Below are 56,376 nucleotides of genomic sequence, written 5' to 3'. Positions count from 1 at the left end.
CGCTGGCCCTCTTGCAACTCAAGATCCACGGGCACGACATTATCCTGTCCGAAGACCAGGAGCGGGTGCCGTGCCTGGGCCAGAGCCAGCGGCGCGTCGGGGGCGATATCCACGACATGGCCATCGGTGTGGCGGGCAAAATGGCAAATGGCCAACAACTGGTCAAAGCGTATGAGCTCGTCGAAAGTACGCTCGATGGCTGCCTGCTCCGTGCGGACAAGTTCGCTTAAAAATCGCAGAACCTTCTGCTCTTCGGCGCGCTCCTCCTGCTTGTATTCCTGCAGGTCATTGTTGAGTTCGACCAGAAAGAGCGGCTCGAAATAACAGGTCTCTCCGGTCTGGGAATAGTCATGCACGATGCCCTTCAGGCGCCCCTTGAAATTGTTCTTGAGGGCCAGGACATAGCGATCCGAGGAGATGGTCAAAAATTCATCCTGCAGGATGAACTGCAGATCCTTGTTCTGAAAGAAATCCTGCACCTTGCGCGTACACATCTGGTGCACGCGGCGGATTTCCTGGCGCACGGAATAGAGTTCGGGCGATGCTTCGTCCCGAATCGTCCCGTCAGGGGCGAGGCAGCGCGACAGGCCGGACCAGGTCTTTGGAGGCAGAGTCAACCCCGCAGCCAGGGCAGCCAGGCCGGGATAGCGATCCGCATTGGCGGCGCCGAGACGCTCCACAAGGGACGCGGCCACCTTCAGCATCTCCCAGAGTCCGATCAGTCCATCCACGTCGAGAAAGGCCAGGGGGTTCTTCAGATACGCGAAAACACCGGCCACGTCGGGAAAGGCTGACAGGCGCACATCCTTGCAGGCGCAAAAATGGATGGCCTCCCGCACCAGGGCCGAACGTTCGGCGATGCGCAAGGGATCGGTTTCGGGCAAAAGCGAAAGGCAGGCATCCCTGCCCGCCTCACTGACCGCGAAGTGCGAAAGATGCTGCAGGACCTTTGGGTATTCCAGCAGCTGCAATGTTCTTGAATCCATAGGATTACGACGAAAGCTTGGCGCGCACCAGCGCGCTGAGTTCCTTTCCGTCGACACGGCCGGCATGTTCGCCCAAAATGGCGTTCATGACCTTGCCCATGTCTTTCATACCGGAAGCACCGAGGGTTTGGATGGTCATGGCCACAGCCTCTTCCAACTCTTGGGGAGAAAGGGCCGTGGGGAGGTAGGCGCGCAAAATGAGGTGCTCGCGCTCCTCGATTTCAGCAAGATCGATCCGGCCCGCGGCCCGGAACTGGTCAATGGATTCCTGGCGTTGCTTGACCTGCTTGGCCACGACATCCAGGATCTCGCTATCGGTCAACTCACGACGGAGATCGACCTGCTTGTTTTTGACGGCTGCCTTGAGCATTCTCAAGACAGCCACCTCGTCAGTCTTTTTGGCCTTGAAAGCGGTCAAATAGTCCTTTTCAAGGCGTTCAGAAAGACTCATTACATCACCTGCATTTTACGGATCTTCTTCAGCAGTCTTTTCTTGGCCGCAGCTTCCTTCTTCTTCTTCTGGATGCTGGGTTTTTCGAAATGCTGACGCTTTTTCAACTCGGAAAGGATTCCGGCCTTCTCTACCTGCTTCTTGAACTTACGCAGGGAGTAGTCAAAAGTATCGCTGTCACCCATGTATACACCTGGCAAACGGATCACCTCCCGTTCTCGATCTGGTCCTGCCACCTGTCGGCGATCAGGAAACTTCGTCTTTTATGCAAACCTTCAAGGCATGGCAAGAAAAAAAGGAACAAAAAAAAAGGGGCGCTCATGCAACCCCTTTTCAAAGCATCATGAAAATCAGGCTAGGAAATCTTTTCCTTAACGGTCTCGGCCAGAGACTTCAGGATAACCACGCCGACTCCGCTGCCTATGATGAAAAGCACAGCGTAGAGCACTCCGAAAAAAATGGCATGATCAGGCTGCCACCAGGGCAAATCCTGAGGCAGTGGGCTTTGAACAGTTTCCCCATGCAGCATAGGTCCCCCTCGCGGTAATTACTTGATTGCGTCTTTGAGTTCCTTGCCGGGCCGGAACTTGACAACCTTGCAAGCAGGAATCTTCAGTTCTTCGCCGGTGCGGGGGTTACGTCCGGTGCGAGCCTGACGCTCTTCAACCACGAACGTTCCAAAGCCGGTGAGGGTCATCTTCTTTTCGGTCACCAGGGTTTCCTGGACGGCCTTCAGAAATTCGGTCAGCGCGCGCTCGGCATTCGCTTTGGTCAATCCAGCCTTCTCCGCCATCTTTGCAACCAATTCAGCTTTCGTCATCAGTCTTCCTCCTTTGCAGTAAATTACCAACGGGTGCGTGAAACTCTCCAGAAGTCTCATGGGCTCACAACCGTCAACACTTGGCACATTCAGCCTGATCTTGAAATTTTCCGGACACGGCTGCGACACTTCCTACTGGAAGGAAAGAAACATGTCCATAGGGCTTCAGCACTTAGCCCACCGCCCTTTCCGGCGCAAACGCTCAGTCGGCAGGCAAACAGAATTTCACTTGCAAAGTCAAGCTTATTTTCAAAAAAACTCCGGCAAACCCTTCCCAGACGGGCGTTTTGGGCATCTAGCCCTCCTTTTTTTGGGGGGCAAGAACCCGGGACAGGGAGCGCAACGCTTCTGGGCTCAATTCCTCGGGACGAATTCGCCTGTCAACGCCCAGTTCCGCGCACCATGCCTCGACCGCCCCGGACCAGTGGGCCTTGAGAATGGTACCCAGCTGCTTGCGACGCTGCTGAAACAGGATCTTCACTGTCCAGGACAGGGCGGCGGCGTCATCCCAGGCCGGATCGGGCCGGGGCAGAAAACGTACAATGGCCGAGTCGACCTTGGGCTGCGGACGAAAAACATGGGGCGGAACCGTGAACACATATTCGCCACGCACGAAATTTCCGACCCATGCCGAGAGCGCCCCGTAGGTCCGGCTCCCTTCCCTGGCCGTAAGCCGCAGGGCCACCTCCTTTTGAACCATGAAAAGCATGCTCCTGAAAGATCGGCACCGGCTGACCATCTCCCATATCATGGGCGAGGCCACATTGTAGGGCAAGTTTCCGATCAGGGACAGGCCGGGCAGGCGCCGCGTTGCTTCCCAGCAGAAATCCAGCCCGTCGGCATGCACCACGCCCACGGTGGGGAATTCCGACTTGATCCAGTTCACCAGTTCCGTGTCCTTTTCAAGAGCCATGACCGGGCCGTCGTGCCCGGCCAGGATGCGGGTCAAGGCGCCTCTGCCCGGGCCGATCTCAAGCACCGGATCTCCGGGCGCAAGCTCAAGGCTGGCGACAATGCGCCTGCAGATGTTGGGATCGGACAGAAAATTCTGCCCAAGGGAACGCTTGGGGGCGAAAAAGGATGACCTATCCACGGCGTGGCATCCGGCGCTGTCGTTCGAGCCGTCGCTTGGCACGACGGTCATGATAGATGAGCACGGCGCGAAGCGTGATGAAGTACGTGACAATGGCCAGCGGAATGCCGGCGATGAATCCGCCCAGAGTGGTGATGAGCAGCCACTTCCAGCTACGCTGCAAAAGCTCCAGGAGCGGAAGGTTCACGAACTCGTGGATGCTCAGATGTGCAACTTCCACCGGAACGAAGACCTTGCCCAGCATGTACAGCAGGGGAAAAATCAGGGCCCAGTTGAAGGGGTTGCTCCACCAGGTGCCAAGAGCCGCGGCGATGACATTGCCTCGCAGGACAAAGGCCAGGGCCACGGCTATGGCCATCTGCAAGGACAGAAAAGGCAATGCGCCGGCGAACACGCCCAAGGCCATCCCCAGAGCGATGGACTCGGCAGGGGCCTTGATGCGCACGACGCGCAGGTAGGTGTAGCGGCTCAGACGAGCGATCTTGACCCAGATTTTTTCCATGAATCCACATAAAAAAAGGCAGTTGGAACATCCAACCTGCCTTGGTTTTCGGCATATTCAAGTAACCTTCGCCGTCGATGTATTGCCCTGCCGTGCGGATTGTCAATTTATTTCAATCCGCGCCGCGCCAGGCTTCGGCGAATCTGCAAAAGAAAAGGGGCAGGACGATCCGCCTGCCCCGAACCTCAAGCCACCGGGGGAGTAAACACCCGCGTGGCCATATCCCTGTCCATCATGAACAGCCCTCCGCCGTCGGTTCCAAGAAGGCGCAGCTTCTGCACGACCTCGTTCACGCTGTCCTCTTCCTCGACCTGCTCTTCCACGAACCAGCCCAGAAAGCTGGCCGTGGCATGGTCCTTTTCCTCGATGGCCAGGTTCATCAGGTCGTTGATGCGGCCCGTGATGTAGGCCTCGTGCTGGCGTGCGGCTTCCATGGCCGCCAGGGGGCTCTCCCACTCGAACTGGGGCTTCTCGATGGCCTCCAGGGTGACCCGGCCGCCACGCTCGCTCAGATAGTTGAAGAACTTCATGGCGTGGAAGGTCTCCTCCTGATTCTGAACCGTCATCCAGTTGGCGAAGCCGCCCAGATTCCTGTCCTTGAAGTAGGCCACCATGGCCAGGTAGAGATAGGCGGAAAACATTTCCGCGTTGATCTGATCGTTGAGCGCTTTTTCCATATTGGCACTAATCATCGGGAACTCTCCTTGAGGACTGTTTGAAATTAAATCAGCTTCTTGACCGCTTCAAGCACCGCCGCATAGTCGGGTTCGTTCGTCAGTTCGGGCACGACCTGCACGTAGGCCACCTTGCCGCCTGCATCGACCACGAAGATCGCCCGGGCCAGCAGACGCAGTCCGTCGATGAGCACGCCGTACGCCTGGCCAAAGGACGCGGTCTGATAGTCGGAAACGGTCTGCACATTCTCGACGCCCGCGTTGCCGCACCAGCGTTTCTGGGCAAAAGGCAGATCCATGCTCACGGTCAGGATCTTGACCTTGTCGCCAAGATTCTGGGCTTCCTGATTGAAGCGCCGAGTTTCCATGTCGCAGACCGGAGTATCTAATGACGGCACGGCGGAAATCACCACTACCTTGCCCTTGAAATCGGAAAGGGACACCGGACCAAGATCATTGTTGACCACGGTGAAATCGGGAGCGTCCATGCCGGGAGTGATCTCCGGGCCGAGCAGGGTCAGAGGATTCGCCTTCATTGTCACTACGTTATCTCTTTTCATCGTGAACTCCATTGTTTGAGGCCTCGGTGCCGCGACTCGCCACGGCGAAACCGATCCGGCCGGTTTATCGGTAGCAGTTTGCAATCTAATGTTTGCATCCATTCGCGCAAGGGGGAAGAGTGCATTTTCGGTCCGGAAGATGTGTTTTCGCCTCAAAACGCCCCGCCCCGTCCTCTGGCCAACCGCCCTCGCCCCTGCTACACCGCCCCCATGCACGCTCCCCGACTGGTTTTTCTCGGCCTGGACGGCCTCCCGTGGTCACTGGCCCAAAATCTCTGCGCCCAAGGCCTGCTCCCGAGCCTCGCCACCATCGCGGGCTCTCCCTGGTGCCGGGCCATCCGGGCCGAACTGCCCGAACTCTCGCCCGTGAACTGGACAAGCCTCTTCACCGCCGCAAACCCAGGTGAACACGGAGTCTTCGGATTCACGCGCATGGACCCGCAAAGCTATGAGCTTCAGTTCACGGACTTCACCCATGTCCACGGGGCCACGATCTTCGAGCGACTGGCGGACAAAGGGCTTTTCGCCAAGGCCCTCAACATGCCCAACCTGGCTCCCGTCCGCCCCATGCGGGCCATGCTCGTGGCCGGATTCCCCGCCCAGGACCTGCGCACGTCCGTGCATCCCCCGGCCCTGGCGGGCATCCTGGCCGACCACGAATACACCATCGAGGCCGACACCGTGCGCGGGTCCACGGACCCGGGCTTTCTGCTCGAAGACCTGCACCGCAGCCTGGCCTGCCGGGAGCGCGCCCTGGATCTGATGTGGCCGGATCTGGCCTGGGATCTCTTCTTCTTCGTGCTCACGGAGACCGATCGCCTCGGCCATTTTCTCTTTCCCGCGCTGGTCGAGCCCTACCATCCGTGGCGCTCCGAGGCCTTGCGCTTCATGGCCGCCTGGGACCGCCTCATCGGAAAATTCTTCGAGCGCTATCATGACCTGCCCGGCCCCAAGCGCCTGCTGATCATGGCCGACCACGGCTTCACGACCCTCACCCAGGAGGTGGATCTCAACGTGTGGCTACGCGACCAGGGGCTCTTGCACCTTTCCCGCCGGCCCGCCAGCGAATGGGACACGCAGGCCATGGGCCCGGCCACGCGGGCCTTTGCCCTTGACCCGGGGCGCATCTACCTGCACACCAAGGAGCGTTTCGCGCGCGGCACCCTCTCCGCCGCCGAGGCGGACCAGCTCGGCCAGGACCTCATCCGCGCCCTGTCCGGCCTGACTCACAACGGCCGCAAGATCATCCGTCACGTGCACCTTGGCCGGGACATCCATCATGGCTCAAAGGCGCATCTCGCCCCTGATCTGGTGCTGGTCCCGGAGCCCGGATTCGACCTGAAGGGCAAATTCGGCCGCACCGGCATGTTCGGCCATTTCGGCCGCCAGGGCATGCATACGGCTGACGACGTGTTTTTTTACGATTCCATGGGCTCCTCGGCCCGCACACCGACAGAGGTCGGCCAGACGATTCTGGACCACTTCGACATTCCCGCCGCCACCCGTGGGGCCTGAAACAATCATGCGCATCGACTATCAAAACGACTTGAATCCCGCCCAATACGAAGCCGCGACCACCCTTGACGGACCGATTCTGGTCATCGCCGGAGCCGGCTCGGGCAAGACCCGCACCATTGTCTACCGCCTGGCCCGGCTGGTCGAGTCCGGCGTGTCCCCGGCCGAAATCCTGCTCCTGACCTTCACCCGCAAGGCCTCCTCGGAGATGCTGCACCGCGCGGAAGGGCTCCTTGGCCACCAGGGACTCGGAAACGTGCGCGGCGGCACCTTCCACGGCTTCGCCTACTCATTGCTCAAGCAGCACGCAGGACTGCTCGGCTTCGAGCGCGGGGCCACGGTCATGGACCGTTCCGACGGGGAAGAGATACTGAGCCAGGCCAAGGATCGCCTGAAGATCGGCAAGGGCGACCGCAAATTTCCCAAGCGGGCCACCGTGCTCGGACTGTACAGCAAGAGCCGCAACAAGGAACTGACCCTCGAACAGGTGCTGCGCCAGGAAGCCTATCATCTCGGCGCCTACGAGGACGACCTGACCCGCCTCCTCGAAGAGTACGAGCGCATCAAGCGCGAATGCGGCCTGCTGGACTACGACGACCTGCTCTTTCTGCTGGAGCGTCTGCTGACCGAGCACCCGCACGTCCGCGACGCGGTGACCTCGTCCATCTCCCACATCATGGTCGACGAATACCAGGACACCAACCTCGTGCAGGCGCGGCTGGTGCGCCTTTTGACCAAGCCCGGCGACACCAGCCCCAACGTCATGGCCGTGGGCGACGACGCGCAGTCAATCTATGCCTTTCGCGGCGCCAACGTGCGCAACATCCTGGATTTTCCCAAGATATTCCAGGGCACCCGCGTCATCAAGCTGGAGCAGAACTACCGCTCCACCCAGCCCATCCTGGAACTGACCAACGCCATCCTGGACGGCTTTCGCGACAAGTTCGCCAAACGCCTCTTCTCCGAACGCACCGACTCCCGCCTGCCCGAACACGTCCTGCCCTTTTCGGACCGCAGCCAGGCCCGCCTGGTCACGGCCAAGGTGACGGAACTCGCGCGCACCTACCCCCTCGACCAGATCGCCATTCTCTTCCGGGCGGGGTATCAATCGTACCATGTGGAAGTTGAGCTGAACAAGATCGGACTCGGGTTTCGCAAATACGGAGGGATAAAATTCTCCGATGCCGCGCACATCAAGGACGTCCTGGCCTGCCTGAGACTCAGCCAGAACACCTCGGATCTTCCTGCCTGGCAACGCATCCTCGGCAATGTGCCCGGCATCGGCCCCAAGAGCGCGCAAAAAATCCATCACGCGGCCATGATAAACGATCAGGCCTTCATCAAGGCCCAGCGCGCCAAACGCCCGGCCCTCGACGATCTGCTGCGCGTGCTCGACACCCTGCGCACCCAGGTCATGCGACCTTCCACGGCCATCACCTTCGTGCTCGAATACTATCAGCCGGTCCTGCGCGAAAAATTCCCCGACGACTACCCGCGCCGCGAGGCAGGGCTCGAAGAGCTGACCCAGATCTCCTTGAGTTACGACGACATCCCATCTTTCCTGGGCGACCTGAGCCTTGACAGCCCCGACGCGGAGGAAGACCGGGGCCAGGCCGTGACCCTGTCCACGGTCCATTCGGCCAAGGGGCTGGAATGGGACGCGGTGCTGGTCATCGACCTGGTCGAGGACCGCTTCCCTTCGCGCCACGCCATGAACGACAACGACGACTTCGAGGAGGAGCGCCGCCTCCTGTACGTGGCCTGCACCCGCGCCCGCGACAGCCTGACCCTCTTTTCCCCCGAAACCCTCTACAGCCGGGAGCTTGCAGCCACCACTCCGGCTCGGGTCAGCCCCTTTCTACAGGATATTCCCTCTCACCTGCTGTCCCGGTATCGCGAACAGTTCACGGGAGGCGTTGGCCTCCAGACCCTGCCCACGCCGCGCCGCGCACCGGAAGGCACGTCTTCCCAGAGCTCCCGCCCCGGCCCGGGCGAGGATTTCGCGGCCCCGACGCCAAGACCCGCATCCAGCACCCAGACCCCGGTGCAGGGCACCTACTGCCGGCACAAGATCTTCGGCCGCGGCAAGGTCGTCCAACGCGTGGAGCCGAACAAATACAAGATCAACTTCCCCGGATTCGGACTCAAGCTCATCATCGAGGATTTCGTGGAACTGGAATAGAAAACGGGGCGCGTTTGCCGAACACGCCCCGCTTTCATTTCATGGCCGGAATTTTCAAGCGCCCGTCAGCAGACCATGACCTTGACGTGGGCGAAAAGCGCGTCGTCCTCCACTTCCTGGCCCAGCCGGGCGAAGATGGCCTTGAGGGCCTGACACTCCGTGGCAAAGATGTTTTCGTCGCCGATGCGCTCATAAAGTCCGGTGGCCCGCATCACGTCGAGCACCTGCTTCTTGAGCCCCGAAAAGACGATCTGCACGCCGGTCTCGCGCAGCTGCCCCACCAGATTCTGCAGCATCTCCTCGCCCGATGAATCCATGGAATTGATGGCATCCCCGACCACCAGCAGAAATTTCGCGTCCTTGTGTTCGGCCACAGCCCCCAGCACCATGTCCTCGAAATACGTCACATTGGCGAAATACAGCGAGCCGTCGAAGCGCATGACCGTGACCAGGGTCGAGGTCGCCAGGGCCTTGTGTACGCTCACGTCCCGCAGGGTTCCGTCGGCATAGCGCCCGAGCACCGCCACACGCGGGGCCATGGTGCGATAGAGGTAGAGGCCGATGGACAGGGCCGCCCCGGTCATGATGCCCTTGTCCAGATGCGGCGCTGCGAGCAGCGTCACGGCGAAGGTCACCAGGGCGACGACGCCGTCTCCCCTGTTGGCCTTCCACGTGTGCATGAAGGCGTGGGGCGTGATCAGGCTGGTGACTGCCATGACAATAATTACGGCCAGCACGGCCTTGGGCAAGTGGTGGAGCAGGGGCGTAAAGAACAGCAGGGTCACGGCCACGAAGACGCCGTTGAAGACCATGGCCAGCCCTGTTTTTGCCCCGGCCTGCATGTTGATGGCCGAGCCGGTGAAGGATCCGCAGGCCGGATAGGCCTGAAAAAAAGACCCGCCGATATTGGCCAGCCCCTGACCTATGAGTTCCTGATTGGGATCGACATGCTGCCGCGCCTTGCTGGCCAGGGCCTTGGCCATGGAGATGGACTCCATGAAGGCGACCAGGGCGATGATCAGGGCCGAGGGCAGCAATTGCATCACGGCATCGAGGCTCAGCGTCGGGATGGTCAGGGCCGGCAGCCCCGCCGGGACCGGCCCGACGACATCCCCGCCGCCGACCAGCTTCATGACTCCATGATCGACGCTCTTGATGTGCCAGGCGCGGTCATCGGTCTGCATGCCCTCCGGAGAGTCGCCAAGCAGGTAGAGACGGCCAGTCTCCTCGCCTTCAGGGCGCACGAAGCGCAGTTGCCGCACGCCGCGCAGAAGCTCGTTGTGCCGCCGCTCCAGGGAGTGCATGTCCAGCCGCGCGAGCTCGGTCTGGTGCCGCAGTCCTGCGGCCATCCACACTGAGCCGTCCTTTTCCGCCCGCCGCTGCCGCGCGGAAAGCTCGGCCACCTCGCCGCCCAGATGTTCCATCCGTCGCAGATTTTCTTCATACTGGATCACGAGATCCCGGGCCCGAGGGGTTGCCAGGTCGTCGAGCACGGCGGTACCGCGCTGGTCGTAGCCGATGGCGGCGCTGACCACTATGGTGATGACCACCGCGACGAGAACGCTGGCCTTGGACAGGGGCGGAATCCTCTTGATGACGAGAATGAGGGCCAGCCCGAAGAAGGTCATCCCCAGAGTCGGCAAATGGGTCTGCGGGAGCAGCCGGAGCATTTCCCAGACATCCCCCAGAAAAAAGTCGCTGCGGCCCTTGGGGATGCCCAGCAGCAGGTCCAGCTGGGACAGGCCGATGATGATGGCGGCCGCGTTCATGAACCCGAGGATGACCGGATGGGACACGAAATTGACGATGGTGCCGAGTTTGATCACACCCAAAAGAAATTGCACGAGACCCACCAGCAGGGTCAGAAGCAGGGCGAAACCGATGTATTCAGGCGTGTTCGAGACCGCAAGCGGAGTCACGGCAGCGGCGGTCATGAGCGAAACGATGGCCACCGGCCCCGTGGCCAGCTGCCTGGACGATCCCCACAGGGCCCCTATGATGGCCGGCACAAAGGCCGTGTACAGGCCGAAATACAGCGGCAGGCCCGAGAGCTGGGCATAGGCCATGGCCTTGGGGACAAGCACCAGCGCGCCGGTGATCCCGGCCATCAGATCGGCCCGCACGACCAGCGCGCTGAACGGAAACCAAGCGAGAAAGGGAAAGAATCGCAAAAGCCTGACCGACATGAGACCATTCCTTGTCAGATGATTCGATGTTCAAAAATTACAACGCCCAGGCTGTTCCAAAATGGTGAGATGGGAGGAACAAAAAAAATCGAGGGCCCGCACCTGCCGCTCAGTCAAATTTTCCTATTGAAGCCGGAGTCCGTTCAAAATTCGTTCTGGCAAGGCGCGAGCCGATTCTGAAGGGCGATGTGTAGCTTACCTACATGAGCCCTTCAGAATCGGGGAGCAACGCAGTCCAGAACGGATTTTGGACGGGCTCCTAGGCGGTGACCACCAGCACCGCGCAGTGCGCCCACCCGCAGACTTCCTTGGTCACCCGGCCGCCGAACATTTTGGGCAGCGGCCCCGAAACCATGCCGCCGATCATGATCATGTCCACGTTGCGTTCCTCGGCGGCGCGCACGATGACGTTCGATGCATGCCCAACCCCGGCCACGGCCTCAAAGTGAATCCGCGGCCACTTTTCCCGGCCTCGGGCACAGATGTCCTCGACCATTTTTTCGGCCTCGGGCAGACCGCTCTCCCGCCGCGCGACCGCCACGAAGGTCAGCCTCTCCAGGGTCACGCAGCAGAGCCCCAGACTCAGGGCCTCCTCGACGGCCAGACGACTGTTGGGCGAATCGTCCACGGCCACCAGCACATGGGACCCGGTCATCGTGAAATCCTTGGGGAGCATGAGCACCATGGGAAAACCGAGCCCGATGACCTTCGAAGTCATGCTGCCCACCATCAGATACAGCCGTCCGGCCCGGCCATGACGGCCCATGATGATGACATCGGCCTCGCGCATCCTGGCCTGCTCGACGATGGCGTGCTCGGGCACCGAGGAACCGACCACCACGGTCTCGCACTCCACCCCGCTGTCCCTGGCCATCTTGCGGATGTCCTCCATGTACGGAGCGATCTCCTGCTGAGCGCGGGTGACCCTGGCGTTGGCGGATTTGAGGGATTCGACATCGATTTTGACCACATGCAGAACAATCAGCCGGGCACCGCAGGCCTGCCCGAAAAAGATGGCCTCCTGCAGCGCTCCGTCACTGAAAATGGAGCCGTCCGTGGCCAGAAGCAGAGTCTTGGCTTCACCCAGAAGGCTGGTGGAGAAGCGGTTCATGCGCGCTCCGAGGTTGTGGTTGAAAACGTATCAAGTGCTACCCTTTTCACAATTTCAATACAAGCATCGCCCCAAATTTCACTTGGAAACCGTCATGTGATTTACACCGAAAAGCCACGGAGGATGAGCGAGGGTGGATCGAGGACGCCTTGCATTTGACGGCCAAAATGACGGGCGGTAAGCATGATGTTCGAGGCCCCAAAACCGCAGCAAGGATATTACTCATGAACCCTCGCGTCATCGGCACCGTCCGCTCCCATCTCGTCAGCCGTGACCAGTGCCCGAAATACGGCGATACCTCCATGCCCCCGGTCTGGATCGAGCTGGCCCCGGACTTCGAGCCCGCAGCCACGGACCTTCAGGTCGGAGACGCCATCCTGGTCCTGACCTGGATGCACAAGGGCGATCAGGCCGTGCTGCGCTGCCACCCTCAGGGGAACCGCAAATTGCCCATGCGCGGCATCTTCTCGACCCGTTCCCCCGACCGCCCCACACCCATCGGCCTGCATGCGGTTCGCATCCTCGGCCGCGAGGGTCTGCGCTTGAAGGTGCACCCCCTTGAGGTCATCGACGGAACTCCCGTCATCGACATAAAGCCCGACAACGCCACGCTCCAGGGCACAGCCGAATTCTCATCCCTGGTCAATCCCGATACGGGCCAGGCCATTCTCTCGGCCGCCCGCGACGGCTGGCTGCGTGGACTCTTCGCCGGATTCAACGGCAACGTGAGCATGCGACAAGGGGAGCGCGTTGTGATCACGGCCACGGGCAGTGCCAAGGGACACCTTGGGCCCCGGGATCTGGCCGTGGTAGATCTGGCCACGGGAACGCCCCTGACATCGGTGCGGGCCTCCTCGGAGCTTGCCGTACATCTTGAGGTGTACCGCAACCAGCCCCTGGCCCGGGCCATCGTGCACACCCATCCGCCGAAACTTCTGGCCCTGTCCCTGCGCGGGGAAGGTCCTCTTCTTGACCTGCCCCTCTTCGAAGGCCGGGTCTTCGCCGACAAGCTGACCCGCGTGCCCGCCCACCGGCCTGGCACCCCGGAACTGGGGCAAGCAGTGGGCGTGGCCAGCAGGGATTTCGAGGCCGTATTCATGGACAACCACGGACTTGTCTGTCGCGGGGAAACCATGACTCAGGCCCTGGGACTCTCCGAGGAATTGGAAAGTCTGGCCGGGATCGCCATGCGGCGCTAAGCCCGAAGCCTGGGGGGGAGCCTGAACTCGCCCCCTTTCATTTCTTTTCGATTTTAAAAATTATCTCTTGCCAAGCCCAAAAGTAAAATATATATACCCCGAGCATTTCTTGAGGGGATTCCTCCTTTTCCGCACGACCTTTCTTGAGCATGTTCGCTCTTCGATCCGGTTCCACACGTTTTCGAAATGCTTGTTTCCCGCCTTGGACAGTCGGCCTCACGGTAAGGGCCCGGTTCCAGAGCCGGGTTTTCTTTTGACCGCGAGGCTCATGCCCGCAAGGTATTAATATGACTACATTTTCTGATTTAGGCTTATCCGAACTGACCATCCAGGCTCTGTCCCGTAAGGGTTTCGAAGAGCCAACCCCCATCCAGATCAAGACCATCCCGGCCGTATTGACCGGGGAGAACGACATCGTCGCCCAGGCCCAGACCGGCACTGGCAAGACTGCGGCCTTTGGCTTGCCGCTGCTCGAAATGCTCGACCCTGACATCCGCACGGTGCAGGCCCTCGTTCTCGCCCCGACCCGCGAACTGGCCATCCAGGTGGCCGAGGAGATCAACTCCCTGCGCGGCGGCCGGACCATCAACGTCGCCCCCATCTATGGCGGCCAGTCCATGGATATCCAGCTCAGAAGCCTCAAGAAGGGCGTGTCCGTGGTTGTCGGGACACCGGGCCGCGTGCTCGACCACCTGCGCCGGGGCAGCCTCAATCTTTCGGGCATCCGTTTCCTGATCCTCGACGAGGCCGACGAGATGCTGAACATGGGCTTTCTGGACGACGTGCTGGAGATCATGGAACAGACGGGCTCCGAAAAACGCACCATGCTCTTCTCCGCGACCATGCCGCCTGAAATCCTGCGCATCGCCAAGAAATACATGGGCGATTATCAGGTCATTAGGGCCGAATCCAACCAGCTGACCGCCCCCCAGACCGACCAGATCTACTTCGAGGTCGCCATGAGCGACAAATTCGAGGCCCTGTGCCGGATCATCGACATGGAGTCGGAATTCTACGGACTTGTCTTCACCCGCACCAAGGTCGACGCCGACGCCGTATCCCAGCGCCTCATGGAACGCGGTTACGACGCGGACACCCTGCACGGCGACATGTCCCAGAGCCTGCGCGAGAAGATCCTGATCAAGTTCAAGAAGAAGCTGGTCACGATCCTGGTCGCCACCGACGTGGCCGCGCGCGGCATTGACGTCCACGACCTGACCCACGTCATCAATTTCGATCTGCCTCATGACCCGGAAGCCTACGTGCACCGCGTCGGCCGCACCGGCCGGGCCGGCAAGCAGGGCATTGCCATCACCTTCATCACGCCGTCCGAGTACCGCCGTCTGCAGTTCATCAGCAAGCATGCCCGCACAGACATCCGCAAGGCCAGGCTGCCCAAGGTCTCCGATGTCATCGACATGAAGAAGGGACGCATCCGTGCGGAACTGCAGGAAATCATGACCACGGAGCCGGAGCTTGAATTCATGGGCATGGCCCAGGAACTCCTCGACCAGAGCAAGCCCCGCGAAACCCTGGCCGCCCTGTTGCAGTACATGTTCCAGGAGGAGCTTGACGCCTCCAACTACAAGGAGATCGGAGACGCCTTCGTGGTGGACAAGACGGGCAAGTCCCGCCTCTTCGTGACCCAGGGCCGCAAGGATGGTCTGACGCCCAAGCGTCTGCTGACCTTCCTTGGCGACAAGTGCAACATCCCGCCCAAGAAAATCTGGGACATCCAGATCATGGAAACCTTCGCCTTTGTTTCCTTGCCCTTCCATGATGCCGAAAGGGTGCTGGCCATGTTCAACAAGGGCAAGGGCACCGAACTGGCCTTCACCAAGGCCAAGGCCCGCCCGAGCGCCCCGGCCCCCAGAAGATAACACCCGAAAATAATCCACAAAAAAAGGCCGTGCAGTGATGCATGGCCTTTTTCATTTGAAAAGCCGCGCTCCCGAAAGGGGAACGCGGCTTTTCCAGCAATCCGGCGGGAAGGCTCAAGGCCTCTAGGCCACGACGCCGTATGCCTTGGCCGGCGCGCCGCAGATCGGACACTTTTCGGTAGGCTCGCCTTCATGGATGTGACCGCAGATGCTGCAGACATAGTAGTCCACTGCCGCCAGCTCACCCATCTTTTCCGCCGCCTTGGAGTAGAGGTTTGCGTGGCATTCCTCGGCCTGGTTGGCGAAAACGAAATATTTCTCGGCAGCCTTTTCGCCTTCGGCCTGGGCATCGGCGATCATGGCCGGATACATGGACTTGAATTCATGCGTTTCACCGGCCACGGCTTCCTTGAGATTCTCGGCCGTGGAGCCGATACCCTTCATGAGGCGAAGGTGGGCATGGGCGTGAATGGTCTCGGCGTGCGCCGCAGCCCGGAACAACTTGGCAACCTGCGGCAGCCCTTCTTCTTCGGCCTTCTTGGCGAAAGCCAGATACTTACGGTTGGCCTGGGATTCTCCGGCAAAAGCCTCTTTCAAATTCTCGGTGGTCTTGCTCATTGGTATTCTCCTTGAATGTTTTTGTTATCAGGAATAATTCTCATCTTGCTAATAAATGCCCCTGCAAAGTGCAAGTACTTTTTTTTTCAACACAAGGCCATGACGGAAACGGACCGCCGGTCGCACATTACCCCTTAATCTCCCCAATCTTCTTCAAACAATGACTCCAATCCTCCCACAATCACGGCCAGCAATCACCCGCCAGCACCACAAGCCCATGGTGGCAACGGAGCACTAATCGCGTAACACCCTAACCCTCCGAAATCTTTCCAACATTCTGACTCCAACCCTCCCTCAATCACGACCAGCAACCACCCGCCAGTACCTCAAGCCCATGATGGCAACGGAGCACTAATCGCGCAACACCCTAAATCTCCGAAATCTTATCAATATTCTGACTCCAACCCTCCCTCAATCACGACCAGCTACCACCCGCCAGTACCTCAAGGTCCGTTGCCGTCATGGTCTTGAGGCGCGTCGGCTGTCTGACTGAGCCAGGCATCGTTTGTTGAATCGTTGCCGGGCGCACTGCCCAGAAATTTCCGCCCTGCACGCAACGATTCAACTCTACGAGGCCCGCGAAGGAGTTCCGGCGGGCCTCAAGGCCATGGCGGCAACGGGCCGCTGGCCGCACAAATCCCTAATCTCTTCAATCTTTTTAGCATTCTGACTCCACCCCTCCGCACAATCACACCAAAATTTCTTCCTTCCACCTCACATTTTGCTCTTGACGACAAAGTGAACGGTCGTTAACTAGCCCCTCCATGGCAAAGAGACTCACCACCATAATCCGTCGCGAACAGATCGCCGAAGCGGCCCTCGCACTGGTTGCCGACCAGGGTGTCGGGGCCCTCACCGCGCGCAACGTGGCCCGCGCCGTGGGCGTGACCGCGCCGGCCCTGTACAGGCATTTTCCAGGCGGCAAGGCCGACATACTGGCCAGCGTCCTGGACCTGCTCGACGACGTCAAGACCGAAGGAATCCGCCAGGCCATCAAGGAACCGGGCCCCGCACTGACCAAGCTGCGCCGCTGCTACGACCTGCACATCAGCGTGGTCGAGCGCTACCGGGCGCTACCCAACCTCGTGCTCTCGGACGCGCTGTGGAGTGACGAGAACCACCTGCGGGAGCGCCTGCTGAAGAACCATCAGCGGCACCAGTCCGAGGTGGCCGGGATCATCCGCCAGGGCCAGATTGCCGGGGAAATCCGCGACGACATCGATGCCGATGAGATCTTCGTGCAGTTTCTGGGTCAGTTCCTGACCATCGCCATCCTGTACAGCAGGCGCGGCGACATGATTGATCCCAAGACCCAGGCCGAGGCCAACTGGAAAATGTTTGTCCGAGGCGTATCCCCTTAATTTTTTTTTGCCCTTAAAGTGAACGACCGTTCACATAATATTTTCAAAACAAGAAATCCTGGAAGGACCAAATGAAGAAAATACTTATTCCCGTTGTCGTCGTGGTCGCCGTCGGCCTTGGCTATCTCGCCTGGAACAAGCCGTCGCAAGCCAACCAGCCAGCCGCAGCCCAGGTTGCTCCCGCTCCGGAAGTGGCCGTGGTCACCATGCAGGAAACAAACGTCCGTCTGACCACGGAATTGCCGGGACGCACCGCCGTATACCAGATGGCCGAGATCCGGCCGCAGGTGGGCGGCATCATCCTGAAGCGGGCCTTTGAGGAAGGGACCGAGGTCAAATCCGGCGATCTGCTCTACCAGATCGACCCTTCGACCTATGAAGTGGCCGTGGCCCGCGCCAAGGCGGCAGTGGCCAAGGCCAAGGCCGAACTGGAGCCCGCCCGGCTGAAAGCGGTGCGCTATCGTGACCTGATCCGCACCAAGGCCGTCAGCCAGCAGGACCACGACGAGGTCCAGGCCGCCCTGGCCCTGGCGGAGGCCAATGTGGCCGCGGCGCAGGCCGAGCTTGGCGCCGCGCACATCGATCTTGAGCGGACCAGGGTCCTCTCGCCCATAAGCGGCCGCATCGGTCGGTCCACCATCACCCCGGGCGCCCTGGTCACGGCCAATCAGGCCCAGGCCATGGCCACGGTGCAGCAACTCGACCCCATCTATGTGGATCTCACCCAGTCCAACGTTGAACTTTTGCGCATGAAGCACGCCCTCAAGAGCGGGGCCGTCCAGTCCGCCGGCGCAGCCGCGACAAAAGTCCGCCTGATCCTCGAAGACGGCGCAACCTATGCCCATGAGGGCATCCTGCAACTGGCCGAGGCCAGCGTGGATCAGAGCACCGGCTCCGTCACCCTGCGCGCCGTCTTCCCCAACCCCGAACGCGACCTTCTGCCGGGCATGTACGTCCGCGCCGTCGTCGAGGAGGGGGTGCTGGCCAATGCGCTGCTCATTCCGCAACAGGCCGTGGTCCGCGACGCGCATGGCAAAGCCATGGCCATGATCGTGGACGGCGAGGAAAAGGTGGCTGTCCGCCCCCTGGAACTGGACCGGGCGGTCGATGGTGACTGGGTTGTGCGCCAGGGACTGGCCGCCGGAGACCGAGTGGTCGTCGAAGGTTTGCAGAAGGCGCGCCCCGGCGTGCAGGTCCGTGTCGCAAAAGACACAATGTAAGGAGCTCTCATGGCACATTTTTTCATCAATCGCCCGGTATTCGCCTGGGTTCTGGCCATCGCCGCCATGCTTGGCGGCGTGCTGGCCATAACCGGCCTGCCCATATCCCAGTATCCGCCCATCGCTCCGCCTTCCGTGGCCATCAGCGCGACCTATCCCGGCGCCTCCGCCAAGACGCTCGAAGACGCGGTCACGCAGGTCATCGAACAGAAGATGAAGGGCATCGACAACCTGGACTACATGTCCTCGACCAGCCAGTCCTCGGGTCAGGCCGAAATCACCCTGACCTTCAAGGCCGGCACCAACCCGGACATTGCCCAGGTGCAGGTCCAGAACAAGCTGCAGCTGGCCATGTCGCTGCTGCCGCAGGAAGTGCAGGCCCAGGGCGTGCAGGTCACGAAAGCGGTCAGAAACTTCGTGCAGGTACTCGGATTCGTGTCCGAGGACGGCTCCATGGCCAGGGCCGAACTGGCCGACTATGTGGCCGCCAATGTGCTCGACGGCATGAGCCGCGTGGAAGGCGTCGGCGAGGTCACCCTGTTCGGCTCGCAGCACGCCATGCGCATCTGGCTCAACCCTGACAAATTGCACTCCTACAGCCTCACGCCCGCCGACGTCGCGGCAGCCATCAAGGCCCAAAATGCCCAGATATCCGCAGGACAGCTGGGCGGACTGCCCTCTGTGGAGGAACAGCGCATCAACTTCACGGTCAGCGTTCAGGATCGCCTGCAGACTCCGGAGCAATTCCGGAACATCCTCCTGAAAGTGCATACCGACGGCTCCACGGTGCGACTGGGCGACGTGGCCAAGGTGGAACTGGGCGCCGAGAATTCGCAGATCGTCTCCCGCTTCAACGGTCAGCCCGCGGCGGCCCTAGCCATCAAGCTGGCCACCGGCGCCAACGCCCTGAAGACCGTCGAGGCCATCGCCGAATACACGGACAGCATCAGCTCGACCTTTCCGGCCGGGATGAAGGTCGTGGAAGCCTTCGACACCACGCCCTTCGTGCGCATCTCCATCGAGGAGGTGATCCGCACCCTGCTTGAAGCCGTCGTGCTGGTCTTTCTGGTCATGTACCTCTTTCTGCAGAACTTCCGGGCCACGCTCATCCCGACCATCGCCGTGCCCGTGGTTCTGCTCGGCACCTTTGGGGTGCTGGCGGCCTTTGGCTACTCCATCAACACCCTGACCATGTTCGCCATGGTCCTGGCCATCGGCCTGCTGGTGGACGACGCCATCGTCGTGGTCGAGAACGTCGAGCGCATCATGCACGAGGACGGCCTGTCGGCCAAGGACGCGACCCATCTGTCCATGACCCAGATCTCCGGGGCCCTGGTCGGCATCGCCCTGGTGCTGTCCGCCGTGTTCGTGCCCATGGCCTTCTTCGGCGGGTCCACGGGCGTCATCTACCGCCAGTTCTCCATCACCGTGGTCTCGGCCATGGTCCTCTCCGTCCTGGTGGCCCTGATCCTGACCCCGGCCCTGTGCGCCACAATGCTAAAGCCCGCCAAGCCCGGCCAGGGCAAACGCGGCTTCTTCGGCCTGTTCAACCGCGGCTTCGACCGCACGGCCAATGGGTATCAGAAGCTGGTCGGGTCCATGACCCGGCGCTGGGGCCGCTCGCTGGTCCTCTATGCGCTCATCCTCGCGGCCATGATGTTCCTGTTCCAGCGCCTGCCCACGGGTTTTCTTCCCGACGAGGACCAGGGCATCCTCTTCGTGCAGGTCCAGCTGCCCATCGGCGCGACCCAGGACCGCGCCCTTGATGTGCTGGAGCGCATCGAAAATCACTTCCTGGAAACCGAGAAGGACTCCGTGCAATCGCTCATGGCGGTGGCTGGCTTCAGCTTCGCCGGAAGCGGTCAGAACACGGCCATGTGCTTCGTGCGTCTCAAGGACTGGAGCGTGCGCAAGACTCCCGACATGCACGTCAAAGCCATCGCCGGACGGGCCATGGCCGCGTTCTCGCAGTACCGCGACGCGCAGGTCTTCGCCTTTTCCCCTCCTGCGGTGATGGAACTGGGCAACGCGGCCGGGTTCGACTTCGAGTTGCAGGACATGGCGGGCCTCGGCCACGAAAAGCTCACGGCCGCCCGCAACCAGCTCCTCGGCATGGCCAGACAGCATCCTGACCTGGCCATGGTCCGCCCCAACGGTCTGGATGACACGCCGCAGTACCGCATCGACATCGATTGGGACAAGGCAGGCGCCCTGGGCCTTGCCGTGTCCGATGTGACCGGCGTCATCGCCACGGCCTGGGGCAGCTCCTACGTCAACGACTTCCTGGACAAGGGCCGCGTCAAGAAGGTCATCATGCAGGGCGAGGCACCCTACCGCATGATGCCCGAGGATCTGGCCCGGTGGCATGTGCGCGGAAAATCCGGCCAGATGGTGCCCATGTCGAGCTTCGCCACGGCGCACTGGACCTCGGGCTCGCCGCGCCTGGAGCGCTACAACGGCGTTCCGGCCATGCAGATTCTCGGCGCGCCCGCTCCGGGCAAGAGCTCCGGGCAGGCCATGGCGACCATGGAGAGCCTGGCCAGTCAGTTGCCCGAAGGCATCGGCTTCTCCTGGACCGGCCTGTCCTTCCAGGAACGTCAGGCAGGCTCGCAGACCATCATGCTCTACGGTCTCTCCATCATCGTCGTATTCCTGTGCCTGGCGGCCCTGTATGAAAGCTGGAGCCTTCCCGCATCGGTCATCCTGGTCGTGCCCATCGGCGTCGTCGGAGCCCTGGCCGCCGTCAGTCTGCGCGGCCTGACCAATGACGTCTACTTCCAGGTCGGCCTGCTCACGACCATGGGCCTGGCGGCCAAAAACGCCATCCTCATCGTCGAGTTCGCCAAGAGCCTGGCCGAATCGGGCATGGATCTCATGACCGCGGTGGTCGAGGCGGCCCGGCAACGTCTGCGGCCCATCCTCATGACCTCCCTGGCCTTCGGCCTTGGCGTCCTGCCCCTGGCCCTGAACTCCGGCGCGGGTTCGGGCGGACAGAACTCCATCGGCACGGGCGTCATCGGCGGCACCATCGCCTCGACCATCATCGGCTCCCTGCTCATCCCGGTCTTCTTCGTCATCGTGGCCAAGCTGGGACTTTCCCGCAAGGAACCCAAAAAATCGACCACTCGCGCCATCATCCCCGGAGGGCACCCATGCGAAGATTGATACTCGTGATCGCGCTCGTCGCCTTGAGCGGCTGCGCCACCCTCGCTCCTGAACGGGAGCGCCCGGCCATGCCCGTGCCCGAGGCCTGGAACGCACCGACCCAGACCGGCCCCCTGGCCGGAGTGGACGAGCTTGGCTGGCGAGACGTGTTCCCCGACTCGGCCCTGCAAAAGCTCATATCCACGGCCCTGAACCAGAACCGAAGCCTGCGTCAGGCCGTGCTGGCCATGGACAAGGCCCGCGCCCAGTTCGGCATCGCCCGCGCCGACCGTATCCCGAACATCGACGCCTCGGGCCAGAACTCGAACCAGCGTCTGCCTGCGGACCTGCACGGCGGGATCGAGGGCATTGACCGGCAGTGGAACGTGGGGCTTGGAATCTCCTCCTTCGAGCTTGACTTCTTCGGCCGGGTGAAGAGCCTTGAGGACTCGGCCCTGGAGAGCTACCTGGCCACGGAGGAGGCCCGGCGGGCCGCGCACATCAGCCTCGTGTCCCAGGTCGCAAGGGGCTATCTGACCCTGGCCGGAGACCGCGAACATCTTGCTCTGGCCCGGGAAACCCTTGAAAGCCGCCAGGCAACCCTTGATCTGACCATGGCCCAACTGGCCCACGGCATGAGCACGGAACTGGCCCGCCATCAGGCCGAGGAAGTCGTGGCCGTGGCCCAGGCCGAGGTCGCGCGCCTCACGGCCCAGGTGGCCATGGATGAAAACGCCCTGGCCGTGCTGGTCGGCGTGCCCGTCCCGGAACTCGGCCTCCCGGCCCGGGCCATAAACGACGTGGCCCTGCGCACGACGGTGGAGCCGGGGCTTCCGTCGGAGCTTTTGACCAGGCGCCCGGACATCCTGGAGGCCGAACACCGCCTGTGGGCCGCGGGCGCGGAAATTGGCGCCGCACGGGCGGCCTTCTTCCCGCGCATCGGACTGACCACGACGGCCGGTTTGGCCAGCCTGGAACTGACCGACCTGTTCGATTCGGCCCAGCGGGCCTGGACCTTCGTGCCCAGCATCACCCTGCCCCTCTTTGACGCGGGCCGGAACACGGCCAGACTTGAGGCGGCCAAGGCGGAGCAGCAGATCAGAGTCGCGCAATACGAGCAGACCATCCAGAACGCCTTTCGAGAAGTCTCCGACGCCCTGGCCAAAAACCAGGGCTACGAAGGCCAGGTCAAAGCCCAGGCCAGGCGCGCGGCAAGCGCGGAGAAGAGCCGCCTGCTGGTCGATCAGCGTTTTTCGGCGGGCCTTGAGAGCGCCTTTGCCGTGCACGACGCGGAACGCACCCTCTTCACGGCCAGACAAAACCTGCTCGACGCCCGCCTGGCCCGGAAGCTGGCCATGGTCGAGCTTTTCACCGCACTTGGCGGTGGCTGGCAGGAAAACGGGCTGCATGCCTCGGCTCAATAGCAACCAATTGAATTCAAAAGAAAAAGGCGGCCACTGGCCGCCTTTTTCTTTGATTGAAAACGTTACCCTCTCACGATGGGCGAAGAAATTCGAGATGGTCCTCGGCCAGGGCCAGCACGCGCCTGCGGCTAGCCGGGGAGCAGTCATGATTGGACAGATGGACAGCGGCGTACCCGCTCAAAGGGCGCAAAGCCAGGGCTGCGTGATCCCATTCGCGCACAAGCCGCTCAGGGTCGGCGGTGCTGCTCGCTGTGCGAAAAAATCGCAGCGCTCCGACCGCCATGACCCGCACCAGGGCGTCATGGGCTTCACGCAGATTCCCGGCCTCGGCCAGGCATTCATCCCGGGAGCCAAGCCCAAAAGCATACAGCCAGAAAGCCTGCCAATATGCGGACAGCTTCTGACCGGCCTTGGGACGGACGGAGAGCGGGATCAGATCATAGAGGCCGTCCTTTCGGCCGCTGGCCAGAATCTCAAGTCCGGGAAGCCGCAGGCCGGTCAGCTTGCCCTTGCGCCCGAGCATGGCTTCAAGGACGCGCACCACCCGCACGGGCTTGAAGCGCCGGTGGCAACGCGGAAGTTCAAAGCGGCAGCGCCAGCAGCCCACGCAATCCCCTGAACTGCGCAGCACCACGTGCCCCGGCTGGTACGGGCCGGTCTCGAAGGCATGCACCGGCCCCATGGACAGATTGAGTACCTTGAGCCCCGACCAGGCCGCCAGATGCATGGGGCCCGTATCGGGGGTTATCATGGCGGCCAGAGTCTGGCCGAACATGGCAAAAGCATCCAGCCCCAGGCTACCGCAGGCGCTGGCCACCGGACGTGCGACGAGGCGCAGCACCTCGCGGCACAGCTCACGCTCTCCGGGCCCGCCAAGCAGGACAGGCACGAACCCTCGCCGTTCGAGTTCTTCGACAAGCTCGACCCAAAACGCGGCACTGGGCCGCTTGTCCGGCTGGCTCGCGCCGAGAAAAAGACCAATGTGACGGATGCCGTGCGGCATGTCGCGCGGCCCGGGCCAGCGGGTTTGCTCCATGATTTTGCGCGGAATCACGCCGAGGGCGTTCAGATCGGCCCAATGAAAGTGGTTGTGCCGGTTGTTGTGCGTCAGCGACGCCCGGTATTCCTGCCAGTCGCCCTCGATGCGGGTCACGCCATCCCGGATGTATCCGCCCACCAGCGCATCGCAATGCAGGCTCCCGGCCAGCTCCATGCTTTGGGCGCGGTGACTCAGATTTATGACCAGATGAAATGCCTGCCGCCGCAGCTCCCCTTCCTGCCCATGACTGAAGTAACGAACCTGCGGACTCAGGCGCACAAGCGGCACGGCAAAACTCGGCTCGGCCATGACCCAGACCGGATGACCGGGAAATGCCCGCTCCAGCCATAAAAAAAGAGGGAAGGACAGGATCAGGTCCCCCATGCGCTGCATCTGGATGACCAGGATGGGCTTCTTCACAGGCTAACCGTAGATAGAGCGCATGGTCCGGACCAGGGACTTTAAGCGCAGGTCGTAGGTGTGTTCGGCCAGAATGCGGGTACGAGCGGCCTGGACAATTCTTGCGCGCTCGCCGTCATGACTCAGGTAATGGCGCACGAGCCCGGAAATCTCGCCCGGGTCCTGATAGCAGACGATCTCCCGGCCAGGCTCGAAGAGCGCTTCCATCTGCCGCCGGTGGTCGGTGAGCAAGAATCCGCCGCAGACCGGCACGTCGAAGACGCGCTGATTGACCGCGCCCTTCATCTGCTGGCTGGTGCAGTTGAAGTTGATGCGCGTGGCCGGATAAAACCCGGGCAGATCGGCGTAGTAGTTGAGTTCGCGATGGTAGGTCCAGCCGGGCTGCGGCAGAATCTCGTGCCAGCCCGGGTCTCCGACAAGAAGCGGCTTGAAGGGCAGCAGCTCCCGCACGCGCTCCAGGCGGTATAAAAGGGTCGCCTGCCAGGTGATCAGGGTCTCGAAGGCGAGCCGGGCGTCCACGTCCGGCAGGGCCCTGAAAGCCTCCACGTACATGGGCCGCTCCTCTTCCAGAAACCGGGCCACGGACAGGGCTCCGCTGAGCATGAAGGCGCGCCCGAGTTCCTCCAGATCGGCCAGAAGAACGGGCGGAAAATCGTAATGCCGCAGCTTGGCGCGCACCTTGTAAAGCATCGAGTTGCCGACAAAGGAGACATCGCGCGCCGGAGCCGTGTTCGGGGCGTGGGCGAAGCGGTGCGGATCGGTTGCCAGGGGCAGGTAGTGAACGCGCGAAAACCCTTGCGCCTTCAGGGACTCGATGTTGTCCACGTCCCAGGTGAAGAGCGTGACCCAATCCGAGGCCAGATTTTCGTAAACGTAAAGGATGAGGTGCGGGTTGTCGACGAACCAGGACGCCAGGGGAAGCTCCATGCGCGCCAGAAGCGCCGTCAGGATGCCCTCCTTGTCCACGCCCAGATGGTTGATGGTCAGCACGAAATCCGGACGAAAGGACAAAATTTCCGCGAGGATGGATTCGACGAATTCCTGGCTGCCCACCTCCTGACTCGGCAACTGCACCAGAGAGGTCGCGTAGCCGAGACGGGTGCAGGCGGCCTCAAGCTCGCCCATCAGAAAATAGGAGCTGGTCAAGAGCATCACGCGCGGGACCGTGGAGCGAAACTTGGGGTAGCGTGCCCGGTTCCAGAAATCGAACTTGAGGCTTATGTCCAGACGGTCTGCAAGCTCACGGTACAGGCCCGGCCTCAGACGCGCGTAGAAAGGGTCCCGGACCGGGGCGAAAGGAAGGCCGCCGTGCCGGAGCTGCCAGCGGGTCAAGCGGCTCAGGGCCACGTCTGGGTCGTCTTCGGCAACCCATAATATGCGGGGATCGTCACGCCATTTACCAGGCACTCCGGTCAGGGCGCCGATGGGCTCTTCGGCATCGACCACGGCCACCGGCCCGGAAGTCCGATCGAGCAGATTGGCCAGCCCGGCTCCGAGCCCCGCCCCCAAAAAGACCGGCAGGACCCCTTCGGCCGGAATTTCCGCCACGCGGCGCAGCTCGTTCTCACGGCCTCGCCTGCCGCCCAGATGCTGGGCGCGGCCGTCCCGCAGGATGCGCACATCCGTGGAACCTTCAGTGCCCTGCACAAGCTCGGCGGTGTAATCCATTTCGGCGACCATGGCCTCAGGCCCTGCCGTCGGCGTGGTATGGAGAAAAAAAGGTCGTGATGACGGGGTGCATGCTGTTTCCTGTCAAAAAATGAACGCTTCGGAACATCCTAGCAACATGCCTGCCAAGAATGGTTACAAATCGTCGCTGTCGAGCCAGATCGTGACAGGGCCCCAGTTGACCAGGGACACGTCCATGTCCGCGCCGAATTCGCCTTCGGCTACCTGCGGCCATTGCCGACGCAGATCGGCTACGAAGGACTGGTACAGGGCCAAGGCGGCCCCGGGCTGGGCAGCCTTGGAAAATGAGGGGCGGCGCCCCTTTTTGACGTCGGCATAGAGGGTGAACTGCGAAACCACCAGGATGCCGCCGCCGTGATCGGCCAGGCTCGCGTTGATGGGGCCGCCCGCGTCGGGAAAAAGACGCAGGCCGAGGAGCTTCTGCATGAATTTGTTCCAGACGGGTCCGCCGACCATGTCCGGATCGTCGTTGCCGCCGAAGCCGAGCAGGACGACCATGCCCGGCCCGATCTCGCCCACGGTGCGGTCCTGGACACGGACGCAAGCCGAACGCACCCGCTGCAGAACCGCCCGCATCAGACCGATCCTTCCGAGTAATAGGCCCTTGAGCTCGCTTTTTCCGAGACCATGACCTCGGCCAAACGGACCGGATACGAGGCCAGCAGATCCTTCATGCGCCGGAACACGAAGCGGGCCAGCAGCTCGGAAGACGGGTTCTGCTCGGCAAAATCCGGCAGGTCGTTCAGATGTTTGTGGTCGAGCTCGTCGGTCACCTCTTTCAGCAGACGCTTGAGCGCCTTGAAATCCATGAGGATGCCGAGCCTTTGGTCGAGACTCTCCCCGACCACATCGACCTCCACCGTGAAATTGTGGCCGTGCATGTTCTCGCACTTGCCCTCGTAATGCCGCAGCTGATGCGATGAGCTGAAATCCGAGCTCACCCGAAGCCGCCATTGCCCTTGTGTCATGCACACTCCCTTTAGGTTCGGATCAATCGCCACTGTTCGAATTCCCGCCAAAATTCCGGACACGGCGCCACCATGAAATCCGGCCCGAACTGCAGGCGGCACACGTATTCCCCGCGACCAAGATCGACCTGCACCGGAGCCTGCCCCGGGTAACGCGTGACGATCTCCCCCAGCCCGGCCCAGTCGGGATCCTGTCCGTCGGCGCGCACGAAAAGGACCACCGGCTCCGTACCCGAGCCGACCACCTCCGAAAGCAGCTTGAATGATTCGGCCAGGATCTTGGCTTTCTTGGGTCCGTCCTCGCTCTCTTCGTTCATGGAGTCGCGCTTGGCCACCACGCCGGTCATGAGCAGGGGCTCCTCACAGGCCAGCAGATCGCGGTAGGTCACGTACGGCTCGGAAAAGACGATGGCCTCGCCCGAACCGCTGAGATCCTCGATGCCGCAAAAGGCCATGCGATCGCCCTTCTTGGTGTTGATGGTCTTCATCGAGGTGACCAGAACCGGCACCTGCACGGGCGATTTCTCGGTGAGGTCCGCGCACTGGGCCAGGGTCGGGTAGCCCAGCCGCCTGATCTCCTGGCGGAAGGGCTGCAACGGATGACCGATGAGGAAAAACCCGAAGGCCTCCTTTTCCATGCGGCACTTCTCGTCGTCCCCGAATTCCGGCAGGGCGGCCTCTTCTCCCTCGATGCCGAGCCCCGTCAGGTTGCAGGTGTTCTCCTCGACCATGCCCATGAACGAGAGCTGGCCGGAGGTTTTGCGCTTGGCCCGTTTCTGGGCCATGGCCTGGACCTTGTCCATTCCATCCAGAAGCGCCCTGCGCGAACATCCGAAACTGTCCATGGCTCCCGACTTGACGAGGGAGTCGAGCACACGCTTATTGACCTTGCGCAGATTCACGCGCTGGCAGAAATCGAGCAGACTGGTGAAATCCCCGCCCTTTTCCCGCTCCTCCACGATGGATTCGACAGCCCCCTCGCCCACACCCTTGATGCCGGAGAGGCCGTAGCGAATGGACTCGCCCTCGACGGTGAACTCGTTGTAGCTGCGGTTCACGTCCGGGGGCAGGACCTCGATATCCATGTCCCGGCAGGCGCTGACATGGGCCAGGATCTTGTCGGTGTTGGACACTTCCGAGGTGATGATGGCGGCCATGAACTCTGCCGGGTAATGGGCCTTCACGTAGGCCGTCTGGTAGGAGATGACGGCGTATGCGGCGCTGTGGGACTTGTTGAACCCGTAGCCCGCGAACTTCTCCATGAGGTCGAAAATGTACTCCGCCGCCTCCTGGGAAATGTTGTTCTCGCGCGCGCCGTCCAGAAAGCGCACCCGCTGCTTGGCCATCTCCGCCGGGTCTTTCTTGCCCATGGCCCGGCGCAGGTTGTCGCCTTCTCCGAGGGAATACTTGGCCAGGTCCGAGGCGATCTTCATGACCTGTTCCTGGTAGAGAATGACGCCGTAGGTGTCCTCCAGGATGGGGTGGACCACGGGGGCCAGTTCCTCGAATTCGTACTCGACCTTCCTCAGGCCGTGCTTGCGGCCGATGAAGTCGTCGACCATGCCCGACTCCAGGGGACCAGGCCGGTACAGGGCCAGAAGCGCGATGATGTCCTCGAAGCAGGAGGGCTTAAGGCCCCTGAGCACCCGGCGCATGCCGTCGGATTCCAGCTGGAACACGCCATCCGTCTCGCCCCGGCACAAAAGTTCGAAGGTCTGCGGGTCGTCGAGGGGCAGCTTCTCCAGAATCGGCACGGGCTTGTTGTTCTTGCGGATGAGCTTCAGGGCGTCGTCGATGACGGTCAGGGTCTTGAGGCCCAGAAAGTCGAACTTGATGAGGCCGATGAGCTCGACCTTCTTCATGTCTAGCTGGGTCACGACCTCGCCGTTCTTGCCCTTGTGCAGCGGCAGATACTCGACCATGGGCTTCTGGGAGATGACTATACCGGCGGCGTGGATGGACGAGTGTCGGGCCAGGCCCTCAAGACGGCGGGCCACGTCGTAGAGCTTGCGGTACTGCGGGTCGCTGTCGATGAGCTTGCGCAGCTCCGGCTCCTCGTCCAGAGCCTTGGTCAGGGTCATCTTGAGGTCGTCGGGGATGAGCTTGGCGATGCGGTCGGCGTCCTTCAGGCTGACATCAAGGGCCCTGGCCACGTCGCGAATGGCGCCCTTGGCCTTCATGGTCCCGAAGGCCACGATCTGGGCCACGTGATCGGCTCCATACTTTTCCGAAACGTAGCGAATGACCTCGTCACGCCGATTGTAGCAGAAATCCACGTCGATATCAGGCATGGACGCACGTTCCACATTCAAAAAGCGCTCGAAGAAGAGCGCGTAGCGAATGGGATCGAGGTCCGTGATCCTGAGCGCGTACGAGACCAGCGATCCGGCGGCCGAACCTCGGCCGGGTCCGACGGGGATGTTCTTCGATTTCGCCCAGTTGATGAAGTCCTGCACGATCAGGAAGTAGGCCGGAAAACCCTTCTCGATGATGACGCTGAGTTCGAGTTCGAGGCGATCGCGATAAGCGGCCTCGTCCACTTCGTAGGGCAGGGCGGCGATGCGCTCCTTCAGCCCCTCTTCGGACAGTCGGCGAAACTCGTCGTCCAGGGTCGAGCCCTCGGGAACGTCGTAGACCGGAAAGAAATGCTGCTTGAGCTTCAGCTCCACCTCGCACATGTCCGCGATGCGGCCCGCGTTTTCCACGGCCTCGGGACAATGGGCGAAGGCGGCCTCCATCTCCTCGGGGGCCTTGTAGTAAAATTCGTTGGTATCGAAGCGGAGCCGCTGCTTTTCCGAGGCGATCTTGCCCGTGCCCACGCACAGGAGGATGTCGTGGGCCTCGTAGTCGTCCTTGTTCAGGTAGTGGCAGTCGTTGGTGGCGACCAGCGGCAGGCCGGTCTCCTTGGCCAGTTCCATGAGCCTGTCGTTGACGACCTCCTGCTCTTTCAAGCCATTGGACTGCAACTCCAGATAAAACCGGTCCGGAAAAATCTCCATGTATTCGCGCGCCTTCAGGATGGCGCTGTCGAAGGTCCCGTGGCGCAGGGCATAGGGAACTTCACCCTGCAGGCAGGCGGACAGACAGACGATGCCCTCGGAATGGGCGCGCAGCAGCTTCTTGTCCACGCGCGGCTTGTAATAGAAGCCCTGCAGAAAACCGGCGGACACGATCTTGACCAGATTGTGGTAGCCGACCAGATTCTGGGCCAGAAGCACCAGATGAAAGCGCTTCTTGTTCTCCCGCTCGAACATGTCGTCGGCGACGTAGACTTCGCTGCCGATGATGGGCTTTATGCCGTGCTTCTTGGCTTCGAGATAAAAGGGCACGGAACCGAAGAGATTGCCGTGATCGGTGATGGCGGCCGAGGAAAAGCCGAAATCAACGGCCCGGGCGCACAGGTCCCGTAGGCGAATGGCGCCGTCCAGGAGGCTGTACTCGGAATGGCAATGCAGATGGGTAAAACCGCTCATGATGCTCTCGGGAAAAAGGGAATTCCAAAAATCGGGGAAATGGAGACTAGAAAAGGCGCGGCTGAATTGCAAGTCGCGCTTCAAAGCAGAACGCCCGGGCTGGCCGGGCGTTCTGGAATTGCGTCGGAATCAGAGAATCACATGGAAGCCCCGACCAGCTTGATCAGGCGCAGCAACTGGTTGGTGAAACCGGCCTCGTTGTCGTACCAGACGATGATCTTGACCATGGTTCCGTTCATGACCGAGGTGCACAGGCCATCGACCACGCCGCCGTAGATGCTGCCGACGTAGTCCATGGAAACGAGCGGCACTTCCGTGTAGCCCATGGCTCCGCCCTCGGGACCGCTGGCCGCGGCCTTCAGGACCGCGTTGACCTCGGCCACCGTGGTCGGCTTCTCCACTTCCACGACCAGGTCCACCAGGGACACGTTGGGCGTGGGCACGCGCACGGCCATGCCGTCGAGCTTGCCTGCCAGGGCCGGGATGACCATGCTCACGGCCTTGGCCGCGCCCGTGGTCGTGGGCAGCATGTTCATGGCACCGGCGCGGCCGCGGCGAATGTCCTTGTGCGTTCCGTCGAGCATGCGCTGACTCATGGTGTAGGAGTGGATGGTGGTCATGAGTCCGTGCCTGATGCCGAAATTGTCGTCCAGAGCCTTGGCTGCCGGAGCCAGGCAATTGGTGGTGCAGGAGGCATTGGAAATGATCCTGTGTTCTGCCGGATTGTAGAGGCCGTCGTTAACGCCCATGACCACGGTCAGGTCGGTGTTCTTGCCGGGGGCGGAGATGAGCACCTTTTTGGCGCCGGCGGCCAGATGCTTCTCGCAGCTTTCACGGTCCGTGAACTTGCCCGTGGACTCGACGAGGATATCGATGCCCTTCCAGTCCCAGGCGTCCGGGGCATTGCGGGTAACCAGCACCTGCTTGCCGTTCAGCAGAAAACCCTGCTCGTTGGGCTCGACATCACCGGCAAAGGTGCCGTGAACCGAGTCGTATTTGAGCAGGTATGCAAGGGATTCATTGTCGCCACGGGCGTTGACGCAGACCAGTTGAACATCCTGGTTCCCGGCCATGATGCGGGCAAGGTAGCGTCCGATGCGACCGAAACCATTGAGTGCAATTTTGACAGCCATGTTCTTTTCCTCTTCCGCTTAAATTTTATTTGATGAACCCAGAACGTTCCTGATCTTGTGCGCCACCATGTCCCGCACCGCATCCCTGGCCACCAGCAGGTACTGACGCGGATCGAAATGTGACGGATTTTCGGCCAGATACTTGCGGATGGTGGCGGTCATGGCCAGACGGATATCGGTGTCGATGTTGATCTTGCACACGGCCGAGGCGGCCGCCTTGCGCAGCAGATCTTCGGGCACGCCCTTGGCTCCGGCGATCTTGGCGCCATACTGGTTGGCCATGTCCACAAATTCCTGGGGCACGGACGAGGCGCCGTGCAGCACGATGGGATAGCCGGGCAGCAGGGCCTTGATCTTCTCCAGGCGGTCAAAGTCGAGCTTGGCCTCGCCCGCGAATTTGTAGGCCCCGTGGCTGGTGCCGATGGCGATGGCCAGGGAATCGCAACCCGTGCGGCCGACAAACTCGGCGGCCTGGTCAGGGTTGGTGTACACGCTGTGCTCCACGTCCACGTCGTCCTCGACGCCAGCCAGCTGTCCAAGCTCCGCCTCGACCCACACGCCGCGATCGTGGGCGTAGGCCACGACCTGCTTGGTCAGGGCAATATTTTCCTCGAAGGACAGGTGCGAGCCGTCGATCATGACGGAGGTGAAGCCGCCGTCGATGACTTCCTTGCAGATCTCGAAATTCTGGCCGTGGTCGAGGTGCAGGCAGACCGGCAGATCATTCTCGGCCAGGGCGGCTTCCATGAGCTTGATGATGTACCCCTGGCCGGCATAGCGGCGGGCGCCGGCGGAAACCTGCAGGATGAGGGGGGATTTTTCGAGGTTTCCGGCCTCCATGATACCCTGGATGATTTCCATGTTGTTCACGTTGAAACCACCGATGGCGAAACCTTCGGCGTAACCTCGGGCAAACATTTCCTTGGGTGTGGTCAGGGGCATGATCGTCTCCTTGAAAGGCGGTTATTCGTTCTTGGCCAGATGCCGGGTCAACGCTTCCAGATATCCGGCATGAGTCAGATCAAAAGTCAACGGAGTCGCGGTTATGTAACCTCGGCTCAGATATCCCCGATCCGATTCGGGCTCCACATTTTCCGGCGGGATGACCCCGCACAGCCAGTAGTAGGGATTGCCCCGGGGGTCGTTTCTCTCGTCGTACCAGTCCCGGTAGGTGGACGAAGTCTGGCTGCAGACCTTGAGCCCCTTGGCGTTTTCAAACGGTCCGGCGGGAAAGTTCAGATTCAGCACGCAGTGCCGGGGAAAGGATGACCAGAAATCCCCGTCAAGCATCCGCACCGCGTATTCGGCCTGGGCGGAGAGCTCTTCAGGATGAAAATCGTCCACGGACACGGCCATGGCCGGGATGCCCGCCAAAGCCCCTTCGGTGGCCGCGGACACCGTGCCCGAATAGAGCACGTCCACGCCCACGTTGGCGCCCGAGTTGATGCCCGACACGATCATGTCCGGCCGCTTGGGCAGAAGGTGGCTGAGCGCCAGCTTGACGCAATCCGCCGGGGTGCCGGAAATGCCAAGGCCGGAAAACCCCGTTTCCTCCACCTGCTTGACCCTCAGTGGAGAAAACAGGGTCACCGAATGCCCCACCGCGCTCTGCTCGGTCATGGGTGCAGCCACGTGCACCCTGTGTCCGGCCTTGATCAAGGCGCCGTAAAGGGCGCGCAGTCCTACTGCTCTGATTCCATCGTCATTGGTGAGAAGAATGTCCATTTTTCGGGTGCGTCCGGATAAAGTTTCTTGGCCTGACTGTGCCCTAGGGTCAGAGCCTTGACGTTCACGTCCAGGATCTTGGCCGGCAGAACCGATGCCAGGGCCTTTTTCACGTTGGCAAAATTCATGAACGGCAGAAAATGACTCAGCGCCCCAAGGCAGATGATGTTGGTCGTCTGAGGCATGCCGATCCTGTCCCGGGCCATGTTCGTGAACGGCAGGCCCCAATATATGTTGGAGGGGGTCTGTGTCACGAGCGATGTATCGACCAACAGGAAGCCGGTCGGCTTCAGGTTGCGAAAATACAGGTTGCAGGCCTCCTGACTGAGAGCCACGAGCATGTCAAGATTCACGGGCTTTGGATAGCTGATTCTGTGTGAACTTATGACCAGATCGGCCCGGCTCGCTCCGCCCCGGGCCTCGGGGCCGTAGCTCTGGGTCTGCGTGACGTAAAAACCGTGATCGATGGCCAGCACCTGGCCCATGATCTTGCCCAGGGTCAGGATACCCTGGCCGCCCGTTCCGGAAAGCCGTATCTCAAATCGATTCAGTTCGTGCTGCTTAGGCATTTCGCTGCTCCTGAAGCTTGTTGCGCAGTTCCTCATAACGCACTTCCAGACCCTGCCGCATCTCGTCCCTGAACACGCCTATGGGCGTGAATTTGGGTTTCTCTTCCGGGGCGAGCTGGGCATAACGATCAAGTTTGACGGTGTTTTTCTTATACCACTGGTACATGTCCACCACGGTCTTGAACTTGTTCTTGCGACCATACTGGGTATGGCAGGGAGTCAGGATCTCGACCAGGTTGAAACCCGGTTTCTCCAGGGCGTCGGAGATGAGGCCGTCGAGCATGTTGGCGTGCAGGACCGTGCCGCGGGCCACGTAACTGGCGCCGCTGGCCATGGCCATGTCCACGATGTCGAAGCTGCGTTCGAGCTGGCCGAAAGGAGACGTCGCGGAGACGGTCCCCTCGGGGCTGGTCGGCGATGCCTGGCCGCCGGTCATGCCGTAGATGTTGTTGTTGAGCACCAGCGCCGTCAGACCGATGTTGCGCCTGGCGGCGTGGATGAGATGGTTGCCGCCGATGGACATGGCGTCGCCATCGCCCATGACCACGATGACCTTGAGCGCCGGGTTGGCCATCTTGATGCCCGTGGCGAAAGTCAGGGCCCGGCCGTGAGTGGTATGCACGGTATTGAAGTCCACGTACACGGCCATGCGCCCGGAGCAGCCGATGCCGGCCACGAGCACGACATCGTCCTTGGCGTAGCCCAGGCGATGCACGCTGCGGATGAGGGAGCCGAGCACGATACCGTGGCCGCAGCCCGCGCAGTAGACATGGGGAAACTTCTTGTTGTGCCTGAGATAGTCGTGAATGAGTTGTGTTACCTGTGCCATGGTCACGCCTGCATGATATTTTTGAAGATTTCCGAGGGAGTGATGATCTGGCCGTCAACGCGGTTGTTGGTAATGATGTGGGTCAGGCCGTTGTTGACCCGCTTCACCTCGCGCGAGATCTGCCCCATGTTCATCTCGGGCACTATGAGCGCCTTGCACTGCCGTGCCAGGGCCTGCACCGCCGTCTTGGGGAAGGGGAAAAGGGTCTTGAGCTTCAGGAGCCCGGCCTTGACCCCGCGTTCGCGGGCCATGTGCACGGCAAGTTCTGCCGAACGGGCCACGCAACCGTACGCCAAAACGACCACTTCCGCATCCTCGCAGTTGACCTCGTCGAAAAGCTGGATGTCGTAGAAGAACTGGTCGATCTTGCGGAACTGCCGGTGCATCAGCGCCTTGACCTCGTCGGGCTTTGAGGTCGGAAATCCGTTCTGGTCATGGGTCAGGCCCGTGACATGGAAGCGGTATCCGGATCCAAGGGGCGGCAGGGCCGGAACCCCGCGCATGGTCTCCTCGTAGGAAACGTACCACTCCGGCGGCATGGACGGGGTCACGCGGGCCAGGATCTCAAAATCCTCGGGGCCGGGAATGGAGATCTTTTCCCGGGTGTGGGCCGTGATCTCGTCGAGAAGCAGGATGACGGGCGTGCGGTATTTTTCGGCGAAATTGAAGGCCACGACGGTCATTTCCAGACATTCCTGCACGTCGCTGGCCGAAAGGACGATGATGGGATGGTCTCCGTGACAGCCCCAGCGGGCCTGCTGCACATCGCCCTGGGCCGGACTGGTCGGCAGACCGGTGCTTGGCCCCCCGCGCATGACGTTGACCACGACCAGAGGCACCTCGGTCATGCACGCGTAGCCAAGGTTCTCCTGCATGAGGGAAAAGCCCGGGCCGGAAGTGGCGGTCATGGTCTTGCGACCGGCCAGGGACGCACCGATGATGGCGCCCATGCTGGCGATCTCGTCCTCCATCTGGATGAACACCCCATCCTTGACCAGAGGCAGCCTTGCGGACATGACCTCGGCGATTTCCGTGGACGGGGTTATGGGATAGCCCGCATAGAAGTTGCAGCCTGCCAGGAGCGCGCCCTCGACCACCGCTTCATTGCCGAGTGCGAATATTTCCGTTTTCCTACGCTTTTTTGTCGCCATGTTCGTCTTCCCGGTTAGGTGTTCCAACATTCTCCTCCGGACCCGGGTCGGTGCCCGCGGACGGGTCCAAAGGCCCGCCCTTGGAGGCATCGAACGCATCGGTCTTCCTGCGGCTGATCTCCCTGGGGGTAACGGAGATAGCGAAATCCGGGCAATGCAGCTCACAGAATCCGCAATTCACGCAGTCTTCCTCTCGCACCACATGTGCCTTGCCGTCCGGCCAGAGTTCGAGCACCTTGGACGGGCAAAAAGCCGCGCATATCCCGCAGCCCTTACACCAATCCGGATAAATCGTCACCTTTGCTTGACCTTTCTTTTTGGACATAACCGCTCGATAAAGTGTTGGGGTTTCTTTCGTGGGTATGAAAAAAGGACACGCCCCGCCAATTCTGGTCGTCAATCCGGCCGGATACGTCCGGCCTCTTGCCAAAGCTGAAAACTTGCCTGTAGACGAAGTGGGAAACGAGCACGCGAAAGTCATTTGAATATTGTGCAACTGCCCAATTATCTTAGAAAATATCGACCTCGCCTTCGTTTGCGCCATTACCTCATGCATGCAGGAATAGCAACTTAATGAAGCACAAAAAAACATACGTACGCGATTTGGCTGAAGGAAATTCGATTTCCGAAGTGTTTGCCCTGTCCAAGGCCCAGCGCAAGGAAGCCAAGAACGGCCCCTACTGGCAACTGACCCTGACCGACCGCACCGGCAATATCGAGGCCAGGATCTGGTACCCCCAGAGCCAGCAATTCGAAGCCTTGCAGGCGGAACAATTCGTGGCCGTGAACGGGCAGGTGGCCTCCTTCAAGGACCAGTTGCAGATGAACATAAACGACATGGCCGTCATCGATCCGCGTGAAGCGGGCCTGGACCTGACCGACTTTCTACCGTCCTCCGCCATTCCTCCCGAGGACCTTCTTCGTGAAATGGAAGAATTCCTCGGCGCCGAACTGACTTTCAAACCATGGAAGGCCCTGTGCAGGAGCGTGCTGCACGACGATCATATCCGCGCATCCCTCTTGAGCGCGCCCGGAGCCAAGTCCATCCATCACGCCTATGCCGGAGGGCTCCTTGAGCACACCCTGGCCATCATGCGCATCTGCAGCGCCCTGTCCCGGCTCTATCCGGGAATCGACAGGGAAATCCTGCTCGTGGCCGCCCTTTTCCACGATCTGGGCAAGGCCTTCGAGCTCTCGCACGGCATAAGCCGCGAATACACCGATGCCGGACGCTTGCTGGGACACATCCAGATCGGCCTGGAGATCCTGGAGCCTTTTCTGCGCAAGACCAAGGACCTGCCTGAAGAACTGTCCATGCATCTCAAGCACCTCATCGTCGCCCATCATGGCGAACTGGCCTTCGGGTCACCCTGCCTGCCCCAGACTGCGGAGGCCTTCATCCTGCACTACGCGGACAATCTGGATGCCAAGATCAACACCGTTCACGGAGCCCTGACCGCACCCGACGGCGAGGAAATCGGCGGCTGGAGCGAATACCACCGCACCCTTGGCCGCTACCTGTACCAGCCCATGCGCACGCCGGTCGCGACCACGGCGGCGGAACCGCAGCCCAAAACGCCCAAAAAAGCGGCCCCCAAATCCGAGGAGTCGCCCCTTTTAAAAGCCATGGGCATCACCGCAACACCCGGCAACCAGTAGGGAGGAAGCATGTTTCTTACTTTTGAAGGCATGGAGGGCTGCGGAAAATCCACGCAGTGCAAAAAACTCATCGAACATTTCGTGCGCCAGGGACACGATGTCCTGCACACTCTTGAACCCGGCGGCAGCCGTCTGGGCAAGGAGCTGAGGCGCATTCTGCTCGACCCCAAGAACAGCGACCTGTCTTCAACCAGCGAGCTTTTCCTGTATCTGGCCGACCGCGCCCAGCACGTCTCCTCGGTCATCCGGCCAGCCATGGAAGACGGCAGGACCGTGATCTGCGACCGCTTCGCCGACTCCACCGTGGTCTACCAGGGCTACGGACGCGGCCTTGACCCGAGCCTTCTGCATCACCTGAACGACGTGGCCGTGCAAGGACTCTGGCCGGACGTGACGATCCTTCTGGACGTGGAGCCGGAGATCGGCCTGAAGCGCGCCCTGACCCGCAACATGCTGGACAACAAGACCGCCACCGAGGGCCGTTTCGAAGCCGAGAGTATGGCCTTTCACACCCGCATCCGCGAAGGCTATCTGACCTGGGCCGCACTGCACCGGGGCCGCTTCCTGGTCGTGGACGCGGGCCGGAATCCGGACGCCGTGTTCGAGTCCATCCTGCGCGGACTGGAGGAGAAAGGCCTTGGCTAAGCCGGAAGTGACAGGCCTGATCCTGACCCTGAACGGGGCAAGACATCTCGACGCATGCCTCGCGTCCCTGGATTTCTGCGACCGGATCCTGATCGTTGACTCCGGCAGCACGGACGCAACGGCGGACATCGCCGCCGCCCACGGAGCCCAGGTGCTGGTCAACCCTTGGCCCGGGCCCAAAAAGCAGTTCGAGCTCGCCTTCGAACACATCGCCACGCCCTGGGTGGTCTCCCTGGACCAGGACGAGATCCTGTCCGATGAGCTGCGGGCGTCCGTTATCCAGGCGCTCCGGGACCCTGCGGACATGAGCGCCTTTCTCTGCCCACGCACGTCCTACTATTTCGACCGCTTCCTGCGCCACAGCGGCTGGTATCCGGACCTGCTGCCCCGCGTCTTCAAGCTGGCCGACACGGGCGTGCATGTCTCCGGGCCGCACTACGGGTTTGAAACAAAAGGGAAGACCCGGCGCCTGGCCGGAGACATCATCCACTATCCCTACGAAAACCTGAAGCAGCATGTGGAAAAGATAAACTACTACACGCAGATCGCCGCCGAAGAAATGCACGCCAAGGGCAAGCGGGCGGGCGTGGCCACGGCGATCGGCCACGGGCTGGCCAGGTTCATGAAGATCTATTTCTTCAGGCGGGGATTTCTGGACGGCAAGGCCGGATTCGTGCTGGCGGTCAACTCGTTTTTCTACGCCTTCCAGAAGTATATCCGGCTGGCGGAGCTTGGCGGCAAAAAAACAGAATAATACCGTATTGTTAAATCATTCAACGCCATGACCCGGGTCCGGCGCAAGCGTGTGAACTGCGCGCCGGTTCACCCGATGCCGTGGGGTCTGGCCATGTCCAGAGGGCGGACCAGGCTGTCGAAGGCGTCTCCGTCCAGATAACCGAGCGCAAGACAAGCCTCCTTCAGGGTTGTGCCCTCCACATGCGCCTTGTGCGCCACCTCGGCGGCCTTGTCGTAGCCCAAGACCGGCGAGAGGGCCGTGACCAGCATGAGCGAATTCCCGACATGTCTGGCAATGACCGTCTCGTCGGGCGCAAGGCCAGCCAGCGCGTGGGCGGTGAAGCTCGCGCAGGCATCGGTCAAAAGGCGCATGCTCGTCAGCAGGTTGAAGATCATGACGGGCTTGAATACATTAAGCTCGAAATTGCCCTGGGAGCCGGCCATGCCCACCGCCACGTCCAGCCCCATGACCTGCACGCAGACCATGGTCATGGCCTCGGACTGGGTCGGGTTGACCTTGCCGGGCATTATGGACGAGCCGGGCTCGTTGGCAGGCAGGATCAGCTCGCCCAGCCCCGCGCGCGGACCCGAGGCCAGCCAGCGGATGTCGTTGGCGATCTTCATCAGCGAACCGGCCAGGGTTTTCAGGGCTCCCGAAGTCATGACCACCACGTCGTGGGCCGAGAGGGCCGCGAAGAAATTCGGGGCGGGCACGAAGGGCAGGCCCGTCAGCCCGGCAATCCCGGCCGTGGCCACACGGGCGAAATCCGGGTGCGCGCCCAGGCCCGTGCCCACCGCCGTCCCGCCCAGCGCCAGCCGATACAGATGCGGCAGGCAGCCGCGCAGCCGCTCCAGATTGTCCTCCAGCAGGGCCGCGTACCCCGAAAACTCCTGACCAAGGGTCATGGGCACGGCGTCCTGCAGATGGGTGCGCCCGATCTTGACGATGCCGTCCCACTCCCTGGCCTTGCGCTCCAGCTCGCCATGCATGGCCGTCACGGCTGGAATCACCTCGCCCGTGAGCATGAGGGCCGACGCGATGTGCATAGCCGCCGGGAAGGTGTCGTTGGATGACTGGGACATGTTGACGTGATCGTTGGGATGCACGGGCGTCTTGCTGCCAAGCGTCCCGCCGAGCAGCTCGATGGCCCGGTTCGCGACGACCTCGTTCACGTTCATGTTGGTCTGGGTGCCGCTGCCCGTCTGCCAGACATGCAGGGGAAAATTCCCGGCCAGTTTCCCGTCCACGACCTCATGGCAGGCCGCCATGATGGGTTCGGCCAGGCGAAGGGGCAACTTGCCAAGCTCCAGATTGGCCTGCGCCGAGGCAAGCTTGAGGATGCCCAAGGCGTGAATGATCTCCCCGGGCATGAGGTCGCCGCCAATGCGGAAGTACTTCAGGGAGCGCTGGGTCTGCGCGCCCCAATAGCGATCCTCCGGCACCTCGATTGATCCCATGCTGTCGGTCTCGATGCGCGTTTTCGCCATGCGCCCTTCCCCCTTGCGAAGTTCAGATTTTCTTGATCACGTTCTGAAGAGGCTTCTTGTTTGGCCCCTGGGTCGGCCGCACGGGATGACCCACGGGAATGACGGCCATGAACTCCCCCTTGGGCTCCTGCAGAAAGGTCAGAATCTCGTCCTTGATCAGGTACAGGATGCCAAGCCACACCGCTCCAAGTCCCATGGACGTCGCGGCCAGAAGCAGGTTTTCCACGGCCGCGGCCGAGCTCTGGATCTCCATGGTGCGGAAGAAGTCAAAACCCATCTCCCGATCGACATGAAAAAGCTCCGTACCATGACTTATCAGGTCGCCGGTGTTGATCACGGCGATGGTCACCGGAGCCGAGGCGATGCTGCGTGCGGCCATGCGCAAGAGCGACGAGGCCGGTTTCTGGAATGTCTTGGAGGCCGAAGAGACCAGCTCGGCCAGATTGCTCCTCGCCTCCCCTTCCAGGATGACGAACTTCCAGGACTGACGGTTGTGCGCCGAAGGAGCCTGATTGGCGGCGTCGAGCATGGCCATGACCATGTCCTCGGACAGGTCGCGCGGCGCGAACTGACGGATGCTGTGCCGTGCGTGGATGGTGGCCAGAGTTTCATTGTGGCTATGATTCATGTATTCGTCCTTTGTTTAACGGATCGCAAGGCGGATTGACTTTGGCATGACACCGGCGCACAAGCGGTGGCCGGGTACGCCGCCCTTCACTTCAAATTCACTAGCTCCAACATGGCACGCAAGACAACCACTTCCAGCCCCCGGCGTGCCCAGCCGCGCACAGCCGCAAAGAAGCACGCCGCATCAGGGGGGGCGCTTCGCCGCGTCCTGCAAGTCGCCGGCTGGATTCTGCCGGGAATCGTGGCCGTCATCCTGATCTTGCGCTTCGTGCCGCCGCCCACCAGCGCCTTCATAATCACCTGCCAGGTGGAACGGATGCTGGGCATGGCCTCCGGTCCCGCCGTAATGCATGAATGGACGCCCATGCGGCGCATCCCGAGGCACATGGCGCTGGCCGTGGTGGCGGCGGAAGATCAGAACTTCCCGAACCATTTCGGCTTCGACGTCGATGCCATCGCGCGGGCCGTGGAGCACAACAAAAAAAGTCAGGGAGTCCGTGGGGCGAGCACCATCTCCCAGCAGACGGCCAAAAACCTTTTTCTGTGGTCCGGGCGCAGCTATGTCCGCAAGGCCCTGGAAGCAGGCCTCACGGTGCTGATCGAACTTCTCTGGTCCAAGGATAGAATTCTGGAAGTGTATCTGAACATCGCCGAATTCGGCGACGGCACCTACGGCGTGGGAGCCGCGGCAAAACGGTTCTTCGGCAAGACTCCGGCCGGACTGACCACCCGCGAGGCCGCGCTTCTGGCCTCGGTGCTCCCGAATCCAAAAAGATTTTCGGCGGCCCGCCCGTCTTCCTCTCTACGGCAAAGGGCGCAATGGGTGCAAACCCAGATGAAGCAGCTCGGACCAAACCACATAGACTGGCGCTAGACGCCACAGAGGTCACTCATGTCCTCCATCCGTTCCGCCAAGGGGAAAGCAGCATGAACCCGGGGATTCTCGCCGCCATCGGAGCCTACGCCAGCTGGGGCATGCTGCCCATCTACTGGAAGCTTCTGGGCCACGTGCCCACAGCCCAGCTACTCTGCCATCGCATCACCTGGTCCTTCGTGGTCCTGGCCATCTTTCTGGTCTTGACCCGGCGCATCGCCAGATTACGCAGCAGCCTGTGCCCTTCGGTGTGGGGCAGCTATGTCCTGGCCAGCCTGCTCATTGGCGTGAACTGGTTCATCTATGTCTGGAGCGTCAACGCGGGCTATATCGTGGAGGCGAGCCTTGGATATTTCATAAATCCGCTGCTCTCGGTGCTGCTTGGCGTCTTCTTCATGCGCGAAAGGCTGCGGCCCCTGCAATGGGCGCCCCTGGGACTGGCTGCGGCGGGCGTGATCTACCTGACCTTCGATTACGGCCGCCTGCCCTGGATCGCCTTGACCCTGGCCGTGACCTTCAGCCTCTACGGGCTGGTCAAAAAAAAGGCGCCGCTCGGCGCTTTTGAAGGCCTGACCCTGGAGACGGGTCTGCTCCTCGCCCCCGCCCTGGCCTGGCTTGGCTGGAGCGAACTCTCGAGCGTGGGCGCGTTCCTGCATGCAGGCGCCGGCTCGGACCTGCTGCTCATGGGCGCGGGCGTGGTCACCACCGCGCCCCTGGTCATGTTCGCAGCCGCCGCGCATCGCATCCCGCTGTCCATGATCGGCATCCTGCAATACATCGCACCGACCATCCAGTTCCTGATCGGCGTCTTCATGTACCACGAACCCTTCTCCCGCACCCAGTTCACGGGATTCAGCATGGTCTGGCTGGCGGTGCTGCTGTTCTGGCTGGAACGCTGGTGGATAGGCCATGCAACCCGTCCACCCAAGCAATAATCGAGTATCTGATTTGCCCCTTTAATCCAGGCAGCTCTTCATGTATGTCAGCATCTTTCGCAGTCCGACATGCAATGGTGTGCCAGGGGACCAATCCAATTCGTTTTTTGCAAGAGTGATATCAAGAACGTTGACAGGTACGTCAAAAGGCCTCGCGGGAAAATAGTGACAGGCAATTCGCTGCTCAAGCAGTTCGCCGATCATATGAATCAGATCATTCAGACTATATCCACGACCGCTACCGACGTTGAATATTCTTTGATCTCCCTCATAATTCATGGTCTTGATCGCAGCATCTATGGCATCACCAATGTAAATGTAGTCTCGTATGACTGAGCCATCACCCCAAATTTCCAGAACATCTCCTTTCAACGCTTTATTCAAAAAAACCGGAATAACACCTTGCCCTGAATGAACTGGCTGGTATTCCCCATAGGGATTTGCCATCCGCAAAACGCGATAGTCAAGATTATGAAGATAGCGATATAAAAGTAAATATTTTTCAATGGAAAGTTTACCGACTCCATAAGCACAGATTGGATCTGTGGGATGATTTTCGGATATTGGAATTTGCTTAGGGATACCGTAGACTGTTCCTCCGGATGAGATAAAAACAATCTTCGGCGGCCTCTTAATCTTAATAACGCTGTCAAGAAGATGCAGGGTACTCGCTACATTTTCCTTCAGGTCGAGGACGGGATCGTCATTGGAGCTTTTTGGCAACGTCGTGCTGACAAGATGGAAGATGACCTCTACCCCATCCAGAACAGAAGCCGTCTCCACCGGATTGGTGAAATCTCCAGGCAACCACTCGACGCCAGCGATATCGGGCCAATTTCCGGAGCAAGGCGGCTTGTTGAAAGCACGCACTCGATGCCCCTGGCGGACCAAACGCGAACAAAGGTGTTTGCCGATAAAACCGGCGCCACCAAAAACCAGGATATCCATTCAATGCTCCCCTCAACGGCACGGACCAGCTAAAATCACAAAACCCTTGCACCAAGCCCCCCATCCCGGCGTGGACGGCGGGGCGATTAATCTTTATAGCATCCCAATCAAAGAGACGGCCAAGGGCTATCGCAACGCCCACGACATAGCAAGGAGGATCCATGCCTGACAAAGCCATCACACTCTACGCCTTAAGCACCTGCATTCATTGCAAGAAAACCAAAGAATACCTCGACGACTGCGGCGCCAAATACGACTGCGTCTTTGTCGACAAGCTCGAAGGCGATGAGCGCAAGCAGATCATCGAAGCCATCAAGAAAATCAATCCCAAGCTGTCCTTTCCGACCCTGCTCGTGGACGAGGAAGCCATTGTCGGGTTCAAACAGGATCAGATCAAAGAAGCGCTGGAGAGATGATGACTCCCGAAGAACTTTACGAAAAACTGCGGCCCCTGCAGGAAGCCAAAGGCTATTTCTTCAACAAGGACAAGGCTTTTGTTCTTGACCTCATGGAAAGTCTGCTGATCAACCGCGAACGATATGGCTACATGGCCTGCCCCTGCCGCCTGGCTTCGGGCAAGCGCGAACTGGATCAGGACATTCTCTGCCCCTGCGTGTACCGCGAGCCCGATGTGGCCGAATTCGGAGCCTGTTACTGCGGGCTTTACGTTTCCAAGGAATGGAACGAAGGAAGCGTCCCCCAGGAAACCGTCCCCGAACGGCGCGATCCTGAGAAGCTGATGGCGGGCCTTCTTTTCGAAGAATGATCGAGATCGGCTGACGCTGTTTCCGATGCGCCAGCCCCGGAGCAAGCCATGCGAGACCAGGTCGAAAAGGCGCTCGATACCGTGCGCCCAATTCTGCAGGCCGACGGCGGCTACGTTGAACTGGTGGACATTCTGCCCAGCGGCATCGTGCAGGTGCGCATGACCGGAGCCTGCAAGGGCTGCCCCATGTCGCAAATGACGCTCAAGAGCAGCATCGAACGCGCCGTCAAGAAGATGGTCCCCGGCGTCAAGGCCGTCGAAGCCGTCTAGCCGGACCAGGACACCCGACCGGAAAAATCCGGCCGCATATTTCATACGCAACATTCATCCCACGCCGCCAGGCCGAAAGGTCCGGGTGCGGGACCAGCCGGCGTATTTTTCGCCGTTTTTTTTGGAAGAGCAACATGACTCAAATAGTGACCCGTTTCCCCCCCAGTCCCACGGGGTATCTGCATATCGGAGGCGCCCGCACGGCGCTTTTCAATTATCTGTACGCCCGCCAGAACGGCGGCAAGTTCATCCTGCGCATCGAGGACACGGACCAGGCCCGCTCGACCCAGGAAATGACCGACGCCATCATTGACGCCATGCACTGGCTGGGCCTTGATTTCGACGAAGGCCCCTATTTTCAGAGCGAGCGCGGCGACCTCTACAACAGCTACGTGGACAAGCTCGTGGAAACGGGCAAGGCCTACTACTGCTCCTGTACGCCCGAAGAAGTTGAAGAGATGCGCGAGACGGCCCGCGCCGCGGGACTCAAACCCAAATACAACGGCAAGTGCCGGGAGCTGGGTCTTGGGCCCGGTCCGGGGCGGGTGGTCCGCTTCAAGACTCCCCTTTCGGGCAAGGTGGTTTTTGACGACACCGTCAAGGGTCCCATCGCCTGGGATGTGCAGGAAATGGACGATTTCATCATCCGCCGGGCCGACGGCTCCTCCATCTATCAGATGGCCGTGGTCGTGGACGATGCGCTCATGGGCGTCACCCACGTCCTGCGTGGCGACGACCACCAGAACAACACGCCCAAGCAAATCCTCATCTACGAGGCGCTGGGCTTTCCGCTGCCCAAGTTCGGCCACGTGCCCATGATCCTTGGCCCCGACAAGAAAAAGATGAGCAAGCGCCACGGCGCGACCTCGGTCATGATGTACAGGGATCTTGGCTACCTGCCCGAGGCCATGCTCAGTTATCTGGTGCGTCTGGGCTGGTCTCACGGTGATGACGAGCTCTTCACCATGGCCGAACTGCTGGAGAAATTCTCTTTTGACGGCCTTGGCAAATCGGCCTCGGTCTTTGATATGGACAAGCTCAACTGGACCAACAGCCACTTCATCAAGATCGGCGATGTGCCAAGGCTCGCGGGCCTGCTGGACGAAATGATCCGGCAGACCACGGACTTTGAACCGGCACGGGACTATCTTGAGGCCATCGTGCCCCTTTTCCAGTCCAGGGCCAAGACCCTCAAGGAAATGGCTGAGCAGGCGACTTTTTTCCTGCATGATGCCCAGAGCCTGCCGTACGCCGAGGCGGCGGTGACCAAATTCCTCACTCCCGAAACACGGGAGCATCTTGCTGTCCTGGCCGAACGCATGCAAGCGCTGCCGGCCTTTGACCACAAGGGCCTCGAAGAAATGGTGAACGCCTATCTGGAAGAGACAGGTCTCAAGTTCAAGGCGCTGGCCCAGCCCATTCGTGTGGCCATCACCGGCACGACCATGAGCCCGGGCCTCTTTGAAACCATGGAAGTTCTTGGGCGCGAGCGCACCCTGGAACGTTTCCGCAAGGCCCTGACCCTGTAATCATGGGCCCGGGAAACCGGGCCTTTTCCAGACCTGCCGGACGAGTCCACCTCGTCCATCTCGTCCATCTCGTCCACAAGGTCCACTCCATGTACGACTATCAGCTTCACAACACCTATACCGCCCAAGTGGCGGACGGCATCGAGAATCTGGCCCAGACCGAACTGCAGGAACTCGGGGCCACCGACTGCGTATGCGGCTTTCGCTACGTGCACTTCAAGGCCTCTGCCCGGACTCTCTACCGCATCGTTTACCGCGCGCGACTGATCTCGCGCGTGCTGGCTCCGCTGGCGCGTTTCGCATGCCCGGCGGACCAGGATCTATACAACGCAGGCATGGCCATCCGTTGGACGGACTTTCTGAACGCGGATCAGACTTTCGCCATCTTCGCCAACGTCTCCAAGAGCGCCATCGGCCATTCCCAGTACGCGGGCCTGAAACTCAAAGACGCCGTGGCGGACTGGTTCCGGGATCACACGGGCATAAGGCCCAGCGTCGACCCCCGCGACCCGGACCTGTGGCTGCATCTGCACATCCACGAAGACGTGGGCACGATCAGCCTTGACGTCTCCGGCGGGTCCATGCACCGGCGCGGCTACCGCGTGCAAAGCGTGGAAGCGCCCATGAACGAAACCGTGGCGGCGGCGATTATCCGCATGAGCGGCTGGGACGGCAAATCCCCCCTCATTGATCCACTCTGCGGTTCGGGGACCATTCTGTGCGAAGCCTTCATGCATGCCACCAACCTGCCGGCCGGACTGCTGCGCCGCAAATTCGGCTTCAACCGGCTGCCTGATTTCAACCCCCGGCTCTGGGATCTGGAACTCGCCGCCGAAACCACCGTGGAGCTTGAAGCCGACCTGCGCGGAAGCGACATCGACCCCGTCGCGGTGGAAGCCACGCGGACCAACATGTCCAGGCTGCCCGGCGGGGATGAGGTGATCGTCGGACGCCGGGACTTTTTCGAGCGGAGCGACATGACCGGCACGACCATCATCTGCAATCCCCCCTACGGCATCCGGCTGGGCAAAAGCGAAGACATGGCCCCGTGGTTCAAGATGTTCGGAGATCACCTGAAGCGGCAGTGCTCCGGCTCCACGGCGTACGTCTACTTCGGGGACAGGGCCTGGCTCAAATGCATCGGCCTGAAGCCGGAATGGAAAAAACCCCTCAAGAACGGTGGCCTTGACGGCCGCCTGGCCAAGTTTGTCCTGTACTGATCACGCCTCGAAGTGAGCACACATTTTCGCGTCCTCCTGTTGACAGATTACTGTCATTGATTCACTTTGAACTACCTTCCAATTTCCACGCCCTGCCCGCTCTCCGGGCAGGAATCGCGCTCGGATTGGCATCACGTTCTATACATTAAATAGGAGGCTTGTATGATCTTCGTGCTCCCGGATCTCCCCTACGCCAAGGACGCTTTAAGCCCGTGCATCAGCGCCAAGACCTTTGACTTTCATCATGGCAAACACCATCAGCTCTACATCGACAACACCAACAAGCTGATCGCGGGCACGGATTTCGAAGGACAGACGCTGCGGGAAATTGTCATGGCCACGGCGGGCGATCCCTCCAAGGCAGGCATTTTCAACAACGCGGCCCAAGTCTGGAACCACTCTTTCTACTGGCGCTGCATGAAGGCCGGCGGTGGCGGAGCACCCACCGGAGCCGTGGCGACAGGCATCGACAAGGCATTCGGCAACTACGAAAATTTCGCCAAGGCCTTCAAGGAAGCCGGTATGACCCAGTTTGGAAGCGGATGGGCCTGGCTGGTGGAAAAGGATGGGAAGCTCGAGATCATGAAGACCGGCAACGCCGACACGCCCATGGTGCATGGCGCCAAGGCCCTGCTCACCGCCGATGTCTGGGAGCACGCATACTACCTTGATTACCAGAACCGACGGGCCGATTATCTGCAGGATTTTCTGGACAAGCTGGTCAACTGGGAGTTTGTCAACCAACAGTTGGCCAAGTAGGACGGCAGGCAACAAAAAAGGCGACTCATGGTCGCCTTTTTTGTTGAAAAACGGGGAAGCCTAGTTGACTGCAGGCTTGTTCACGGCACCGGAACGAATGCACTGGGTGCAGACCTTCATCCGCTTCACTTCGCCGGACTTCAGCTGAGCGCGGACAGACTGAAGATTGGGCATGAAGCGCCGCTTGGTCTTGTTGTTGGCATGGCTGACATTGTTGCCGACCTGAGGGCCCTTCCCGCAAATATCGCAAACTTTTGACATAACGTCCTCCTAAAATAGTGCTTTGATATCTTAAGCTGTCATGGCCTGGCAGCTCCGAGACTTTCCGGCCGGCCATGATCATGATTTGCCGCCAGAGGAATTTGGACCCATATATCCGGACGCCGGGGATGGCAAGTAAAAATCCTTGACAGGAAAAAGAATCCCCATATACACGTCCCGTTTCGAGGTGCACACATGGTTGAACATTGGATTGGACTGACGAATCTCCCGGCACAAGGTCGGGAATTTTCATTTGACGACCAGGACGTCTGGCGTGAGCTCTGGCAGGAGTTCCACTATGACATGGAAGTCGTCACGCCTCTCTCGGCCACGCTGAGCATCGTCCCCCAGCCGGACGGATACCTGATTCAGGGCCATATCGGCGGCACCGTCAGAACCGTGTGTCACCGATGCCTTGAAGATGCCGAAGTGGTCATCGATCACGACTTCGACACCTTTGAAGCCCACGAGGACGTGGACCTGATCGATGACGAGCCCAGCCACCTGCGCAACATCGACACAGGCTGGGAGTTGGACGCGACGGGCCTTTTGTGGGAAGAATTCCTGCTGGCCCTGCCCGAAAAAATACTTTGCGCCGACACGTGTTTGGGGCTATGCCCGCAATGCGGAAAAAACAGGAACCTGGAATCATGCGCCTGCAGCAACCCGGACAGCCAATCGCCCTTGGCCAGAGCGTTGCAAGGCCTTAAAATCAAAACCAATTAGATCGCTTTCAAGATAGAGGTGCCATCATGCCATTGCCCAAGAAGAAAACATCCAAGTCCAGAAGAAACATGCGTCGTTCCCATGACCACGTCGCCATCCCCAACGTCGTGTACTGCGAATGCGGCGAAGCCAGCCTGTCCCACTGCATCTGCCCCGGTTGCGGCAAATACAAGGGACGCCAGTACACCAAGGCTGCAGATGCCTAAAGACATCTGTCTCGCCGTGGACGCCATGGGGGGAGACTTCGGCCCGGAAATAAACATTCCGGGCTCCCTCGCGGCTGCCCGTGAGACTGGGGTCAGGCTCATCCTTGTGGGCGACGAACCGTCCATCCGCAAGGAATTGGACAGGCACGCCCATGCGGACGTGCGTTTCGAAATCGTGCACACCACCCAGGTGGCCGGCATGGCAGAAAAGCCCTCTGATGTGCTCAGGCGCAAGAAGGACAGCTCCATGCAGGTGGCCTTTCGCCTTGTGCGTGAAGGCCGGGCCCATGGAGTGGTCACTGCCGGAAACTCCGGAGCGGCCCTGGCCTGCGGAATGTTCATCCTCGGGCGCATAAGCGGCGTGGACAGACCGGCGCTGGCCTCCATCATGCCAACCCTCAAAAAACCCATCGTGCTCATTGACGTGGGCGCCAACGCGGACTGCAAGCCGTACAATCTGGTCCAGTTCGGCCTCATGGCCGAAGTGCTGGCCCGTTGCGTGCTGGACATACCCAGTCCGAAAGTCGGCATCTTGAGCATCGGAGAGGAAGAAGGCAAAGGCAACAGCCTGACCAAGGACGCCTTTACCTTGCTGAAGGGCTCCTCTCTCAATTTTGTCGGCAACGTCGAGGGCCGTGACGTCTTCACCGGCGAGACCGATGTCATCGTCTGCGACGGTTTCGTCGGCAACGTGGCCCTGAAGCTGAGCGAAGGACTGGGCTCGGCCTTGGCTTCCATGCTCAAGACTGAGCTCAAGAAGTCAATCTGGTCGCGTCTTGGAACGCTCATCGCACTGCCCGCCTTCAAACGTTTCGCCAAAAAAATCGACTACGCCGAATACGGCGGCGCGCCCATACTTGGCCTGAACGGCATCGCCATTGTCTGCCACGGCAAATCCAACGCGCGGGCCATCACCACCGCACTGCAACAAGCCGCCATTTTCGTCGAAAAAAAGGCCAACGACTACCTCGTGGAGGGCCTGCACGCCAACACGGAACTGAGCCTATTCTCCCGGACCGGCAAGGCCTCCGCTCTCAAGCAGGAAGCCTCGGGCCTTTAGCTTTGCAACGTGACGCAGCCCCCCTCAAGGGAATGTAGGAATCCTCTCATGTCTTCACCGTGCTTCATTTCGGGACTGGGCTTGCACCTGCCCCGGACACTCGTAACGAATTCTGATCTGGAACATATCGTCGACACTTCCGACGAATGGATTCGCACGCGCACCGGCATCGCAACCAGACATTTCGCCCAGGCCGACGAGCCCTGCTCCGTCCTGGCCTACCATGCCGCATGCAATGCCCTGGAAAACGCGGGAATGACCGCCCAGGACCTCACGCATATTTTTGTGGGTACATTTTCCGGAGACTACAACCTGCCCAGCACTGCCTGCCTGCTGCAAGACATGCTGGGTCTCAAGGGCATCCCGGCCTTCGATCTGGCCGCGGCCTGCTCCGGCTTTCTGTATTGCCTGGAGACTGCCCGGGCCTACACCTGCATGTACCCGGACGCCAAGATCCTGATCGTCGGCAGTGAAGTGACCACCTCGCGCCTCAACTTCGAGGACCGCACCACCTGCGTGCTCTTCGGGGACGGGGCGGGCGCGGCCATCGTCACCGGGCAGGCAAACCCCGGACGCGTCAAGGTCATCGACGCCATGCTCAAGGCCGACGGCTCCGTGGGCAGCCTCCTGACCGTCCACGGTGGCGGCTCGGCGTGCAAACCGGTCCTTGGCCAGACCATCGGACCGGAATATTTTGTAGAAATGAACGGACGCGACGTCTTCAAGCACGCCGTACGCTGCATGGTGGAAATTTCCGCGAATCTGCTCGAGAAAAACGGGCTGACCACGGACGACATCGACCTCATCATCCCCCACCAGGCCAATATCCGGATCATCGAAGCCATCGGAAAAAAATTGAACGTGGACTCGGAAAAAATCTACGTCAATGTCGACCGGATCGGAAACACTTCCGCAGCTTCCATACCCATCGCCCTGACCGAAGCCGTGGCCAGCGGCCGCATCCAGCCCGGCATGAAAGTCCTGCTCACGGCCTTTGGCGGCGGATTTACCTGGGCATCGGCCTTGTTGCAATTTTAGTGGTCGTTGAGTAACCACTCAATTCGCACATTTCAAGCAAACCACGAGGTCAATCATGAGCGAACTGGTCAGGACCGCCTTGGTCACCGGCGGCACAAGAGGGATCGGCAAGGCGATCGTAAAAAAACTTGCAGGCTTGGGGTACCAGGTTTATTTCACCTACGTAAGCAGACCGGAACTGGCTGAAGCAGTGTGCGCCGAAATCGCGGCCGCTGGCGGCGCGGCCCGGGGCTTTCAACTCGACGCCAGCGACTGGGACGCCGTGGCCGATTTTTTTGCCGCGCAGATCAAGGACAAGGTCAGCCTTGAACTCCTGGTCAACAATGCCGGCATCACCAAGGATGGCCTGATCATGCGCATGAAGCGCGAGCAGTGGGAACAGGTGATCCAGATCAACCTGACCGGAGCCTTCGTCTGCCTGCAACAGGCAGCCAAGATCATGCTTAAGCAGCGAAAAGGGCGCATCGTCAATATTTCCTCCGTCGTGGGGCAGATGGGCAATGCCGGACAAGCCAACTACTGCGCGTCCAAGGCCGGCCTCATCGGGCTGACCAAGGCCGCCGCACTTGAGCTTGGCTCGCGCGGCATCACCGTCAACGCCATCGCGCCGGGGTTCATCGAGACCGACATGACTGAAACTCTCCCCCAGGACGTGCGGGAAAAATATCTCGAACGCATTCCTCTGGGATGCCTCGGTTCGGCGCAAACCATCGCCGACGCCGTGGCCTATCTGGCATCCGACCAGGCTGAATACATCACCGGTCAGGTGCTCGGAATCAATGGCGGCATGTATCTGTAGCCTGATTCCACTTTACGTACGAATACACACTTTGGAGGATTAAAATGTCTATTGAAGAAAAAGTCAAAGAACTGGTGGTCGAACAGCTGGGCGTTTCCGCGGAAGAAGTAAAGCTTGAGTCCTCCTTTGTGGAGTCCCTGGGCGCCGATTCCCTGGACCTGACCGAACTGATCATGGCCATGGAAGAAGAATTCGACATCGAAATCGATGACGAAGACGCACAGAAGATCGCCACCGTCCAGGACGCCATCAACTATATCAAGTCCAAGTCCTAGGACCCGTATCGTCGCCATGACACGGTACCCCGGTCCGTCTGGGGTACCTTTTTTTTCATGCACAGCCGGGCGGAACGTTTCGCCTTGCAAGTCCTAACTTTTCGAGAAGATCATGATTGGAAAACGCGTTGTCGTTACAGGCCTTGCGGCCATGACCCCCATTGGCAATTCCCTTGAAGAGAGCTGGACCAACCTTGTCGGCGGAGTCTGCGGCATTGGTCCCATCACTCTCTTTGACTGTTCCGAGTTCGACACGAAGATCGCAGGGGAACTGAAAAATTTCGATCCGACGAATTATGTCGGGGTCAAGGATGCCAAGCGCATGGACCGTTTTGTCCAGATCGCCGTGGCTGCCGGCAAGCAACTCATGGAAGACTGCGCCATGGTCATGGATGAAACCATGGCCCCCGAAGTGGGCGTGCTCCTGGGCTGCGGACTCGGCGGTTTGTCCACCATCGAGGACTTCCACAGCAAGCTGCTCAAATCCGGTCCGGGCAGGATTTCCCCCTTCTACATACCCATGCTCATCGCGAACATGGCTTCGGGGCAGATCTCCATCCACACCGGCGCCAAGGGCCCGAACCTGGTCACTACCTCGGCCTGCGCCTCGGCCACGCACGCCATCGGCTATGCGTATTCCGACATCAAGCTTGGCCGGGTCAAGGCCTGCATCACCGGCGGCGTGGAGTCGACGATCACGCCCATGGGCGTGTCCGGTTTCACGGCCATGAAGGCCCTGTCCACCCGCAACGACGAACCGCTAAAGGCCAGCCGTCCCTTTGACGCCGACCGGACCGGATTCGTCATCGGCGAGGGTGCGGGCCTGCTCATGCTTGAAGAGCTTGAACACGCCAAGGCGCGCGGAGCCAAAATCTACGCAGAGGTAGTCGGCTACGGGGCTTCCGGAGACGCATACCACATCGCCGCTCCCGAAGAGTCCGGCACGGGCATGGCCCAGGCCATGAAGTGCGCCCTGCGGGATGCCGAACTGGCACCGGAACAGATCACCTTCGTCAATGCGCACGGCACATCGACCAAGCTCAACGACAAGACCGAAACCAAGGCCATCAAGGCCGTCTTCGGCGCTCACGCCTACAAGATGCCCATCACCGCCAACAAGAGCATGATCGGGCACCTGCTTGGCGCTGCCGGCGGTGCCGAGGCAGTATTCACGGCCATGAGCCTGACCACGGGCATTATTCCCGGGACAATCAATCAGGACACCCCGGACCCGGACTGCGACCTGGATTACACGCCGGGCGCCAGCAGGGAAATGGACCTGGAATACGGCATCAGCAACTCGTTTGGATTCGGCGGCACCAATGCCTCCGTTATCCTGCGCAGTTTCAAATAACGATTTGCCGCCACAGCGCGGCTCAACAGAGTGGAGACACCGCCATGGACGAACTCACCCGCCAGGATCCGCAGATAGCCAAGGCTATCCAGCTGGAGACCAACCGCCAGATCACCAAACTCGAGCTCATCGCCTCGGAGAACTTCACCTCTCTTGCGGTTCGCGCCGCCATGGGCAGCGTCATGACCCACAAGTACGCCGAAGGCTATCCGGGCAAGCGCTATTACGGCGGATGCGAGTTCGTGGACATGGCCGAAAACCTGGCCATGGAGCGTGCCCGTCAGCTTTTCGGAGCCGAGTACGCCAACGTCCAGCCCCATTCGGGCTCCCAGGCCAACATGGGCGCGTATTTTGCCGTCATCGAACCGGGCGACACCATCCTTGGCATGAACCTGTCCCACGGCGGTCACCTGACTCACGGTAGCCCGGTCAATTTTTCGGGCCGCCTGTTCAAGACCGCCTTCTACGGCGTGGAAAAGGAAACCGGCCAGATCAACTATGACGAAATCGAAGCCCTGGCCAAGGAACATCAGCCCAAGCTGATCATCGCCGGTGCCAGCGCCTACCCGCGCACCCTCGACTTCGCCCGCTTTCGGGCCATCGCCGACAGCGTCGGAGCCAAGCTGCTGGTCGACATGGCTCACATCGCGGGGCTCGTGGCCACGGATCTGCACCCCTCGCCCATCAAGCACGCCCACTACACCACGACGACCACGCACAAGACCCTGCGCGGGCCTCGCGGCGGCATGATTTTAAGCTCCGAGGAATTCGGCAAGACCCTCAACTCCCAGATCTTCCCCGGCATCCAGGGCGGACCGCTCATGCACGTCATCGCGGCCAAGGCCGTGGCCTTCGCTGAGGCCCTGCGCCCCGAGTTCAAGGAATATCAGCAGCAGGTTCTCGACAACGCCGCCACCCTGGCCAAGGAATTGACCGACGCGGGATACCACCTTGTCTCCGGCGGAACGGACAACCACCTCATGCTGGTGGACCTGACCGCCCAGGACATCACCGGCAAGGACGCCGAGATCGGCCTCGACAAGGGCGGCATCACCGTCAACAAGAACACCGTGCCCTTCGAGACCCGCTCGCCCTTCGTCACCTCCGGGGTGCGTCTTGGCACACCGGCCTTGACCACGCGCGGCATGAAGAGCGACGACATGCGCAAGGTGGCCAAATGGATTGTCGCCATCCTCGAGAATCTGGACAACGAGTCCAGACTGACCGAGATCCGGCTTGACGTGGAGAAATTCGCGGGCCAGTTCCCGCTTTTCGCCTGGTAGACCACGCTTTTCTCTACCGCCTTTCTCCAACCACAGGGCCGATTTGCAGGCCCTGTGGTTGATTCATTTCCAAAGAGGTGACCATGGACAACCGCATCCCCTGGCCGGAATATTTCATGAGCATCGCCTACCTGGTGGCCGAACGCTCCACCTGTCTGCGGCGAAAAGTCGGGGCCCTGGCCGTCAAGGACAAGCGCATCCTGGCCACGGGCTACAACGGTGCGCCTGCCGGACTGACCCATTGCCTTGAACTCGGCTGCCTGCGCGAAAAGCTCGGCATCCCCTCCGGCCAGCGCCACGAACTCTGCCGCGCCCTACATGCCGAACAGAACGTCATCATCCAGGCCGCCATCCACGGGGTAAGCATCGAGGGCGCAGACATCTTCTGCACCACCCAGCCGTGCATCCTCTGCGCAAAAATGCTCATCAACTGCCGGGTGCGAGCCATTTACTTCGCCGAAGGCTACCCCGACGAAATGTCCCGGGAGATGCTGGACGAAGCTAAAATCCCATATTCCCGGCTGGAGAAGCCCGCCGATGCGTGACGAAAGCGTTTTCATGGACCGGGCCATCCGCCTGGCCGAAAAGGGACGTGGGCGCACGGCGCCCAACCCCTGCGTCGGCGCGGTGCTGGTGCGCGGCGGCGAAGCCGTGGCCGAGGGCTGGCACACGGCTTGCGGACAGCCTCATGCCGAGGTCGAGGCCCTGCGCGACGCACGGGCCAAGGGCATTGATCCGAGCGAATGCACCCTCTACGTCACCCTTGAGCCATGCAACCATCACGGCAAGACGCCTCCCTGCACCCAGGCCATCCTGGAAGCCGGAATCGGGGAGGTGGTCATCGGTTGTACCGATCCCAACCGTTCCGTGGCCGGAGGCGGGGCCGATCGTCTGCTGGACGGGGGCGTCAGGGTGCGCACGGGTCTTCGCGAACAGGAATGCAAGGATCTCATCGCCGACTTTCTGATCTGGCAGACCACTGCCCGTCCGTACTCAA

57 protein-coding genes (2 of these 57 running past the window's edge) are annotated in these 56,376 nt (G+C 60.8%); 30 read left to right on the top strand and 27 right to left on the bottom strand.

Annotated elements, in window-relative coordinates:
* The 6 genes from H4684_RS01815 to H4684_RS01790 all read right to left on the bottom strand — a co-directional run.
* Window positions 1-986 carry the 5' end (the start) of an endonuclease MutS2 gene (locus H4684_RS01815; protein ID WP_192622628.1) on the bottom strand. It extends 1,312 nt beyond the left edge of the window, so only the first 986 of its 2,298 coding nucleotides appear in the window; its start codon is at window positions 984-986; its stop codon lies beyond the left edge, outside the window.
* Window positions 987-990: 4 nt separating this feature from the next.
* On the bottom strand, window positions 991-1,437 hold the full coding sequence (locus H4684_RS01810) for a GatB/YqeY domain-containing protein (RefSeq protein ID WP_092189202.1): 447 nt from the start codon (window positions 1,435-1,437) through the stop codon (window positions 991-993).
* Window positions 1,437-1,637, bottom strand: coding sequence for a 30S ribosomal protein S21 (rpsU, locus tag H4684_RS01805; protein WP_092189550.1), 201 nt, complete (start codon window positions 1,635-1,637; stop codon window positions 1,437-1,439). Before rpsU ends, H4684_RS01810 begins: the two co-directional genes overlap by 1 nt.
* A 347-nt stretch (window positions 1,638-1,984) precedes the next feature.
* A complete protein-coding gene (locus H4684_RS01800; protein ID WP_015774631.1) occupies window positions 1,985-2,257 on the bottom strand; it encodes an HU family DNA-binding protein in 273 nt (90 codons plus the stop codon).
* A 295-nt stretch (window positions 2,258-2,552) separates the two neighbouring features.
* Complete coding sequence (rsmA, locus tag H4684_RS01795; RefSeq protein ID WP_192622627.1) at window positions 2,553-3,401, bottom strand: 16S rRNA (adenine(1518)-N(6)/adenine(1519)-N(6))-dimethyltransferase RsmA; 849 nt, start codon at window positions 3,399-3,401, stop codon at window positions 2,553-2,555.
* Entirely contained in the window at window positions 3,343-3,852 is a 510-nt protein-coding gene (locus H4684_RS01790; protein ID WP_092189206.1) for a DUF2062 domain-containing protein, read from the bottom strand. Before H4684_RS01790 ends, rsmA begins: the two co-directional genes overlap by 59 nt.
* Here H4684_RS01790 and H4684_RS01785 point away from each other — a divergent pair.
* Window positions 3,833-4,057 carry a hypothetical protein gene (locus tag H4684_RS01785; RefSeq protein WP_192622626.1) on the top strand — a complete coding sequence of 75 codons (225 nt, stop codon included), beginning with the start codon at window positions 3,833-3,835 and terminating at the stop codon, window positions 4,055-4,057. The two genes, H4684_RS01790 and H4684_RS01785, sit on opposite strands and share 20 nt — an antisense overlap.
* Here H4684_RS01785 and H4684_RS01780 read toward each other — a convergent pair.
* On the bottom strand, window positions 4,038-4,544 hold the full coding sequence (locus H4684_RS01780; RefSeq protein ID WP_092189208.1) for a ferritin: 507 nt from the start codon (window positions 4,542-4,544) through the stop codon (window positions 4,038-4,040). The two genes, H4684_RS01785 and H4684_RS01780, sit on opposite strands and share 20 nt — an antisense overlap.
* Window positions 4,545-4,573: 29 nt before the next feature.
* Window positions 4,574-5,086, bottom strand: a complete 513-nt coding sequence (gene tpx / locus H4684_RS01775; RefSeq protein WP_192622625.1) for a thiol peroxidase — start codon at window positions 5,084-5,086, stop codon at window positions 4,574-4,576.
* Between the two features lie 141 nt (window positions 5,087-5,227).
* Between tpx and H4684_RS01770 the strand changes: the two genes are divergently transcribed.
* Window positions 5,228-6,601, top strand: coding sequence for an alkaline phosphatase family protein (locus tag H4684_RS01770; RefSeq protein WP_318779602.1), 1,374 nt, complete (start codon window positions 5,228-5,230; stop codon window positions 6,599-6,601).
* Window positions 6,602-6,608: 7 nt separating this feature from the next.
* The gene (locus tag H4684_RS01765; RefSeq protein WP_192622624.1) at window positions 6,609-8,783 is read left to right on the top strand and encodes an ATP-dependent helicase; all 2,175 of its coding nucleotides are present in this window, start codon (window positions 6,609-6,611) and stop codon (window positions 8,781-8,783) included.
* A 65-nt stretch (window positions 8,784-8,848) separates the two neighbouring features.
* Here the strand turns inward: H4684_RS01765 and H4684_RS01760 are convergent, their stop codons facing one another.
* Complete coding sequence (locus H4684_RS01760) at window positions 8,849-10,969, bottom strand: SulP family inorganic anion transporter (protein ID WP_192622623.1); 2,121 nt, start codon at window positions 10,967-10,969, stop codon at window positions 8,849-8,851.
* A 259-nt stretch (window positions 10,970-11,228) separates the two neighbouring features.
* A complete protein-coding gene (locus H4684_RS01755) occupies window positions 11,229-12,080 on the bottom strand; it encodes a universal stress protein (RefSeq protein WP_192622622.1) in 852 nt (283 codons plus the stop codon).
* Between the two features lie 224 nt (window positions 12,081-12,304).
* On the opposite strand from H4684_RS01755, the gene H4684_RS01750 reads away from it, so the two are divergent.
* Both H4684_RS01750 and H4684_RS01745 read left to right on the top strand, forming a co-directional pair.
* The gene (locus H4684_RS01750; protein ID WP_192622621.1) at window positions 12,305-13,279 is read left to right on the top strand and encodes a TrmO family methyltransferase domain-containing protein; all 975 of its coding nucleotides are present in this window, start codon (window positions 12,305-12,307) and stop codon (window positions 13,277-13,279) included.
* Between the two features lie 287 nt (window positions 13,280-13,566).
* Window positions 13,567-15,159: a DEAD/DEAH box helicase gene (locus tag H4684_RS01745; protein ID WP_092189222.1), complete on the top strand. Its 1,593-nt coding sequence runs from the start codon at window positions 13,567-13,569 to the stop codon at window positions 15,157-15,159.
* A gap of 123 nt (window positions 15,160-15,282) precedes the next feature.
* On the opposite strand, the gene H4684_RS01740 is transcribed toward H4684_RS01745, so the two are convergent.
* Window positions 15,283-15,777, bottom strand: a complete 495-nt coding sequence (locus H4684_RS01740; RefSeq protein ID WP_092189224.1) for a rubrerythrin family protein — start codon at window positions 15,775-15,777, stop codon at window positions 15,283-15,285.
* Window positions 15,778-16,541: 764 nt separating this feature from the next.
* Between H4684_RS01740 and H4684_RS01735 the strand changes: the two genes are divergently transcribed.
* From H4684_RS01735 to H4684_RS01720, 4 genes are all read left to right on the top strand, one after another.
* Window positions 16,542-17,138 (top strand): TetR/AcrR family transcriptional regulator, encoded by a 597-nt coding sequence (locus H4684_RS01735; protein ID WP_092189226.1) that lies wholly within the window; start codon window positions 16,542-16,544, stop codon window positions 17,136-17,138.
* 71 nt (window positions 17,139-17,209) lie between these two features.
* Entirely contained in the window at window positions 17,210-18,358 is a 1,149-nt protein-coding gene (locus H4684_RS01730) for an efflux RND transporter periplasmic adaptor subunit (RefSeq protein WP_092189228.1), read from the top strand.
* 9 nt (window positions 18,359-18,367) lie between these two features.
* Complete coding sequence (locus tag H4684_RS01725) at window positions 18,368-21,523, top strand: efflux RND transporter permease subunit (RefSeq protein WP_192622620.1); 3,156 nt, start codon at window positions 18,368-18,370, stop codon at window positions 21,521-21,523.
* Window positions 21,511-22,926 (top strand): efflux transporter outer membrane subunit, encoded by a 1,416-nt coding sequence (locus tag H4684_RS01720; protein ID WP_192622619.1) that lies wholly within the window; start codon window positions 21,511-21,513, stop codon window positions 22,924-22,926. The genes H4684_RS01725 and H4684_RS01720 overlap by 13 nt, the downstream gene beginning before the upstream one ends.
* 70 nt (window positions 22,927-22,996) lie before the next feature.
* On the opposite strand, the gene H4684_RS01715 is transcribed toward H4684_RS01720, so the two are convergent.
* From H4684_RS01715 to H4684_RS01660, 12 genes are all read right to left on the bottom strand, one after another.
* The gene (locus tag H4684_RS01715; RefSeq protein ID WP_192622618.1) at window positions 22,997-24,385 is read right to left on the bottom strand and encodes a glycosyltransferase family 9 protein; all 1,389 of its coding nucleotides are present in this window, start codon (window positions 24,383-24,385) and stop codon (window positions 22,997-22,999) included.
* A 3-nt stretch (window positions 24,386-24,388) separates the two neighbouring features.
* On the bottom strand, window positions 24,389-26,065 hold the full coding sequence (locus H4684_RS01710; protein ID WP_192622617.1) for a CgeB family protein: 1,677 nt from the start codon (window positions 26,063-26,065) through the stop codon (window positions 24,389-24,391).
* Window positions 26,066-26,188: 123 nt separating this feature from the next.
* Window positions 26,189-26,650 carry a D-aminoacyl-tRNA deacylase gene (gene dtd / locus H4684_RS01705; protein WP_192622616.1) on the bottom strand — a complete coding sequence of 154 codons (462 nt, stop codon included), beginning with the start codon at window positions 26,648-26,650 and terminating at the stop codon, window positions 26,189-26,191.
* Complete coding sequence (gene queD, locus H4684_RS01700; protein ID WP_192622615.1) at window positions 26,650-27,042, bottom strand: 6-carboxytetrahydropterin synthase QueD; 393 nt, start codon at window positions 27,040-27,042, stop codon at window positions 26,650-26,652. Before queD ends, dtd begins: the two co-directional genes overlap by 1 nt.
* An 11-nt stretch (window positions 27,043-27,053) precedes the next feature.
* On the bottom strand, window positions 27,054-30,515 hold the full coding sequence (gene dnaE / locus H4684_RS01695) for a DNA polymerase III subunit alpha (RefSeq protein WP_192622614.1): 3,462 nt from the start codon (window positions 30,513-30,515) through the stop codon (window positions 27,054-27,056).
* Window positions 30,516-30,652: 137 nt separating this feature from the next.
* Window positions 30,653-31,648, bottom strand: coding sequence for a type I glyceraldehyde-3-phosphate dehydrogenase (gap, locus tag H4684_RS01690; RefSeq protein WP_092189241.1), 996 nt, complete (start codon window positions 31,646-31,648; stop codon window positions 30,653-30,655).
* Window positions 31,649-31,666: 18 nt separating this feature from the next.
* Window positions 31,667-32,590 (bottom strand): class II fructose-1,6-bisphosphate aldolase, encoded by a 924-nt coding sequence (gene fba, locus H4684_RS01685; RefSeq protein WP_092189244.1) that lies wholly within the window; start codon window positions 32,588-32,590, stop codon window positions 31,667-31,669.
* Window positions 32,591-32,611: 21 nt separating this feature from the next.
* Window positions 32,612-33,373 carry a 5'/3'-nucleotidase SurE gene (gene surE, locus H4684_RS01680; protein WP_092189246.1) on the bottom strand — a complete coding sequence of 254 codons (762 nt, stop codon included), beginning with the start codon at window positions 33,371-33,373 and terminating at the stop codon, window positions 32,612-32,614.
* Window positions 33,331-33,942: a 2-oxoacid:acceptor oxidoreductase family protein gene (locus H4684_RS01675; RefSeq protein WP_092189248.1), complete on the bottom strand. Its 612-nt coding sequence runs from the start codon at window positions 33,940-33,942 to the stop codon at window positions 33,331-33,333. The genes surE and H4684_RS01675 overlap by 43 nt, the downstream gene beginning before the upstream one ends.
* Window positions 33,935-34,771, bottom strand: a complete 837-nt coding sequence (locus tag H4684_RS01670; protein ID WP_092189250.1) for a 2-oxoacid:ferredoxin oxidoreductase subunit beta — start codon at window positions 34,769-34,771, stop codon at window positions 33,935-33,937. The genes H4684_RS01675 and H4684_RS01670 overlap by 8 nt, the downstream gene beginning before the upstream one ends.
* A 2-nt stretch (window positions 34,772-34,773) precedes the next feature.
* On the bottom strand, window positions 34,774-35,922 hold the full coding sequence (locus H4684_RS01665) for a 2-oxoacid:acceptor oxidoreductase subunit alpha (protein WP_192622613.1): 1,149 nt from the start codon (window positions 35,920-35,922) through the stop codon (window positions 34,774-34,776).
* Window positions 35,903-36,247, bottom strand: a complete 345-nt coding sequence (locus tag H4684_RS01660; RefSeq protein WP_092189254.1) for a 4Fe-4S dicluster domain-containing protein — start codon at window positions 36,245-36,247, stop codon at window positions 35,903-35,905. Before H4684_RS01660 ends, H4684_RS01665 begins: the two co-directional genes overlap by 20 nt.
* A gap of 248 nt (window positions 36,248-36,495) precedes the next feature.
* Here H4684_RS01660 and H4684_RS01655 point away from each other — a divergent pair, with 248 nt between their 5' ends.
* From H4684_RS01655 to H4684_RS01645, 3 genes are read left to right on the top strand one after another with little or no spacing between them, the layout of a single operon-like run.
* Window positions 36,496-37,581, top strand: a complete 1,086-nt coding sequence (locus H4684_RS01655; RefSeq protein ID WP_192622612.1) for a 3'-5' exoribonuclease YhaM family protein — start codon at window positions 36,496-36,498, stop codon at window positions 37,579-37,581.
* A 9-nt stretch (window positions 37,582-37,590) separates the two neighbouring features.
* Window positions 37,591-38,226, top strand: coding sequence for a dTMP kinase (tmk, locus tag H4684_RS01650; RefSeq protein ID WP_192622611.1), 636 nt, complete (start codon window positions 37,591-37,593; stop codon window positions 38,224-38,226).
* On the top strand, window positions 38,219-38,980 hold the full coding sequence (locus H4684_RS01645; RefSeq protein WP_192622610.1) for a glycosyltransferase family 2 protein: 762 nt from the start codon (window positions 38,219-38,221) through the stop codon (window positions 38,978-38,980). The genes tmk and H4684_RS01645 overlap by 8 nt, the downstream gene beginning before the upstream one ends.
* Window positions 38,981-39,048: 68 nt before the next feature.
* Here the strand turns inward: H4684_RS01645 and fumC are convergent, their stop codons facing one another.
* Both fumC and H4684_RS01635 read right to left on the bottom strand, forming a co-directional pair.
* A complete protein-coding gene (fumC, locus tag H4684_RS01640; protein ID WP_192622609.1) occupies window positions 39,049-40,449 on the bottom strand; it encodes a class II fumarate hydratase in 1,401 nt (466 codons plus the stop codon).
* A 22-nt stretch (window positions 40,450-40,471) separates the two neighbouring features.
* The gene (locus H4684_RS01635) at window positions 40,472-41,077 is read right to left on the bottom strand and encodes a nitroreductase family protein (RefSeq protein ID WP_092189264.1); all 606 of its coding nucleotides are present in this window, start codon (window positions 41,075-41,077) and stop codon (window positions 40,472-40,474) included.
* A 111-nt stretch (window positions 41,078-41,188) separates the two neighbouring features.
* On the opposite strand from H4684_RS01635, the gene mtgA reads away from it, so the two are divergent.
* Window positions 41,189-41,950 (top strand): monofunctional biosynthetic peptidoglycan transglycosylase, encoded by a 762-nt coding sequence (gene mtgA, locus H4684_RS01630; RefSeq protein ID WP_225940182.1) that lies wholly within the window; start codon window positions 41,189-41,191, stop codon window positions 41,948-41,950.
* Between the two features lie 53 nt (window positions 41,951-42,003).
* On the top strand, window positions 42,004-42,885 hold the full coding sequence (rarD, locus tag H4684_RS01625; RefSeq protein ID WP_192622607.1) for an EamA family transporter RarD: 882 nt from the start codon (window positions 42,004-42,006) through the stop codon (window positions 42,883-42,885).
* Window positions 42,886-42,906: 21 nt separating this feature from the next.
* Here the strand turns inward: rarD and H4684_RS01620 are convergent, their stop codons facing one another.
* A complete protein-coding gene (locus H4684_RS01620) occupies window positions 42,907-43,833 on the bottom strand; it encodes an NAD-dependent epimerase/dehydratase family protein (RefSeq protein ID WP_092189270.1) in 927 nt (308 codons plus the stop codon).
* A 161-nt stretch (window positions 43,834-43,994) separates the two neighbouring features.
* On the opposite strand from H4684_RS01620, the gene H4684_RS01615 reads away from it, so the two are divergent.
* From H4684_RS01615 to H4684_RS01590, 6 genes are all read left to right on the top strand, one after another.
* Entirely contained in the window at window positions 43,995-44,249 is a 255-nt protein-coding gene (locus H4684_RS01615; protein ID WP_012805293.1) for a glutaredoxin family protein, read from the top strand.
* The gene (locus tag H4684_RS01610; RefSeq protein WP_192622606.1) at window positions 44,249-44,599 is read left to right on the top strand and encodes a ferredoxin-thioredoxin reductase catalytic domain-containing protein; all 351 of its coding nucleotides are present in this window, start codon (window positions 44,249-44,251) and stop codon (window positions 44,597-44,599) included. The genes H4684_RS01615 and H4684_RS01610 overlap by 1 nt, the downstream gene beginning before the upstream one ends.
* Window positions 44,600-44,647: 48 nt before the next feature.
* Window positions 44,648-44,869 (top strand): NifU family protein, encoded by a 222-nt coding sequence (locus H4684_RS01605; RefSeq protein ID WP_092189274.1) that lies wholly within the window; start codon window positions 44,648-44,650, stop codon window positions 44,867-44,869.
* Window positions 44,870-45,003: 134 nt separating this feature from the next.
* Entirely contained in the window at window positions 45,004-46,398 is a 1,395-nt protein-coding gene (gene gltX, locus H4684_RS01600; RefSeq protein WP_092189554.1) for a glutamate--tRNA ligase, read from the top strand.
* 89 nt (window positions 46,399-46,487) lie between these two features.
* Window positions 46,488-47,618: a THUMP domain-containing class I SAM-dependent RNA methyltransferase gene (locus H4684_RS01595; RefSeq protein ID WP_192622605.1), complete on the top strand. Its 1,131-nt coding sequence runs from the start codon at window positions 46,488-46,490 to the stop codon at window positions 47,616-47,618.
* 162 nt (window positions 47,619-47,780) lie between these two features.
* A complete protein-coding gene (locus tag H4684_RS01590; protein ID WP_092189276.1) occupies window positions 47,781-48,377 on the top strand; it encodes a superoxide dismutase in 597 nt (198 codons plus the stop codon).
* A gap of 60 nt (window positions 48,378-48,437) precedes the next feature.
* On the opposite strand, the gene rpmB is transcribed toward H4684_RS01590, so the two are convergent.
* Window positions 48,438-48,638 (bottom strand): 50S ribosomal protein L28, encoded by a 201-nt coding sequence (rpmB, locus tag H4684_RS01585; protein ID WP_092189278.1) that lies wholly within the window; start codon window positions 48,636-48,638, stop codon window positions 48,438-48,440.
* A 195-nt stretch (window positions 48,639-48,833) separates the two neighbouring features.
* On the opposite strand from rpmB, the gene H4684_RS01580 reads away from it, so the two are divergent.
* The 10 genes from H4684_RS01580 to ribD form a co-directional block, all read left to right on the top strand.
* Window positions 48,834-49,364, top strand: coding sequence for a YceD family protein (locus tag H4684_RS01580; protein WP_192622604.1), 531 nt, complete (start codon window positions 48,834-48,836; stop codon window positions 49,362-49,364).
* A gap of 26 nt (window positions 49,365-49,390) precedes the next feature.
* Window positions 49,391-49,570 (top strand): 50S ribosomal protein L32, encoded by a 180-nt coding sequence (gene rpmF, locus H4684_RS01575; protein ID WP_012805285.1) that lies wholly within the window; start codon window positions 49,391-49,393, stop codon window positions 49,568-49,570.
* Window positions 49,563-50,630 (top strand): phosphate acyltransferase PlsX, encoded by a 1,068-nt coding sequence (gene plsX, locus H4684_RS01570; RefSeq protein WP_092189282.1) that lies wholly within the window; start codon window positions 49,563-49,565, stop codon window positions 50,628-50,630. The genes rpmF and plsX overlap by 8 nt, the downstream gene beginning before the upstream one ends.
* Before the next feature lie 48 nt (window positions 50,631-50,678).
* Entirely contained in the window at window positions 50,679-51,668 is a 990-nt protein-coding gene (locus H4684_RS01565) for a beta-ketoacyl-ACP synthase III (RefSeq protein WP_092189284.1), read from the top strand.
* A 55-nt stretch (window positions 51,669-51,723) separates the two neighbouring features.
* Complete coding sequence (gene fabG / locus H4684_RS01560) at window positions 51,724-52,467, top strand: 3-oxoacyl-[acyl-carrier-protein] reductase (protein ID WP_092189286.1); 744 nt, start codon at window positions 51,724-51,726, stop codon at window positions 52,465-52,467.
* 44 nt (window positions 52,468-52,511) lie between these two features.
* The gene (gene acpP, locus H4684_RS01555) at window positions 52,512-52,742 is read left to right on the top strand and encodes an acyl carrier protein (protein ID WP_012805281.1); all 231 of its coding nucleotides are present in this window, start codon (window positions 52,512-52,514) and stop codon (window positions 52,740-52,742) included.
* A gap of 112 nt (window positions 52,743-52,854) precedes the next feature.
* Complete coding sequence (gene fabF, locus H4684_RS01550; RefSeq protein WP_092189288.1) at window positions 52,855-54,096, top strand: beta-ketoacyl-ACP synthase II; 1,242 nt, start codon at window positions 52,855-52,857, stop codon at window positions 54,094-54,096.
* A gap of 44 nt (window positions 54,097-54,140) precedes the next feature.
* Window positions 54,141-55,379, top strand: coding sequence for a serine hydroxymethyltransferase (gene glyA, locus H4684_RS01545; RefSeq protein WP_192622603.1), 1,239 nt, complete (start codon window positions 54,141-54,143; stop codon window positions 55,377-55,379).
* A gap of 83 nt (window positions 55,380-55,462) precedes the next feature.
* The gene (locus H4684_RS01540; RefSeq protein ID WP_192622602.1) at window positions 55,463-55,924 is read left to right on the top strand and encodes a deoxycytidylate deaminase; all 462 of its coding nucleotides are present in this window, start codon (window positions 55,463-55,465) and stop codon (window positions 55,922-55,924) included.
* Window positions 55,917-56,376: the 5' end (the start) of a bifunctional diaminohydroxyphosphoribosylaminopyrimidine deaminase/5-amino-6-(5-phosphoribosylamino)uracil reductase RibD gene (gene ribD / locus H4684_RS01535; RefSeq protein WP_192622601.1), read on the top strand. It continues 665 nt past the right edge of the window; only the first 460 of its 1,125 coding nucleotides appear in the window; its start codon is at window positions 55,917-55,919; its stop codon lies beyond the right edge, outside the window. The genes H4684_RS01540 and ribD overlap by 8 nt, the downstream gene beginning before the upstream one ends.

It is taken from the genome of Desulfomicrobium macestii (genome assembly GCF_014873765.1).
Taxonomy (GTDB): Bacteria; Desulfobacterota; Desulfovibrionia; order Desulfovibrionales; family Desulfomicrobiaceae; genus Desulfomicrobium; species Desulfomicrobium macestii.
This window is presented reverse-complemented; position numbering and strand designations above follow the sequence as displayed.

Bases quoted from the DNA above. Each gene is read 5' to 3' on its own strand.
- H4684_RS01810 (WP_092189202.1), bottom strand. From the start codon at position 1,437: ATGAGTCTTTCTGAACGCCTTGAAAAGGACTATTTGACCGCTTTCAAG.
- H4684_RS01800 (WP_015774631.1), bottom strand. From the start codon at position 2,257: ATGACGAAAGCTGAATTGGTTGCAAAGATGGCGGAGAAGGCTGGATTG.
- rsmA (WP_192622627.1), bottom strand. From the start codon at position 3,401: ATGACCGTCGTGCCAAGCGACGGCTCGAACGACAGCGCCGGATGCCAC.
- H4684_RS01790 (WP_092189206.1), bottom strand. From the start codon at position 3,852: ATGGAAAAAATCTGGGTCAAGATCGCTCGTCTGAGCCGCTACACCTAC.
- H4684_RS01780 (WP_092189208.1), bottom strand. From the start codon at position 4,544: ATGATTAGTGCCAATATGGAAAAAGCGCTCAACGATCAGATCAACGCG.
- tpx (WP_192622625.1), bottom strand. From the start codon at position 5,086: ATGAAAAGAGATAACGTAGTGACAATGAAGGCGAATCCTCTGACCCTG.
- H4684_RS01765 (WP_192622624.1), top strand. From the start codon at position 6,609: ATGCGCATCGACTATCAAAACGACTTGAATCCCGCCCAATACGAAGCC.
- H4684_RS01760 (WP_192622623.1), bottom strand. From the start codon at position 10,969: ATGTCGGTCAGGCTTTTGCGATTCTTTCCCTTTCTCGCTTGGTTTCCG.
- H4684_RS01755 (WP_192622622.1), bottom strand. From the start codon at position 12,080: ATGAACCGCTTCTCCACCAGCCTTCTGGGTGAAGCCAAGACTCTGCTT.
- H4684_RS01750 (WP_192622621.1), top strand. From the start codon at position 12,305: ATGAACCCTCGCGTCATCGGCACCGTCCGCTCCCATCTCGTCAGCCGT.
- H4684_RS01745 (WP_092189222.1), top strand. From the start codon at position 13,567: ATGACTACATTTTCTGATTTAGGCTTATCCGAACTGACCATCCAGGCT.
- H4684_RS01740 (WP_092189224.1), bottom strand. From the start codon at position 15,777: ATGAGCAAGACCACCGAGAATTTGAAAGAGGCTTTTGCCGGAGAATCC.
- H4684_RS01735 (WP_092189226.1), top strand. From the start codon at position 16,542: ATGGCAAAGAGACTCACCACCATAATCCGTCGCGAACAGATCGCCGAA.
- H4684_RS01730 (WP_092189228.1), top strand. From the start codon at position 17,210: ATGAAGAAAATACTTATTCCCGTTGTCGTCGTGGTCGCCGTCGGCCTT.
- H4684_RS01725 (WP_192622620.1), top strand. From the start codon at position 18,368: ATGGCACATTTTTTCATCAATCGCCCGGTATTCGCCTGGGTTCTGGCC.
- H4684_RS01720 (WP_192622619.1), top strand. From the start codon at position 21,511: ATGCGAAGATTGATACTCGTGATCGCGCTCGTCGCCTTGAGCGGCTGC.
- H4684_RS01710 (WP_192622617.1), bottom strand. From the start codon at position 26,065: ATGGTCGCCGAAATGGATTACACCGCCGAGCTTGTGCAGGGCACTGAA.
- dtd (WP_192622616.1), bottom strand. From the start codon at position 26,650: ATGCGGGCGGTTCTGCAGCGGGTGCGTTCGGCTTGCGTCCGTGTCCAG.
- queD (WP_192622615.1), bottom strand. From the start codon at position 27,042: ATGACACAAGGGCAATGGCGGCTTCGGGTGAGCTCGGATTTCAGCTCA.
- dnaE (WP_192622614.1), bottom strand. From the start codon at position 30,515: ATGAGCGGTTTTACCCATCTGCATTGCCATTCCGAGTACAGCCTCCTG.
- gap (WP_092189241.1), bottom strand. From the start codon at position 31,648: ATGGCTGTCAAAATTGCACTCAATGGTTTCGGTCGCATCGGACGCTAC.
- fba (WP_092189244.1), bottom strand. From the start codon at position 32,590: ATGCCCCTGACCACACCCAAGGAAATGTTTGCCCGAGGTTACGCCGAA.
- surE (WP_092189246.1), bottom strand. From the start codon at position 33,373: ATGGACATTCTTCTCACCAATGACGATGGAATCAGAGCAGTAGGACTG.
- H4684_RS01675 (WP_092189248.1), bottom strand. From the start codon at position 33,942: ATGCCTAAGCAGCACGAACTGAATCGATTTGAGATACGGCTTTCCGGA.
- H4684_RS01670 (WP_092189250.1), bottom strand. From the start codon at position 34,771: ATGGCACAGGTAACACAACTCATTCACGACTATCTCAGGCACAACAAG.
- H4684_RS01665 (WP_192622613.1), bottom strand. From the start codon at position 35,922: ATGGCGACAAAAAAGCGTAGGAAAACGGAAATATTCGCACTCGGCAAT.
- H4684_RS01660 (WP_092189254.1), bottom strand. From the start codon at position 36,247: ATGTCCAAAAAGAAAGGTCAAGCAAAGGTGACGATTTATCCGGATTGG.
- H4684_RS01655 (WP_192622612.1), top strand. From the start codon at position 36,496: ATGAAGCACAAAAAAACATACGTACGCGATTTGGCTGAAGGAAATTCG.
- tmk (WP_192622611.1), top strand. From the start codon at position 37,591: ATGTTTCTTACTTTTGAAGGCATGGAGGGCTGCGGAAAATCCACGCAG.
- fumC (WP_192622609.1), bottom strand. From the start codon at position 40,449: ATGGCGAAAACGCGCATCGAGACCGACAGCATGGGATCAATCGAGGTG.
- H4684_RS01635 (WP_092189264.1), bottom strand. From the start codon at position 41,077: ATGAATCATAGCCACAATGAAACTCTGGCCACCATCCACGCACGGCAC.
- mtgA (WP_225940182.1), top strand. From the start codon at position 41,189: ATGGCACGCAAGACAACCACTTCCAGCCCCCGGCGTGCCCAGCCGCGC.
- rarD (WP_192622607.1), top strand. From the start codon at position 42,004: ATGAACCCGGGGATTCTCGCCGCCATCGGAGCCTACGCCAGCTGGGGC.
- H4684_RS01620 (WP_092189270.1), bottom strand. From the start codon at position 43,833: ATGGATATCCTGGTTTTTGGTGGCGCCGGTTTTATCGGCAAACACCTT.
- H4684_RS01615 (WP_012805293.1), top strand. From the start codon at position 43,995: ATGCCTGACAAAGCCATCACACTCTACGCCTTAAGCACCTGCATTCAT.
- H4684_RS01610 (WP_192622606.1), top strand. From the start codon at position 44,249: ATGACTCCCGAAGAACTTTACGAAAAACTGCGGCCCCTGCAGGAAGCC.
- H4684_RS01605 (WP_092189274.1), top strand. From the start codon at position 44,648: ATGCGAGACCAGGTCGAAAAGGCGCTCGATACCGTGCGCCCAATTCTG.
- gltX (WP_092189554.1), top strand. From the start codon at position 45,004: ATGACTCAAATAGTGACCCGTTTCCCCCCCAGTCCCACGGGGTATCTG.
- H4684_RS01595 (WP_192622605.1), top strand. From the start codon at position 46,488: ATGTACGACTATCAGCTTCACAACACCTATACCGCCCAAGTGGCGGAC.
- H4684_RS01590 (WP_092189276.1), top strand. From the start codon at position 47,781: ATGATCTTCGTGCTCCCGGATCTCCCCTACGCCAAGGACGCTTTAAGC.
- rpmB (WP_092189278.1), bottom strand. From the start codon at position 48,638: ATGTCAAAAGTTTGCGATATTTGCGGGAAGGGCCCTCAGGTCGGCAAC.
- H4684_RS01580 (WP_192622604.1), top strand. From the start codon at position 48,834: ATGGTTGAACATTGGATTGGACTGACGAATCTCCCGGCACAAGGTCGG.
- rpmF (WP_012805285.1), top strand. From the start codon at position 49,391: ATGCCATTGCCCAAGAAGAAAACATCCAAGTCCAGAAGAAACATGCGT.
- plsX (WP_092189282.1), top strand. From the start codon at position 49,563: ATGCCTAAAGACATCTGTCTCGCCGTGGACGCCATGGGGGGAGACTTC.
- H4684_RS01565 (WP_092189284.1), top strand. From the start codon at position 50,679: ATGTCTTCACCGTGCTTCATTTCGGGACTGGGCTTGCACCTGCCCCGG.
- fabG (WP_092189286.1), top strand. From the start codon at position 51,724: ATGAGCGAACTGGTCAGGACCGCCTTGGTCACCGGCGGCACAAGAGGG.
- acpP (WP_012805281.1), top strand. From the start codon at position 52,512: ATGTCTATTGAAGAAAAAGTCAAAGAACTGGTGGTCGAACAGCTGGGC.
- fabF (WP_092189288.1), top strand. From the start codon at position 52,855: ATGATTGGAAAACGCGTTGTCGTTACAGGCCTTGCGGCCATGACCCCC.
- glyA (WP_192622603.1), top strand. From the start codon at position 54,141: ATGGACGAACTCACCCGCCAGGATCCGCAGATAGCCAAGGCTATCCAG.
- H4684_RS01540 (WP_192622602.1), top strand. From the start codon at position 55,463: ATGGACAACCGCATCCCCTGGCCGGAATATTTCATGAGCATCGCCTAC.